This window comes from Streptomyces sp. NPDC003023 (assembly GCF_042888225.1).
Lineage (GTDB): Bacteria > Actinomycetota > Actinomycetes > Streptomycetales > Streptomycetaceae > Streptomyces.
On record NZ_JBIAPL010000015.1, the window covers coordinates 128,711 to 174,935 of the forward strand.

38 protein-coding genes are annotated in these 46,225 nt (G+C 70.8%); 21 read left to right on the plus strand and 17 right to left on the minus strand.

All coding sequences use genetic code 11. The features are described 5' to 3' along the window. On the minus strand, positions 1-490 hold a 490-nt coding region (locus ACFYV1_RS32505), incomplete at its 3' end, for an ALF repeat-containing protein (protein ID WP_389399233.1). A gap of 356 nt (positions 491-846) precedes the next feature. On the opposite strand from ACFYV1_RS32505, the gene ACFYV1_RS32510 reads away from it, so the two are divergent. Further along, positions 847-1,605 (plus strand): hypothetical protein, encoded by a 759-nt coding sequence (locus tag ACFYV1_RS32510; RefSeq protein WP_389399234.1) that lies wholly within the window; start codon positions 847-849, stop codon positions 1,603-1,605. Between the two features lie 65 nt (positions 1,606-1,670). On the opposite strand, the gene ACFYV1_RS32515 is transcribed toward ACFYV1_RS32510, so the two are convergent. The 3 genes from ACFYV1_RS32515 to ACFYV1_RS32525 form a co-directional block, all read right to left on the minus strand. Continuing rightward, positions 1,671-1,997: a hypothetical protein gene (locus tag ACFYV1_RS32515; protein ID WP_389399235.1), complete on the minus strand. Its 327-nt coding sequence runs from the start codon at positions 1,995-1,997 to the stop codon at positions 1,671-1,673. 49 nt (positions 1,998-2,046) lie between these two features. Beyond that, positions 2,047-3,060 (minus strand): helix-turn-helix domain-containing protein, encoded by a 1,014-nt coding sequence (locus ACFYV1_RS32520; RefSeq protein ID WP_389399236.1) that lies wholly within the window; start codon positions 3,058-3,060, stop codon positions 2,047-2,049. Between the two features lie 281 nt (positions 3,061-3,341). After that, positions 3,342-3,773, minus strand: a complete 432-nt coding sequence (locus tag ACFYV1_RS32525) for an ATP-binding protein (protein WP_389399237.1) — start codon at positions 3,771-3,773, stop codon at positions 3,342-3,344. A 141-nt stretch (positions 3,774-3,914) separates the two neighbouring features. On the opposite strand from ACFYV1_RS32525, the gene ACFYV1_RS32530 reads away from it, so the two are divergent. From ACFYV1_RS32530 to ACFYV1_RS32540, 3 genes are read left to right on the plus strand one after another with little or no spacing between them, the layout of a single operon-like run. Then, positions 3,915-4,766, plus strand: coding sequence for a helix-turn-helix domain-containing protein (locus ACFYV1_RS32530; protein WP_389399238.1), 852 nt, complete (start codon positions 3,915-3,917; stop codon positions 4,764-4,766). Further along, the gene (locus ACFYV1_RS32535) at positions 4,763-4,969 is read left to right on the plus strand and encodes a DUF397 domain-containing protein (RefSeq protein WP_389399239.1); all 207 of its coding nucleotides are present in this window, start codon (positions 4,763-4,765) and stop codon (positions 4,967-4,969) included. The genes ACFYV1_RS32530 and ACFYV1_RS32535 overlap by 4 nt, the downstream gene beginning before the upstream one ends. A gap of 10 nt (positions 4,970-4,979) precedes the next feature. Further along, positions 4,980-5,186 (plus strand): DUF397 domain-containing protein, encoded by a 207-nt coding sequence (locus ACFYV1_RS32540; RefSeq protein ID WP_389399240.1) that lies wholly within the window; start codon positions 4,980-4,982, stop codon positions 5,184-5,186. A 43-nt stretch (positions 5,187-5,229) separates the two neighbouring features. On the opposite strand, the gene ACFYV1_RS32545 is transcribed toward ACFYV1_RS32540, so the two are convergent. Next, positions 5,230-6,825, minus strand: coding sequence for a peptidoglycan-binding protein (locus ACFYV1_RS32545; RefSeq protein ID WP_389399241.1), 1,596 nt, complete (start codon positions 6,823-6,825; stop codon positions 5,230-5,232). Positions 6,826-7,048: 223 nt separating this feature from the next. Next, positions 7,049-8,323, minus strand: coding sequence for an LCP family protein (locus ACFYV1_RS32550; RefSeq protein WP_389399242.1), 1,275 nt, complete (start codon positions 8,321-8,323; stop codon positions 7,049-7,051). A 108-nt stretch (positions 8,324-8,431) separates the two neighbouring features. Here ACFYV1_RS32550 and ACFYV1_RS32555 point away from each other — a divergent pair, with 108 nt between their 5' ends. Then, positions 8,432-8,980 (plus strand): acyl-CoA thioesterase, encoded by a 549-nt coding sequence (locus ACFYV1_RS32555; RefSeq protein ID WP_389399243.1) that lies wholly within the window; start codon positions 8,432-8,434, stop codon positions 8,978-8,980. A 43-nt stretch (positions 8,981-9,023) separates the two neighbouring features. Here the strand turns inward: ACFYV1_RS32555 and ACFYV1_RS32560 are convergent, their stop codons facing one another. Continuing rightward, positions 9,024-10,655 carry an LCP family protein gene (locus ACFYV1_RS32560; protein ID WP_389399244.1) on the minus strand — a complete coding sequence of 544 codons (1,632 nt, stop codon included), beginning with the start codon at positions 10,653-10,655 and terminating at the stop codon, positions 9,024-9,026. Positions 10,656-10,716: 61 nt separating this feature from the next. Between ACFYV1_RS32560 and ACFYV1_RS32565 the strand changes: the two genes are divergently transcribed. Beyond that, entirely contained in the window at positions 10,717-11,730 is a 1,014-nt protein-coding gene (locus ACFYV1_RS32565; RefSeq protein ID WP_389399245.1) for a glycosyltransferase family 2 protein, read from the plus strand. 70 nt (positions 11,731-11,800) lie between these two features. On the opposite strand, the gene ACFYV1_RS32570 is transcribed toward ACFYV1_RS32565, so the two are convergent. From ACFYV1_RS32570 to ACFYV1_RS32585, 4 genes are all read right to left on the minus strand, one after another. After that, the gene (locus ACFYV1_RS32570; protein WP_389399246.1) at positions 11,801-13,501 is read right to left on the minus strand and encodes an LCP family protein; all 1,701 of its coding nucleotides are present in this window, start codon (positions 13,499-13,501) and stop codon (positions 11,801-11,803) included. Positions 13,502-13,566: 65 nt separating this feature from the next. Then, positions 13,567-15,381, minus strand: a complete 1,815-nt coding sequence (locus ACFYV1_RS32575; protein WP_389399247.1) for an LCP family protein — start codon at positions 15,379-15,381, stop codon at positions 13,567-13,569. Between the two features lie 222 nt (positions 15,382-15,603). Next, complete coding sequence (locus tag ACFYV1_RS32580) at positions 15,604-17,373, minus strand: LCP family protein (RefSeq protein ID WP_389399248.1); 1,770 nt, start codon at positions 17,371-17,373, stop codon at positions 15,604-15,606. Positions 17,374-17,557: 184 nt separating this feature from the next. Further along, on the minus strand, positions 17,558-18,310 hold the full coding sequence (locus ACFYV1_RS32585) for a TIGR03089 family protein (RefSeq protein ID WP_389399249.1): 753 nt from the start codon (positions 18,308-18,310) through the stop codon (positions 17,558-17,560). Positions 18,311-18,449: 139 nt separating this feature from the next. Here ACFYV1_RS32585 and ACFYV1_RS32590 point away from each other — a divergent pair, with 139 nt between their 5' ends. From ACFYV1_RS32590 to ACFYV1_RS32600, 3 genes are all read left to right on the plus strand, one after another. After that, entirely contained in the window at positions 18,450-19,838 is a 1,389-nt protein-coding gene (locus ACFYV1_RS32590; protein WP_389399250.1) for a peptidoglycan recognition protein, read from the plus strand. A gap of 93 nt (positions 19,839-19,931) precedes the next feature. Next, positions 19,932-21,023, plus strand: coding sequence for a sugar phosphate nucleotidyltransferase (locus ACFYV1_RS32595; protein ID WP_389399251.1), 1,092 nt, complete (start codon positions 19,932-19,934; stop codon positions 21,021-21,023). 23 nt (positions 21,024-21,046) lie between these two features. Next, positions 21,047-22,066, plus strand: coding sequence for a DNA-3-methyladenine glycosylase family protein (locus tag ACFYV1_RS32600; RefSeq protein WP_389399252.1), 1,020 nt, complete (start codon positions 21,047-21,049; stop codon positions 22,064-22,066). A gap of 378 nt (positions 22,067-22,444) precedes the next feature. On the opposite strand, the gene ACFYV1_RS32605 is transcribed toward ACFYV1_RS32600, so the two are convergent. Genes ACFYV1_RS32605 through ACFYV1_RS32615 form a run of 3 tightly spaced genes read right to left on the minus strand, consistent with a single transcriptional unit; the run spans position 22,445 to position 25,221 of the window. Then, positions 22,445-23,743, minus strand: a complete 1,299-nt coding sequence (locus tag ACFYV1_RS32605; RefSeq protein WP_389399253.1) for a coenzyme F420-0:L-glutamate ligase — start codon at positions 23,741-23,743, stop codon at positions 22,445-22,447. Beyond that, entirely contained in the window at positions 23,740-24,696 is a 957-nt protein-coding gene (gene cofD, locus ACFYV1_RS32610) for a 2-phospho-L-lactate transferase (protein ID WP_389399254.1), read from the minus strand. The genes ACFYV1_RS32605 and cofD overlap by 4 nt, the downstream gene beginning before the upstream one ends. 30 nt (positions 24,697-24,726) lie before the next feature. Further along, a complete protein-coding gene (locus ACFYV1_RS32615; protein WP_389399255.1) occupies positions 24,727-25,221 on the minus strand; it encodes a cysteine dioxygenase in 495 nt (164 codons plus the stop codon). 635 nt (positions 25,222-25,856) lie between these two features. Here ACFYV1_RS32615 and ACFYV1_RS32620 point away from each other — a divergent pair. The 3 genes from ACFYV1_RS32620 (at position 25,857) to ACFYV1_RS32630 (ending at position 31,721) form a co-directional block, all read left to right on the plus strand. After that, the gene (locus ACFYV1_RS32620) at positions 25,857-26,120 is read left to right on the plus strand and encodes a WhiB family transcriptional regulator (RefSeq protein ID WP_053557226.1); all 264 of its coding nucleotides are present in this window, start codon (positions 25,857-25,859) and stop codon (positions 26,118-26,120) included. Positions 26,121-26,307: 187 nt separating this feature from the next. Further along, positions 26,308-30,114 carry a glycosyltransferase gene (locus tag ACFYV1_RS32625; RefSeq protein WP_389399256.1) on the plus strand — a complete coding sequence of 1,269 codons (3,807 nt, stop codon included), beginning with the start codon at positions 26,308-26,310 and terminating at the stop codon, positions 30,112-30,114. After that, entirely contained in the window at positions 30,111-31,721 is a 1,611-nt protein-coding gene (locus ACFYV1_RS32630) for a DUF5719 family protein (protein ID WP_389399257.1), read from the plus strand. The genes ACFYV1_RS32625 and ACFYV1_RS32630 overlap by 4 nt, the downstream gene beginning before the upstream one ends. Positions 31,722-31,794: 73 nt before the next feature. Here the strand turns inward: ACFYV1_RS32630 and ACFYV1_RS32635 are convergent, their stop codons facing one another. Further along, positions 31,795-32,223: a metallopeptidase family protein gene (locus ACFYV1_RS32635; RefSeq protein ID WP_389399258.1), complete on the minus strand. Its 429-nt coding sequence runs from the start codon at positions 32,221-32,223 to the stop codon at positions 31,795-31,797. Positions 32,224-32,496: 273 nt separating this feature from the next. Between ACFYV1_RS32635 and ACFYV1_RS32640 the strand changes: the two genes are divergently transcribed. From ACFYV1_RS32640 to ACFYV1_RS32665, 6 genes are all read left to right on the plus strand, one after another. Then, the gene (locus ACFYV1_RS32640) at positions 32,497-32,925 is read left to right on the plus strand and encodes a DUF3499 domain-containing protein (RefSeq protein WP_389399259.1); all 429 of its coding nucleotides are present in this window, start codon (positions 32,497-32,499) and stop codon (positions 32,923-32,925) included. A gap of 259 nt (positions 32,926-33,184) precedes the next feature. Further along, entirely contained in the window at positions 33,185-34,546 is a 1,362-nt protein-coding gene (locus ACFYV1_RS32645) for a phosphomannomutase/phosphoglucomutase (RefSeq protein WP_389399260.1), read from the plus strand. 205 nt (positions 34,547-34,751) lie between these two features. Beyond that, positions 34,752-34,934 (plus strand): Trm112 family protein, encoded by a 183-nt coding sequence (locus ACFYV1_RS32650; RefSeq protein ID WP_100107426.1) that lies wholly within the window; start codon positions 34,752-34,754, stop codon positions 34,932-34,934. Between the two features lie 168 nt (positions 34,935-35,102). After that, positions 35,103-36,242, plus strand: a complete 1,140-nt coding sequence (locus ACFYV1_RS32655; RefSeq protein WP_389399261.1) for an SIS domain-containing protein — start codon at positions 35,103-35,105, stop codon at positions 36,240-36,242. Between the two features lie 162 nt (positions 36,243-36,404). Continuing rightward, positions 36,405-37,583 (plus strand): mannose-6-phosphate isomerase, class I, encoded by a 1,179-nt coding sequence (manA, locus tag ACFYV1_RS32660; RefSeq protein WP_389399262.1) that lies wholly within the window; start codon positions 36,405-36,407, stop codon positions 37,581-37,583. Positions 37,584-37,698: 115 nt separating this feature from the next. After that, a complete protein-coding gene (locus ACFYV1_RS32665) occupies positions 37,699-38,664 on the plus strand; it encodes a cation diffusion facilitator family transporter (RefSeq protein WP_389399263.1) in 966 nt (321 codons plus the stop codon). A gap of 194 nt (positions 38,665-38,858) precedes the next feature. On the opposite strand, the gene ACFYV1_RS32670 is transcribed toward ACFYV1_RS32665, so the two are convergent. After that, complete coding sequence (locus tag ACFYV1_RS32670; RefSeq protein WP_389399277.1) at positions 38,859-40,898, minus strand: fructose-specific PTS transporter subunit EIIC; 2,040 nt, start codon at positions 40,896-40,898, stop codon at positions 38,859-38,861. A gap of 522 nt (positions 40,899-41,420) precedes the next feature. Between ACFYV1_RS32670 and ahcY the strand changes: the two genes are divergently transcribed. Together ahcY and ACFYV1_RS32680 are read left to right on the plus strand one after the other, a co-directional pair. Then, positions 41,421-42,878 (plus strand): adenosylhomocysteinase, encoded by a 1,458-nt coding sequence (gene ahcY, locus ACFYV1_RS32675; protein WP_389399264.1) that lies wholly within the window; start codon positions 41,421-41,423, stop codon positions 42,876-42,878. A 145-nt stretch (positions 42,879-43,023) separates the two neighbouring features. Continuing rightward, the gene (locus tag ACFYV1_RS32680; protein ID WP_389399265.1) at positions 43,024-43,638 is read left to right on the plus strand and encodes a hypothetical protein; all 615 of its coding nucleotides are present in this window, start codon (positions 43,024-43,026) and stop codon (positions 43,636-43,638) included. A 73-nt stretch (positions 43,639-43,711) separates the two neighbouring features. Here the strand turns inward: ACFYV1_RS32680 and ACFYV1_RS32685 are convergent, their stop codons facing one another. Next, the gene (locus ACFYV1_RS32685) at positions 43,712-44,656 is read right to left on the minus strand and encodes an RDD family protein (protein WP_389399266.1); all 945 of its coding nucleotides are present in this window, start codon (positions 44,654-44,656) and stop codon (positions 43,712-43,714) included. A 144-nt stretch (positions 44,657-44,800) separates the two neighbouring features. Here ACFYV1_RS32685 and ACFYV1_RS32690 point away from each other — a divergent pair, with 144 nt between their 5' ends. Beyond that, positions 44,801-45,808, plus strand: a complete 1,008-nt coding sequence (locus ACFYV1_RS32690) for a stage II sporulation protein M (protein WP_389399267.1) — start codon at positions 44,801-44,803, stop codon at positions 45,806-45,808. Positions 45,809-46,225: the final 417 nt, after the last annotated feature.

Here is a 46,225-nt window from a genome sequence, read left to right on the forward strand (position 1 = left end):
GAGCGGGTCCGGCGCCGTTGAGGAGCCGGACGATCTCGACCTTGTTGTCCTCGTCCCTGGCGGTGTGCTGCCCGGTCTCGAGGAAGGCGACGCGGTCCGCGGGGGTGCCTTCCAGCGCGGCGCGGCCGGCCTTCTGCACACCGCGGCCGCCGGTGCTGATGATCTGGGTGATGAGAATGCGGTTGTCCTGGTCACGGGCGACGTGCTGGCCGGTCTCGAGGAACTCACGCATTGCGGCGGGACCCTGGTCGATGGCGGCGCTCCCCGCCTCGGCCAGTACGGAGCCGGGCTTGGCGGCGCCGATGATCCGCAGGATCTCGATCCGGTCCTTCTCCGCCTGCTCGTCCGCTCCGGAGAGGGACTGGTCGGGGGAGGTGGGGGCGGACGGCGCCGACGGCGTGGTGTCCTGTGCGAGGGCGGGCGACGCCAGGAGGACGGCCGGAGCAATGGCGGCGACGGTGACGGCCGAGGCGATCCGGGACAGCTTCAAGAAAAACTCCCACGCTTTTCACATGATCTTCTTGGACGTTGCCAACTCTAGGTGAGCCCAGTGGGTCGATCGAACGGATTGTCGTGGCCCGCCAGTGCGTGCATCCTTTTGGATCGCCGCTCCATCTTGAGTGTGATGCCGCGCGGATGCGCGGCATCAAACGGCAGGCGACGTACGGCTACTCCCACCATCGCTTCGAGATACGGGGCCGACTGTCCTCCTGCCTGCACATCCCCCGGCTGACCTGCTCGGCCCCGGCCGCAGTCGATCCCGTACTCCGTGCTGAGGATGAGCGAGCCACCCGTGGCACCCTTGGTCACCAGTTCGCGGCAGGTCAGATGAGGTGGCATCCGCCCATGAGAATCACCATTGGCGACAACTGGACCGCCACCGTGGTGGGGGATCCGCTGCACATCGCCCCACGTTTCGATTTACGGGACTTCCGTGTACGTGTTGCGCCGTACACGGATGTCAAGGAACGCGGGCAGTTCCTTCTGGACACCTTCGGCAGCCAGCCGTGGCTGTGGGACACGCCCGATGAGCTCCGGTTCAAGCCGGCGGACCGGGAACTGGTCGGCGCCGAGTTTCAAATCGCAGGCGAGGCGGCTGATTCCGAAGACGCCGCCCGTGTTCCCGCTGCACCCGCGATCCGCCCGGGCGGCCTTCGTGCGGACGAGGCCCGGGACTTTCGCCTGGAGGCGACCACGGAGCTCTGCCGTGCGTCCGGGGACTCCGCACTGACCTGTCCGCGCGACCTCGACGTCCTCGACGAGCCGTTGGAGGCCCGCATCGGCATCGCGCCCGACGTGGCGCTCCTCGTCCAGCGCGGCACCGTCGTCGGCTGGAGTCTCACGGATCCCGTGCGCTACCTCACCACCGGCTTCGCCGCCCCCGACCCGGCTCCCGTCGCCTCGGCCACTAGGCTGCTGTTCACCGCATGCCTGGACTTGCTCACCACGCCGGTGCTCGACGCGGTGAGGGACCGGGATCCGGTCGCCCTGGCCCGGCTCCGGGCACTCGATGAGGCTCTGCGCAACCAGCGTGAGGACCGTCACCGAGTCGAGGCCCTCCTGGCGCTTATCGGCGAACTGGCCGAGGACTACGGCAACTTGTGACGGCGAGTCACATCAGACATCCGAGGTGAGGCGGTCTCCCCTCGGAGCGTGGATACCGCCGGGCGTCAGGCGGGGGTCGTGTCGTCGCCCACGATGCGAAGGGCCGGGCGTTCGACGGCGAACTCGCCGATCTCCAGGGCCGCCTCGCGCCACTGGGCGGCGCTTTCGAGCAGGTACGCGCTGTCGTGGCGGTAGCCGGGTGGAGGCGAGTCCGGGGTGGTGGGCCAGAGCATGGTGACGGCGAAGCGGACCGCGTGAAGGGCCGAACCGACGTGCGCGTCGGCGCTCTTCGGCAGGCGGACCAGCAACTGGAGCCGGTCGGCGAGGTCGGTGAGTTCGCCGTAGACCTGGGTGCACTGACGCGCGCGGGCGGTCTGGATGTCGTCGTTCACGGTTCCTCCGGTGTCTGGTGGGGTGGGGGGCGGGGCAGTCCCGCGCCGGTCAGGCGGCCTCGGCATCGGCTCGGTCTTCCGCCAAGGCCTTGGCCTCGGCGTGGGCCTCGGCGTCGGCCTTGGCCTGAGCCTCGAGTCGGCAGTCGAGGCAGAGGCCTGCATCCGGGGCGCGGAAGACGCGCGTGCACGTGCCCTCGCAGTCCTGCATGGGGTGGATGACTTCCGGCTCGGGAAGGTCGGGGAGGGGTGGCGGGAGAAGCGCGGTGAGGCGGTGGGCGAGGAATCCGGCGGGTTGCCGCAGGTGCTCGGGCAGGTCGGCGGTGAGGGCGCGACGTACGGCGTCGGGGGTGGCCTCGCGTTCCAGCCAGGCGGCGACGGCCGGGGCGAGGCGGCGGACATCGCGCTCGCCGAGGAGCAGCCGGGGTTCGTCGCGGCGCAGGCCGGCGAGGAGATCGGCGGCCACGCGGTGCCGCTCCAGGTCGGGGGAGTCCGGCTGGGGGAGCGGCGGACGAGGGGGAGCCGGTGCGGGTGCGGGTGCGGGTGCGGGCTCGGGTGCGGGCGTCGGGACCTGTGGCGGTACGGGGCTGGGGGCGGTCGCTGCCGGTGGCCCGGCCGGTGCGGGCTGCGGTGCCGGTGCCGGTGGCCCGGCCGGTGCGGGCACCGGGGGCTGGTGTGGCGGCTGGGCGACGGGGGTGGCCGCGTCCGGTTGGTTGTACGAGATCGTCCGCGTCACGACCCTGCCGTCCGGCAGCCGCTCCGGCGTGCGCGTCAGGTAGCGGTGTTCCTCCAGCTCCCGCAGGGCGGAGGCGATCCGGGCCTCGCTCTCCGGGAAACGGTCGGTGAGCACCTTGATGCCGACTTTCGCCCCGTCGGGCAGCGACTGGATGTGCACGGCGAGCCCGATCGCGGTGAGCGACAACTGCCCGTGCTGGGCCAGGTGGTTGCCGACGATCGTGAAGCGGTTGGTGTGGATCGCGTTGACGTGGATCACGCCGAAGGCGGTGACACGGCCGGGAACGCGGGACGAGGCGCGCGAGGGCGCGCTAACCTGCTGGGTGTCCATCGGGAAGCTCCGAACTTCCTCGGTGGTCAGGCCCTCGATCGGGATGCCAGTCCCGGCCGGGGGCCGTCGCATGTCTGGGGTTGTCGCCACGAGCATATGCCCACCAACCCGCCGTAAATCCAGCCAGATTGGACGATGTCACCCGGGAGAGTGAGGGGGCGGGGTTGGGTGGGGTGGGTGGGTTTACCCGTTTCTTTAAAGCCTTCTTTGGTCTTTATGCATCGTGCGCCGCCGCGTCGCGGAGCACCGGGTCCTGGCCCTCCGCGATCCGGTCCGACCGGCTACGGAGCAAGATCAAGCTCCGCCCAGACGGTCTTTCGAGGTGCCGGACCGGGCGTCACGTCCCACCGGTCGGCGAGCGCTGCGACGATCAGCAGCCCGCGTCCGCCCTCGGAGTCGGCGGTGGAGCTCGCGGACGTACGCGGCAGGCGGTCGCCACGCGTGTCGGTGACGGCGATGCGCAGCCGCTTGCCGCCGGCCTCGACGCCGAGTTCGAGCCGGAAGTCCCGGCCGGGCACGCGGCCGTGGACCGCCGCGTTGCTCGCCAGTTCGGCGACGATCTGTGCGGCCGCTTCCGACGGCAGGCCCCAGGAGGTCAGTTGGGCCGTGGTGAGCAGCCGCGCGAGCCGGGCTCCCCTGCGGGTGGGGGAGAGCAGCACGGTGAACTGCCGGGCATAAGCGGAGGTTTCGGTTCGGGTGATTTCCTGATTCACGTCACTCAGCGTGGCCGGATCACGCGTACGCTGAACAGAGCGACGCGTGTACGGACAGTCACTGTCCGGCCCGGCTCAAGACGTGTCCATCCGGTACGGCGTCGGACCAGGCAGCGTGGAAACGGGTGGAGGCGGTGTCGTATGGCAGAGGCGTGCGCGGATGAGTCGGACCGGGACGTCGAGTGGGACGACGACGACTCGGGTGCGGTGATCGCGGCGGTCGGCCGCCAGGTCAGGCTGTGGCGGGAGGCCGCGGGCATGCGCGCGGCGGAGCTGGGCGCGGCGATCGGTTACGGCGAGAACCAGGTGTACAAGGTCGAGGTCGGCAAGCGGATTCCGAAGCCGGAGTTCCTGGACAAGGCGGACGAGGTCCTGGGCGCGGGCGGCAAGTTGGCCGCGATGAAGAAGGACGTGGCGGAGGCGAGGTACCCGAAGAAGGTCCGCGACCTGGCGAAGCTTGAGCGCGACGCGGTCGAACTCGGCGCGTACAGCAACCACAACCTGCACGGGTTGCTCCAGACCGAGGAGTACGCCCGCGCGCTGTACGAGATGCGTCGGCCCTCGTACAGCGCTGACCAGATCGACCGTCATGTGGCGGGTCGCGTGGGACGGCAGGAGATCTTTGAGCGCGAACCCCTCACGATGCTGACATTCGTACTGGAAGAAGTGACGGTCGCCCGTCCGCTCGGGGGCGCAATGGTTGCGCGTCGTCAGCTCGAACACCTACTGGAAATCGGCCGCTTGCGGCATGTGGAGATCCAGGTGATGCCGACGGATCGTGAGGATCACGCAGGCATGGGTGGCCAGTTCCAACTGCTGAAGTTCGACGACGGTACGGCAGTGGCACACTGGGAAGGCCAGCTGTCGAACCGCCTGATCTCCGACCCGAAGGAGGTCCGGATCATCGAGCTGCGGTACGGAATCATCCGGGCGCAGGCTCTCACCCCACGAGAGTCTCTGGCCTTCATCGAGAAAGCGCTGGGAGAGAGATGACCCGCAAGACCTCAGTCGGAGATGGCTCCGCGCTGGAGTGGTTCAAGAGCAGCTACAGCAGCAACGACGGCCCGGAGTGCGTCGAGGTCGCGGTTGCTCCTACCGCCATGCACGTGCGCGACTCCAAGAACGTGCCCGGTCCCGAGCTGGGTTTCACGCCCGCCGTCTGGACAGACTTCCTTACCTACGCGTCCGGAAGCTGATGGGGGAATCATGACCATGGAGCCCTCCATCAAAGGCGGGTCCACGCACGAGTGGTTCAAGAGCAGCTACAGCACCAATGACGGCCCGGACTGCGTCGAGGTCGCGACCGGCACCGGCACGGTCCACGTCCGCGACTCCAAGGACGTGCCCGGCCCGCAACTGGGCTTCACCACCGACGCGTGGACGGACTTCGTGACGTACACGTCCGGCGGCTGACCCCAGCGTGCGCCCCGCCCCCGGCGGGGGCGGGGCGCGGGCGTCAGCGGCCCGCCTGCAGGGCGGTCCAGGTGCCCGAGCCGACGATGCCGTCCACCACCAGGCCGCGGCTGCTCTGGTAGGAGCGGACCGCGGAGTCGGTGGCTGCGCCGAAGCTGCCGTCGATGGCCACGGTCTTGCCGAGCGCGGCCGTCAGCGCCCGCTGCAGCCGCTTGACCGCCTCACCCGTGCTGCCGAGACGGAGCGTCGGCCGGTCACCGGCGGAGAGCAGCGCGGTCCAGGTCTTCCGGCCCACCACACCGTCCGCGGTGAGCTTCCGCGACGACTGGAAGGCCTTCACCGCGCTCAGGGTCGTCGGCCCGAACTGACCGTCCACCGCACCAGGGTCGAAGGACTGCGACTTCAGCAGCGTCTGCAGCGCCTTGACGTGGGCGCCGGTCGCACCGTACTGAAGCGTCGGGTACGAGCTGAAGCTGATGCCGTCCACGCTGCCGGAGGTGCCGCCGACCAGCTGCATGTAGTAGGTCCAGTTCCAGTGCGGACCGGGGTCGGTGTGGTCGTTGTCGGGGAGCTCGTTGTGACCGACGACGTGCGCCCGGTCCTTGGGTATGCCGTAGGTGTCGCACAGGTGCTTGGTGAGCGCCGCCGACGAGCGGTACATCGAGTCGGTGAACCAGCTCGGGTTGTCCACCCAGCCCTCGTGCTCGATGCCGAGGGACGAGGAGTTGGCGGAGCGGGCGTGCCAGGCGGTGTCCCGGTTGCGGACCATCTGCGTGATCTGACCGTCCGAGGACCGGATCACGTAGTGCGCGCTGACGTTCGCGGAGGGGTTCTGGAACCAGCTGATCGCTCCGGCGTACGAGCCCTGGGTGACGTGGACGACGACCTTGTTGATGGCCGCCGAACGTCCGGCCGTGTAGTTGCTCGTCGAGGCCGGTACCCACAGGGCCGGCCCGTAGTCGGTGCTCTGGATGCCGAGCGAGGCACCGCTCGCGTCGGCGTACGCGCCCTTGTCGGGGCTGACCGGCCGCCCGACGACGACGACCTCCTCCGTGCCGCGCGTGCCGCCCGGCCGGGCGAGCAGGCCGCCCGCGAGGACGTCGTAGACGCTGTCGGCGTACAGGGCGGCGGCCTGCTCGCCTGCGCCGCTGTAGCGGGCAACAGCCGGGTACCAGGCGTTCGGGTCACGGCGCTCGGCAGCGCTCAGCCCGAGGTCGTCGGCGTAGGAGTGCAGGACGGCGGCGGCGCCGTGGATGTTGGCAGCCGTGTCGGTGCGCAGGAGGGAGAGCGGTCGGCCCGTGAGCGCGGCGGCCTCACGCAGTGTGCGGTTGCCGGGGTTGTCGGCGAGGTGCATGACGCCGAACCCGTTCGCCTGGCTCGGGGCGCCGTTGTGGCCGTCGAGATGCGTCTCGCTCCAGCCGAGGGCGACGAGCAGATCGCGGGGGACGTCGTGGCGGGCGGCGGCCTCCGCGAAGGCGTGGCCGACGGGACCGTGCCCGGCCCGGTCGGTCGCGGCCCTCGGCGCGTGGGATGAGGCCGAGGCGGCGGGGACCGAGGTGAGGGCGAGACCGGAGACGGTCGCGACGACGAGGGCCGCCGTGGTGAGGCGTCGGCGGGTTGCTGCCTTGCACAGGTACATGGGGGCTCCTGGGAGTGGCGGGACAGCAGTCGGCAAAACATGGGCATGACAAGCATGCTTGTCCAACTCACCTTGCACCTACGCGCGTTGACAACTCAAGGATGACAGGGCGGTCCGTCGGGCATCGGCAGGAAGATGTCACAGGGAAAGGGCCGGTCCCGGTCCGCGGACGCCGAAGGGCCCGCACCGCGCCGAGCGCGATACGGGCCCCAGGGCAAGGCCGTCACTTGTCCGTGACGGTGACCTTCTCGTCGTTCTGGATCTGCTTGACCAGCTGCTGCACCTTCGCCTTGTCCCAGACCAGGTTGCCGCCGCGACTGCCCGACGTCGGCATGTTGAGCGACGTGCCCTCGCCGTCAGTGACGCCCTTCATCGCGAAGAACATCTCGCCCAGGTCGAACAGCGACATGTCCTTGTCGACGATCAGGGTGTCCAGACCCGCGCCCATCACGGGGTACAGCTTGAACGGGTTGAGGATCGTGCCGGGCGTCGCCGCCTGGCTCGCCAGCGCAGAAAGGAACTTCTGCTGGTTCTTGGTGCGCGCCAGGTCCGACTCGGCGAAGGCGTAGCGGGTGCGGACGAAAGCCAGCGCCTGCTCCCCGTCGAGGGTCTGCTTGCCGGCCTGGAAGTCGGCACCGGACTTCTTGTCCTTGAAGCCCTTCTCGATGTTCATCTCGACACCGCCGAGGGCGTCCACGATGTTCGCGAAGCCCGCGAAGCCGATCTCGGCGTAGTGGTCGATGCGCAGCCCGGTGTTGTGCTCGACGGTGCGGACGAGCAGTTCGGGCCCGTCCTCCGCGTAGGCCGCGTTCAGCTTGGTCCTGCGGCCCTGGTTCGGGAACTTCTTGCCCGACTCGGACCCGATGAAGGACGGTATCTCCACGTCCGAGTCGCGCGGCAGGGACACCATGGTGTTCCCGCTGCCGCAGGCCGCGAGAATCATCATCGAGTCGGTGCGCTTGCCCGCCGCGTCACCGGTGTGGAGCTTCTTCTTCTCCTCGGCGGACATGCCCTCACGGCTGTCCGAGCCGACGATCAGATACGTGGTGCAGTCACCCTCCGCAGGCCGTTCGATGACCTTGGCGAGGTCGACCTCGCGGCGCACCTTCGAGTCGGCCCAGAAGTACGTACCGATGGTCGTGCCGAGCACGGCCACGAGCACGACGATCGAGCCGATCTTGAGCCTGCGCCGCCAGTCGGGCGCGGGGCCCGGCTGCCGCGGCGGTCTGCCCTGCGGAGGGACGCCGCCGCCACCGCGGCCCGCGCCGCTGTAGACCTGGCCCGTGTTGTAGCCGCTGTCGTAGCCGGGCTCCGCGTACCCCTGGTCGTAACCGCGGGGCTGCTGCGGGGGAACCCCGCCCTGCTGCGGGGCGGCCGGGCGCTGGACGTGGCGCATGACACGCGCGCCCTCGGGCTGCGCACCGGCGCTGCCGCGCCCGTAGCCGCGTGCATTGCCGTTGCCGCGCTCGTCGGTCCACCCATCGGGCCAGTCATTCATGCGGAACAGTGTGCAGGGCGCGGCGGCCACCCAGACAGGGTGGGTGGGGAATCGCACCAGGGCTGTAGCGAAGCTGATGCATTTCCGCCCCGGCATATGGTGGACGCCATGACAGATCAGGCCCAGCGCCCGGAGGACGAAATTCCGGGCAAGCCCACTTCGGCATCCCGTACCACCCTCAGCCACATCATGACCGGAAGTGACACGAACCTCCTCGGCACCGTGCACGGCGGCGTGATCATGAAACTGGTGGACGACGCCGCCGGAGCCGTCGCGGGCCGGCACTCGGAAGGGCCGGCGGTCACCGCCTCGATGGACGAGATGGTGTTTCTGGAGCCGGTCAGGGTGGGCGACCTGGTCCATGTGAAGGCACAGGTCAACTGGACCGGCCGGTCCTCCATGGAGGTCGGCGTACGGGTCCTGGCCGAGCGCTGGAACGAGTCCACGCCGGCGACCCAGGTCGGCAGCGCCTATCTGGTCTTCGCGGCCGTGGACGCGGACGGCAAGCCCCGGCCGGTACCGCACGTGGTGCCCGAGACCGAGCGGGACCAGCGGCGCTACCAGGAGGCGCAGATCCGGCGTACGCACCGGCTGGCCAGGCGCCGGGCGATCCGTGAGCTGCGTGAGAAGCGCGCCGCCGAGGGCATGGAGGACTGAGCCTCGCGGCTCGGGGGCACTCGCGGCTCAAGGGCACTCGCGCTCAGGGGCAGACGACCTGGTCGCCCGTCACCGCGCCGAACCTGCCGGGGTGCGGCTCCTGGGCCCGCACGGGGTTGACGGATTCGAAGTCGGCTCCTGCCATCACCTTCAGCGTCTGCCCCTGGCCCTTCACCGGGCGCAGCTCCGCGCCGGGCAGCGCCGCCTGGAGCGACTTCGCCGAGCGGTCCCACCGTGGGTCGTACATCACATAGGTGCGCTTCACCCGCCCGTCGCCGCCGCCCTGCGGATCGCGCGTGGTGTTGAAGCCCAGGTCGTGCAGGGCCTTGTCCACCTTGGCCCCGAGGCCCGCGGAGTCCGTCCCGTTGTAGACCTGCACATGGATCTGCTCGGGGGAGACGTCGACGACGGTGGCCTTGGGGCGCTTCGGGCGGTGCGGGGCGAGCGGCTTGTCCTCACGCAGCAGCCCGAACAGTTCCTTCGCCCTGGCGTCGTCCCACTTCACGGTGGAGCCGACGCCCTTGACGTGGAACCCGGGGTCCCCGATGGGTACGGAGGTGAACTCGGAGGAGGCCGGCGTGAAGCCCCGCATGGCCTTGCGCAGGGCCAGGATCTCCGGGGTGCCGAAGTTCTTGTCGGCGCGCACCGAGCCGAGCAGGGTCGAGGTGACCTTCCGGAACCTGACGGGGTTGAGCAGGACCCCGCTGCTGGTCGCCCGGTCGACGAAGGCGGCCAGGAAGCGCTGCTGCCGTTGCATCCTGCCCAGGTCGGCGGCGCCGTCGACATGGCGTGAGCGCACGTACTGCAGTGCCTCCCCGCCGCTCAGCCTGTGCGTGCCGACCGGCAGGTCCAGGCCGGTGTGCGAGTCCTTCAGCGGCCTGGCGGTGCAGATGTCCACGCCGCCCACCACGTCCACGGTCTTCATGAAACTGGTGAAGTCGACCTCCAGGTAGTGGTCGATCTTCACCTTCGTCATGTGCTCGACCGTTCGCACGGTCAGACCGGGGCCGCCCTCCGCGTAGGCGGCGTTCAGTTTCACGGGGTGCGGTTTGTGGTGCTTGCCGGTGGTGCTGTCGGTGTGCTCGGGAATCTCCGCGTAACTGTCCCGTGGCAGGCTGACCACGCTGGCCCGTTCCCGGTCCTGCGAGACATGCACCAGCATGATCGTGTCGGTGCAGTTGCAGGGCGCGCCGCCGAGCCGGTACTTCTCCTTCTCCGCCGCCGTGATCTTGTCCCGGCCGTCGGTGCCGACGACGAGGATGTTCATGCCGCGACCGCCGTCCGGGCGGTTCTTCATGTCCCGGAACGGATCGATCCGGTTGATCCCGGTTTCAAGGTTGGTGATCACGGCGTGCCCGATGCCACCCACGCCCAGCACCAGAACCGAGAGCGACGTCACGATCCGCCGGCCCCAGCGCGGCGGCGTCCCGCGCCCGTCCCGCGCCGCCGGTCGGTCTCCCCGGCCTCCGGCCGCCCTCTGCCCGGGCCGTCCTCCCCGCCCCGCACCCTGTGCCGACCGCCGCGCGGCGGGCCGTCCGTCGGTGCCGCGGCGCTGCGGCTCCTGACGGGGGCGAGGACGCGGGCCGGGCTGTCGGGGAGGCCCGGGCGGTCGGGGCGGTCGGGGCAAGAGGACACCTCCGCGGACGACAGGGGATCCCACGCACCGTAGGCCCATACGATCTGCGACACCGGCTGCCGCGCCTGGAGGTCCCCCGTTCGCGGTAACGTGGCGGGCGATGAACGCCACGCCCGCTGTCTCCGTGATCATGCCGGTCCTCAACGAGGAGCGGCATCTGCGCAACTCCGTCCGCCACATCCTCGAGCAGGAGTACGACGGAGAGATGGAGGTGGTGATCGCGCTCGGACCGTCCACGGACCGCACCGACGAGATCGCCGCCGAACTCGTACGGGAGGACCCCCGGGTCCAGACCGTGCCGAACCCGACCGGCCGCACCCCGGCCGCGCTGAACGCCGCCATCGAGGCTTCGCACCACCCCGTCGTGGTGCGCGTCGACGGCCATGGCATGCTCTCGCCGAACTACATCGCGACCGCCGTGCGCCTGCTGGAGGAGACCGGCGCGCAGAACGTCGGCGGCATCATGCACGCCGAGGGCGAGAACGCGTGGGAGGAAGCGGTCGCCGCCGCCATGACCTCGAAGGTCGGCGTCGGCAACGCGGCCTTCCACACCGGTGGCCAGGCCGGCCCCGCGGAGACCGTGTACCTCGGCGTCTTCCGTCGTGAGGCGCTGGAGCAGCAGGGCGGCTACAACATCGAGTTCATCCGCGCCCAGGACTGGGAGTTGAACTACCGCATCCGTGAGGCCGGCGGCCTGATCTGGTTCTCGCCGGAGCTGAAGGTCCAGTACCGTCCGCGGCCGTCCGTACGGGCGCTCGCCAAGCAGTACAAGGACTACGGCCGCTGGCGCCACGTCGTCGCGCGCTATCACGCCGGCTCGATCAACCTGCGCTACCTGGCGCCGCCGACCGCGCTCTGCGCCATCGCCGCGGGCGTCGTCGCGGGTGCCGCGCTGACGCCGTGGGCGTTCGTCGTCCCCGCCGGCTACCTCGCGGCGATCACGGCCGGCTCGGTCCCGGCGGGCAAGGGCCTCTCGCTGAAGGCGCGACTGCAGATCCCGGTGGCTCTGGCGACCATGCACATGTCGTGGGGGTACGGCTTCCTCACCAGCCCGCGCTCGCTGGCGAAGAAGGTCATCGCCAGCCGCCGCCCGTCGGTGAAGTCCGCCGCCTGACGCGCTCCGGACCCGGACAGGCCACAGGGCCCGGTCGCCACGGCGACCGGGCCCTGTGGGCGTCCTGCTGCTACCAGGTGTAGCCCTCCTGGACCGGCATGCACGCGTCGTCCTTGTCGCCCTGGAGGATGTTCGCCGTGTCCGGAGTCTTGTCGTCGGTCTTGCCGGACGACTTCGGATAGGCGTCGCCCTCGCGCCAGTCGGCGCCGACGATCAGCTGGATGCCGGTGGCGTCCGTCGACCTCTTCACCGAACCCGCCGGAATGCCGAGGGCCTTGGCGACCGCCTTCGCGTCGCCCTCCAGCTCCGCGTTGGAGTACAGCACGACCGTCGTCTTCTGCGGATCCAGCGTGTTGTCGGCCTTGGCGAGGGTGAAGCCCTTGTCGGTGAGGAGCCCGGTGACGGCCGTCGCACGGCCCTGCTCGGCGAACCGGCCGTCGCCGCCGGTGCCGTTGCGCACCATGACCGGGATCTCCGCGGGGGCGGCAGCGGGGTCCTTCGACTCGGCGGGCTTCGGCGGGGGCTTCTTCGGCCCCTTGCCGTCCAGCGGAATGTCCTCGCGCACCAAACGGAACAGCTGCTCGGCGTCACCCGGGAGGGGTTCCACCTTGCCCTCGAGACCCGGCCGCTTGCTGTAGAAGTTCGGCATGGTCGTCATGGTGATGCGGGAGGTCGGCACGCTCTTGAGCTGCGTTCCCAGGTCGAAGAGGTCCTTCACCGTGTCGATGCCCTTGTCGACGGTGAGCGAGTCGATGGCCGCCGTCGCGAGTTTGCGCAGCTTGTTGGGGTCGGTGAGCTTGGTGTTCTTGCGCAGCTCGCGGACCATCGAGTTCATGTACATGTGCTGACCGTGCGCACGGGCCAGGTCGGTTCCGTCGTCGAACCCGTACCGGGTGCGCAGCCACTGCAGCGCCTGCTCGCCCTGGATGTACGTCGTGCCCTTCTCCAGCTTCAGGCCGGAGCCCTTGCCGTCCCAGCTGCGGGAATGGATGTTCTCCTCCACACAGACCGGGACGCCGCCGATGGCGTCGGCCATCGAGATCACACCCGCGAAGTCGATCATCATGAAGTGGTCGATGGTGATACCGGTGAGCTCGTACCAGGTGGCGACCGTGCATCCCGGACCGCCGCGGCCGAGGGACTCGTTGGTCAGCGCGACTTCCTTGGCGGGGAAGGTCTTGCCGGTGTCCGGGTCGGTGCACTCCGGGATCTTCACGATCGTGTCCCGAGGCATGCTGACGACCGAGATGTTGCTGCGGTCAGCCGAGAGGTGCACCAGCATCTGCACGTCGGCGAGCGGCGTTCCGCCGAAGGTCTCCTTCGCGCCGCCGAGCTTCTGGTTCGCCTCGGTGTCCCGCGCGTCGGAGCCGATCAGCAGGATGTTCAGCGGGGTCTGCCCGGCCGCGTTCGCCTTGTGGTCGGGCATCGCGTCGCCGAGCGTCAGATCGTCCTTCTTGAGCTTGCTGTTCAGGTGCTCGTAGTACAGGTACCCCGCCCCCGCGGTACCCAGCACCACCACCGCGACGGTGATCGCGACACCGCGGAGTATTCGGCGCTTGCCACGTTTCGCGCGGCGGCGGGCACCGCCTCGCCGGTGGCTCCCGCCCGACGCCTCCGCCGCGTCGCCCGCCGAGGGGTCCGCGGGGACCTGCTCGTCGTCGGGAGCCGTACGAGCGCCCGGGACGCGCCCGGGCTCGTCGTCGTACAGCCCGTCGTTCCAGCCGAGATCGCCGGCCTCCTCGACGCGTTCCCGGGTCCCCTCCCCACGCACGCTGCTTCTTCCCACCCCTGGTCCCCCCTGTGTTCAGGCCCGCCCCATGAGCCGTTTCCGCGGCGTCACTTGGCGCATACCTGCTTGTCGGCTTCGATTCGCGTCACGTCGTCCGGCAGCTTCGCCGGACCCGTGATGGGCACCCCTGCGCCCTTGAAATCCGGACCGAGGGTCAGCGTCATCGCCTGCAGCCCCTCGGCGTCCTGTGTGCCGGGCTTGAGCGCCGCGGCGGGCAGGCCCATGAGGTCCGCGAGCTTGCGGGCCTGGTCCGCCTGGTTCGGTGCGTACTCGAGGGTCGTCCTTGCGACGTCCGCCGGTGCGTTGCCCTTGTTGGAGGACTTCAGCACACCCTCGGTGTTCTGCAGCCAGTCGAGCGTCTTCTGGGCGGAGCCCTGGGGTCCGCCGCCGTTGAGCACGTCGACACGGACGTCGGAGGCCTCCGCTCTGGTTCCCTCGAGGAGGGCGTTCTGCTTCTCCTGGGCCGCGTCCTTGGCGGCCTGCTTCTGCTGCTCTACCTCGGTGAGGGAGATGTCCTCGCGGACCATGGCGAACAGCTGCTCGGCCTTGGCCTCGTCGAGCACGACGGTTGCCTTGACCTTCTCCGTCGGGTTGTCCTTCACCGGCACGGTGGCGAAGGTCAGGTTCTTCATCTCGAACTTGCCGAGCTCCAGACCCAGGTCACGGAGCTTCATGATGTCGTCGATCTTGGAGTCGACGGTCAGTGCCTTGGTGCCGGCCTCCGCCAGCTTCACCAGCTTCGTCGGGCTGGTGAGGGTGTCGTTCGACTTGAGCTTGCGCATCAGTGAACTGAGGAACTGCTGCTGGAGTTTGATGCGGTCCAGGTCGCCGCCGAATCCGACCGCGTGCCGTGTGCGGACGAACGCGAGGGCCTGTTCGCCCTTGACGGTGTGCTCACCGGCCTCGAGGTTCAGCTTGGAGTCCTTGTCCTTTATGTCCTTGTCGAGGCAGATGGGTACGCCGCCGACGGCCGAGCTCAGCGTCTTGACCGCGTTGAAGTCGGCCACCATGAAGTGGTCGGGCGTGATGCCGGTGATCTCGGTGACCGTGCGCATGGTGCAGCTCGGCGTACGGCCGGACTGGCCCAGACTGATGTTGAACCGGGCGTTCTGCTGTCCGGGGATGGTCTTGGTGGACCCGTCCTCCTGGGTGGTCGGACAGTCCGGGATGTCGGTGACCAGGTCGCGCGGGATGCTCAACGCCGTCGCGTTGGTGCGGTCCTTGGACACATGAAGCAGCACGGTGGTGTCCGCGTGGCCCGCGCTGTTCCGGTCGCCGTAGCCCTCGTTGCCCGCGCCGGTGCGCTTGTCCGTGCCGATCACCAGGATGTTGATCGGCCGGTCCTTGCTGAAGCCACCGGTGCTCGCGCCGTCGTCGGGGAGCGCCTGAATGTTCGAGTTGAGGTGCTCGTAATAGAGGTATCCGGCCGTCGCCGTGCCGACGAGCAGCAGCGCGAGGGTGCCGGACGTCCACAGCAGCGCCTTCTTCTTGCCCGACTTGGCCTGCTTGCGCTTGCGCCTGCCGGCCTGCTGCTGCGCCGCCCTGCCGCCGGAGGCGTCCTGGGCGCGGCGGCTGCGCTGGCCCGGGACCTCGGTGGCGGGGGTGGCCGTACGGCGCCTGGAACCGCCCTCGGTCGCCGCGCTCCGCGCGGCGTCGCCACGGCGGCCGGCCCCCCTGGACCCGGCCCCCCTGGACCCGTCACTTCTGGACCCGGCACTTCTGGAAGCTGAGCCTCTGGCGGAGGGGATCGACTGCGGTGCGGATTGTTCCAGTCGCAGTTCGTAGTTGCCGGTCTGCGGGTTGAGTACCCACTGGTCGGCGGGGTCGATCTCGTCCGCCTGCCCACGGCTTTGCGCATCCACGGTTGCTTGAGTCCTCCGTCGGTGCCACGCGAAGCGCCTCCCCCGACAGGCGCTCGGTCCTTCGATTCAGCAGTGCGCGACACAGGGGTCGGAAGCACCGGATCGCGTCACACTATCCGCCAAGTTCAGCGTCGAGCGACGCCCGTGACAAATTCCACGTCCCTTACAAGCGGGCAATACGCCCAATCCGTCTGCACTCTCTGCTTCCGTTTGGCCATTGCTTTACTCACACATCCCTTCGGCGGCATTGGTACCGGGAAATGTCGGTGTCGGGCTCGGTCCGGTGGTCCCGTCCGCGTCGGGCTCCCCGGTGGCCCCGTCGCGTTCCTGCTCGTCGCCGGGTACGACGGTGACGGAGGCGTCCTCGCGCAGACTCTTGAAAAGCTGGTCCGCCTCTGGCTGGACGAGCTCGTCGCGGTTCGGGTTCGCGGAGTGCGGCTTCCGCGGAACGGTGAGGAATTGGACCTTTTCGGTCGGAATGCTGCGAATTGAACGGGTCAGATCGTAGAGATCCCTGAGCGAATCCAGGCCGGGATCGGTGGTGATCGACTTGGTGGCCGCGTCGAGCACCGGGTACAGCCGCGTCGGATTGAGCAGTACGCCGTTGCTCTGCACCTTCTTGACCAGGGCGCCCAAGAACTGCTGCTGGCGCTCCATGCGCTCCGTGTCGCTGCCGTTCCCGAGCGTCTTGCGCGCCCGCACGAACCCGAGGGCCTGCTCGCCGTGGAGCGTCTGCGGCCCGGCCGGCAGCTTGAGACGTGCGGCCTTGTCGTCGATCGGCTCCTTCAGACACACCTCCACGCCGTCCACGGCGTCGACCATGTCCTTGAAGCCGCGGAAGTCGATCACCATGTGGTGGTCGACACGGATGCCGGTGAACTTCTCGACCGTACGGATCGTGCAGGCCGCGCCGCCGAGCTGGAAGGCCGAGTTGAACTGCGCCATCTGCTCCTCGGTGCGGCTGCCGTCCGGCTTTCCGCAACTCGGGACGGTGACCATCAGGTCGCGTGGGATCGACATCGCCGTCGCGCTCTCGTGGTCCGCCGCGATGTGCAGCAGGATCGTGGTGTCGGAGCGCTGGCTGCCGCCGCCCTCGTCACGGCCGTACTCGTCGTTGCCCTCTCCGGACCGGGTGTCGGAACCGAGGAGCAGGATGTTCTGGGCGTCGACGGCGAGCGGGGTGGGACGTTCCTTCTCGTACGTCTCCAGTTCTGCGGCGGCGGTGGTGTCGGTGGTGATGTTGGAGTCGAGCTTCCGGTAGAACCACCAGCCCGCCCCGGCGGCCGCGAGGACGACGAGCGAGGTGCCGAGCGCGGCCCAGCGCATCCAATGCCGTGGACGCCGCTCGCCGCCACCACTCGGGTCGTCGCCGGAACCGTCCCCGCCGGAGCCGCCGCCGGACCCCCGCCCGTCGCCGCGTCCGTTCCGCGGGCCGTCTTCGCGGCCGGAGGCGCCGTCGTCCGCGCCGCCCCTGCCTTCGCCGGGAACGTGGCCGTCGGCGGGCCCGGGTCCGGCGTCCCCGCCCGTGCCCTCCACGCCTTCCGCGTCGTCGGCATCGGCATGCGGCGTGCCGTCCGTCCGCTCCCCGGCGGTGTCCGCCCGGACGTCCGGGCCGATCCGCGATGTGGCCGAGTCCCGGCCGGCGTCGGGCAGTTCGTCGTCCGTGACGTCGTCCCCGATGTGCCCAGCGGTCCGGTCCGCGGCGGCGGACCGCGCGTCGGCCGGGTCGTCGCCGGTCCTCCCGGCACCTCGCGGGCCGCGGGAGGCCCCGTTCGGGGAACCCGCCCCCGTGGGCACGAGGTCCGCGTCGGCCCCGGCCGGCCCGCCGGGCTCAGCGGTCCCGACGGCGTCGGCGGACCGCCCGTCGGTCCGGTCGGCGGACCCGGTCGCGGCGAGGTCCCCGGACCCCGCGCTCTCGTCCGCGCCGGCGGACCGCGCGCTCTCGTCCGCGCCGGCGGAACCCGCGGGCCGCGTGCCGGCCTTGTCCGTCACGTGTGCGTCCATCCTTCGTGGCGTCGGCGGCGCGCTGGGCCGCCGATCGCTGGTCTAGACGGCTGAACCCCGCGCTTGGTTGTGCGTTGAAACACGCTTGTCGCCGATCATCCACCGGGGCAGGCCGCCCACCGGGGAGGGCCCGGCCCGACTGTGCGCCACACGAGTGGACGCCCGGCGCTTGTCATACCGCCGTGTCGGTGACCCGCTCGCTCTCGACGCGCTTGGCCAGTGCCTCCTCGGACAACTCGCCGAGATTGCGGCACAGCACGACGGAACCGCCGGACGCGAGAGGCGCGAACAGGCCGGCGGACAGCCCGTCCCAGGAGTCGTACGACTTCCCCGACAGCAGCCGCGACCCGGGCGCGAGACCGAGTCGCTCCGCGTCGGCACGGGCCTGCTCCACCAGTTCGGCACCGGTCAGTTCGACGCCGCCGACGGCCAGCGCGGGCTCGTCCGCGTCGACGGGCGCGTAGGCGGCGAACCGGTCGCCCTGCCCCGGTACCTCGACCGCGTAGTCGGCGTAGCCGGCCGGCGGTTCCGGAAAACGGCGTCCCAGCGGCGCCAGCGACAGCGCGATCCGGTCGCCGCCGCAGGCCAGCCCGGCGTCGAACTGGCCGGATCCGGCGACCACGCAGTCGGCTCGCGCGGCGTCACCGCCCACATCGGCGAGCACGCCCACGGAGGAACACGCGAGCAGCCAGACGGCACTCTGCCAGTGCGCCGGCAGCAGCAGCGCGAGCCGGTCGCCCGGCCCGGCGGAGAGATCGCCCTGGAGCAGATTGGCCGTCTTCGCCACCCAATTGGCGAAGGTGGCGACGGACAATTCCACGCGCTCACCGGTGGCGTCGTCGTAGAAGGTGACCAAGGGGCGTGCGGGGTCCGCGGCGAGCGCGGATCGCAGCAGGTCGGCAGGGGTGCGGTCGCTGGCGTTCACCCGCGCAAGCGTACGCCGCCGCCCGGGGGCCAAAGCGGCCGCTCGGGTGACGGTGTCCTCCGGTCGGACCGACGGCCCGTCAGCTCACCGGCGGTTTCCCGCCGCGCGAGGCCCCCCGCACCGGCACAGGATCCTTCCCATGCGTGGATACCTGGCTTCTTCCGTCGGAGTGGCGTGCGCGACCGCGCTCGTCCTCCCGCTCTCGCTCGCTTCCGGCGCGCTCGCCGCGCCCCTGCCGGCCGCCGCGGTCCCACAAGCACCGGACGTGCCCGGCTCGACCCAGTCCCTGCCACTGAAGGCCTTCGGCCAAACCCCCTCGGAACGCTCCCCCGGGACCACCGGGCAAGGCGCCCGTGAACAAGGACTCCCGGAACAGGACGTCGACCCGTTCTCCCTCGTCGGCGTCGTCTGGGAGGACGAGCTCACCGCACTCGAGGGCACCGTCGAGGTGCGTACCCGGGCCGTCGGCTCCGGCGTCTGGTCCGACTGGCAACAGGTCGAGACGCACAACTCGGAGCACGCGGCCGACCCCGGAACCGCGGAGAGCGAGTCGCGCACCGTACGCGGCTCCACCGCCCCGCTGTGGGTCGGCGCGTCGGACGGCGTGGAAGTACGCGTACGGGCCGACGACGGCAGCTCTCGAGGCCTCCCCGCCGGCATGCGCCTCGAACTCGTCGACCCCGGCGACGGTCCCGCCGCCCCCGGCACGGACACGGACACGGGCACGGGCGTGGGCACGGGCACGGAGACCGGCCCCGCCCCGGACACGGACCAGGCCGCGGGACCGGGCCCCGACACCACCGTCGGCCGCGGTCCCCTCGGCGGCCTCGAGATCCCGGCCCTCAACCAGGCCGACACGGAGGCCGAAGCGGCGGCGGCGGGCGACCTGCTCGCCGGCGACCTCGCCGCCGGAGCGAAGCCGTACATCGGACCGCGGCCGGGCATCGTCACCCGCAAGGGATGGGGCGCGGACGAGTCGTGGCGGGAGAAGGCGTTCGTCTACACCGGCTCGGTGAAGGCCGCGTTCGTCCACCACAGCGCCACCGGCAACAACTACACCTGCAAGCAGGCCCCCTCCGTTATCCGCAGTATCTACCGCTACCACACCAAGAGCAGCGGCTGGCGCGACATCGGCTACAACTTCGCCGTCGACAAGTGCGGAAACATCTACGAAGGCCGGGCAGGAGGCGTGGCCAAGCCCGTGCTCGGCGCGCACACCCTGGGTTTCAACACGAACAGCACGGGCATCGCCGTGCTCGGCACGTACAGTTCCACCAATCCTCCGCAGGCCGCGGTGAACGCGGTGGCCAAGCTGACGGCGTGGAAGCTCGGCCTGCACGGGATCAATCCGAAGGGCAAGGTGACGCTCACCTCGGCCGGCAGCGGCAAGTACGCGAAAGGCGTGAAGGTCAGCCTCAACGCCATCTCCGGCCACCGCGACGGCTACGTCACGGACTGCCCCGGAGGCCGCCTCTACAGCAAGCTCGGAGCCGCCAGAACGGCCTCGGCGAAGCTTCAGGGCCGCTGAGGGGGCACGGGGCCGGGCGCTGCTGACGCACCTCATAAACTGGCCGGTCCAACCCGCGACCGTGCCCGGCCCCAGCAGGAAGCAGAGAACGCATTGAACCAGGCCCCAGAAGCGATCCTCCTGGTCGGAGGCAAGGGCACCCGGCTGCGTCCGCTCACCGTCCGCACTCCGAAGCCGATGGTTCCGGCGGCGGGCGTGCCCTTCCTCACCCATCAACTCGCGCGTGCGCGGGCGGCGGGTGTCGAGCACATCGTGCTCGCCACGTCGTACCTCGCCGAGGTCTTCGAGCCGTACTTCGGTGACGGCTCCGCACTCGGCCTGCACCTGGAGTACGTGACGGAGGAGGAACCGCTCGGCACCGGCGGGGCCATCCGCAATGTGGCGTCCCGGCTGCGGTCGGGTCCCGACGACCCGGTCCTCGTCTTCAACGGGGACATCCTCACCGGCCTCGACATCGAGGCGCTCGTCGGCACCCACCGCTCGTCGGGCGCCGATGTCTCCCTCCACCTCACCCGGGTCGACGACCCGCGTGCGTTCGGCCTGGTGCCGACGGACGGGACCGGGCGCGTCACGGCGTTCCTCGAGAAGCCGCAGACGCCCGAGGAGATCGTCACCGACCAGATCAACGCGGGCGCGTACGTGTTCCGGCGGTCGGTCATCGACACGATCCCGGCGGGCCGGCCCGTCTCCGTCGAACGGGAGACCTTCCCGGAGCTGCTGAGCTCCGGGGCGCACCTCCAGGGCATGGTCGACTCCACCTACTGGCTGGACCTCGGCACCCCGCACGCCTTCGTACGCGGCTCCGCCGACCTGGTCCTCGGCCGCGCTCCGTCCCCGGCGGTGCCGGGCCGGCGCGGTGACCGGCTGGTCCTGCCGTCCGCGACGGTGGCACCGGGCGCCAAGCTGACCGGCGGCACGGTGGTCTGCGAGGGCGCGAGCGTCGGCGAGGACGCCCGGATCGACGGCAGTACGGTCCTGGCCGGCGCGGTCGTGGAAGCCGGCGCCGTGATCTCCGACTCACTCGTCGGCGCGGGCGCGCGCATCGGGGCCCGTACGGTGCTGGCCGGAGTGGTCGTCGGGGACGGCGCGGTCGTGGGCGAGGACAACGAGCTCCGGGACGGCGCGCGGGTGTGGTGCGACGCCGTGCTGCCGGCGGGCGCGGTCCGCTTCTCCTCCGACCAGTAGCCGGCGACCAGTAGCCTGGCCGCATGGCAGGGCGTTTCCAACCGGGTGCACCGGGCACGAGCCGCGCCACCGTACGCGGTGGCGCGACACGCGTACCCGCCGGGATACCGCGGCAGACCGCGGCCGGTGACGCCCCTCGTGTCCGGCGGTGGGAACCGCCGTGGCCGCTCGACCTCGGGCTGGTCCTCGGGCCGCTGCGACGGGGCCCGGCCGATCCCACCTTCCGTACGACGGCCGACGGATCGGTCTGGCGGGCCAGCCGTACGCCCGCCGGGCCCGGCACGTTGCGGGTCGCTTTTCGGGACGGCGCGGTGGCGGCACAGGCATGGGGGCCGGGTGCCGAGTGGCTGCTCGACGGTCTGCCCGACCTGCTCGGGGCGGCCGACGAACCCGAGGCGTTCACCCCGCGGCACCGACTGGTCGCCGCCTCGCAGCACCGCCGGCCGGGGCTGCGACTCCTGCGTACGGGGCTGGTCCTGGAGTCCCTGATCCCCTCGATCCTGGAACAGAAGATCACCACGGACGAGGCGTACCGGGCCTGGCGGCTGCTGGTCCGAAAGTACGGCGAACCGGCACCCGGCCCCGACAACGGCCTGGGGCTGCACGTCATGCCGGAGCCACGGACCTGGGCGCTCGTACCCTCCTGGGAATGGCACCGGGCAGGCGTCGACAACAAGCGCGCGTCGACGATCCTGCGCGCGGTGAAGGTGGCGCGCCGCATGGAGGAAGCAGCGGCGATGCCCGCCGAACAGGCCATGGCCAGGCTCGAGTTGATCCCCGGTATCGGCCCGTGGACCTCGGCGGAGGTCATCCAGCGCAGCAACGGCGCCGCCGACGCGGTCACGGTCGGCGACCTGCACCTGCCGCGCATCGTCGGCTACGCGCTGGCGGGGGAGCGCGACGCGGACGATGCGACGATGCTGGAACTGCTGGCCCCCTACGAGGGCCAACGCCACCGGGCGGCCCGCCTGATCCTTCTCTCCGCCCGTACGCCCCCGCGCCGCCAACCGAAGATGCGGCGGGTCGACATCGCGCAGTGGTGACCACCACGTCGCTGCGGACCGCCGCGGCCGCTGTGGGCGCCTGCTGCTCGTGCGGCGGGCCTGGTCCCTCCTTTCCCCACCCCTTCCGCTCCGGGGCAGGCCCCGGGCCCCCCGCCGCACCTACCGGGGGCTGTTCCGTCCTGCGGACGGTGTACAGGGCTTCGCACGGTGGCCTCGATCTCTCCCCCTCCGGCCTGGCGCGGGGGAAGTCCCCCGGCCGGACTGGACCTCGCCCAGCGAGATCCAGCCGTCGGCGGGGAGGACTTCAGCCCCGCCGGCGTTCGGGACGCGGGGGTCCGGGCCGGGGTACCTCCCACGCCGCCGGGCGCAGGAGGAGGAGCTCCGAAAACACCGCGCGAAGCGCGGGACCGCACCGGCCTATCGGACCTCGATGAACGTCGACGCCTCCCGCGGCGCCCGTGCTTTCGGCGCGGCGGCAGCGTGACCGATGGCGACCGCCCCCATGGGGTCCCATGTCCGCGGCAGTGCGAGGACCTCGCGGACCACATCGCGGCAGAACATCGTCGACGAAACCCACGCCGACCCGAGCCGCTCCCCGGCCAGCGCCACCAGGAAGTTCTGCACGCCCGCGCCGGCTGCGACGACGAACATCTCGCGCTCGGCCGCGTCCCGCCGTTCGTCGCCGTAGGTGTGCGAGCCATCCATGACCAGGCACGGCACCGCCAGGTACGGCGCGTCGCGCAACACGTCCCCGCGGCGGACCCGTCTGGCGATCGACTCCTCAGGCTTGCCGTCCCGCCGCAGGTCCGCGATCCACGCGTCGCGCATGGCGTCCAGCAGCCGCAGCCGTGACTGTGCCGACTCGAGGAGAACGAAGCGCCACGGTGTGGTGTGGTGCGGGGCCGGTGCCGTCACCGCCGCCGCGACCGCGCGCCGGACCGCGCCGCCGTCCACCGGCTCGTCCGTGAACTCACGGACCGTGCGGCGAAGGGTCACCGCCTCCCGCACGGCCTCCGAGGTGCCCAGCCGGAACATGTCGTCGGCCGCGCTTCGGATCAGTGCGCTCGCGTCCTCCGCGGTGTCGCCCACGATGTGCGGCAGGCCGCGTACGACGGCGACCGGCAGGCCGTTCGCCTTGCCCTTCACCAGGTCGCCCGCGGCGGCGAGTTCGTCGGCGGTGGCCACCACGGTCGCCCCGAGCGGATTGCCGTGGGCGTCGGAGCCGCCCCGCAGGTCGTCCAGCACCCGTACGCCCGCCGCCCCGATCGCGACATCGGTCAGCCCGGCCCGCCAGGGCCGCCCGAACGTGTCGGTGACGATGACGCCGACGTCGACGCCGAGTTCGTCACGCAGCCCTTCGCGGATGGCCAGGGCGGAGGCGTCCGGGTCCTCGGGCAGCAACAGCACCGTCCCCGCGGGGGTGTTGGACGCGTCCACGCCGGCGGCGGCCATCACCAGGCCCTGCCGGTTCTCCACGACGCGCAGGGTGCCGCGCCGCGCCACGACCCGGACCGTCTCCGCGTCGATGGCGGCCTCCCGGTCCGTCGCCTCGACGATCCGGCCCTCCGCCTTGCTGACGATCTTGGAGGTGACGAGAAGGACATCCCCGTCGGCCAGTTCGGGGGCTGTGGCGGCGATCAGCTTGGCGAGGTCGTCGCCGGGCCTGACCTCGCCCATTCCGGGCAGTGCCCAGACCCGGTACGAGGCAGGGCTCACGCCCGTACCTCCTCGGCCAGGGCCAGCGCCGCGCGGGCCATCTCGGCGGTCGCGTCCACGTCGGTCATGAGCAGTGGCACCGCCCGGCAGCGGATGCCCGCCGCCTCGACGGCCGTGACCGCGGCCTCGTCGACGGTGTCCACGAGCCAGCCGTCGAGCAGCCCGGAGCCGTAGTGCGTGGCGACGGCGGCGGCGGTCGCCTCCACGCCCACCGCGGCGAGGACCTTGTCGGCCATGCCGCGCACGGGCGCGTCACCGACGATGGGGGAGAGCCCGACGACCGGTACGCCCGCCTCCGCGACGGCCTCGCGGATGCCGGGCACGGCGAGGATCGTGCCGACGCTCACGACGGGGTTGGACGGCGGGAAGATGATCACGTCCGCGGACGCGATGGCCTCGAGCACGCCGGGTGCGGGCTTGGCCTGGTCGGCGCCGACCGGCACGACGGCCTCCGCGGCGACGGAGGCCCGCAGCCGCACCCAGTACTCCTGGAAGTGGATGACCTTGCGCTCGCCGTCGATCGTCACGGCGACATGGGTCTCCACCCGGTCGTCGGACATCGGCAGCAGCCGTACGCCCGGCTTCCACCGGTCGCAGAGCGCCTCGGTGACGGCGCTGAGCGGATAGCCGGCGCCCAGCATCTGTGTACGGACGATGTGGGTGGCGAAGTCGCGGTCGCCGAGGCCGAACCACTCCGGACCGACGCCGTAGGCCGCGAGCTCGCTCTTGACCTGGAAGGTCTCGTCCCGGCGTCCCCAGCCCTGCTCCTCGTTGATGCCACCACCGAGGGTGTACATCACGGTGTCGAGGTCGGGGCAGACCTTCAGGCCGAAGAGATGGATGTCGTCACCGGTGTTGCCGATCACCGTGACGTCCGCTTCGGGCGCGGCCTGCTTGAGACCACGGAGGAAACGGGCGCCGCCGATGCCGCCGGCCAGAACCACAATGCGCATGCGGCCATCCTCGCAGGTCCCCTGGAGGCGTCAGACGGGGACGGTCTCCGTGGTGCAGCGGGCGGCCGTGTGCATCGGCATCTCGGTCAGGCCCGGATAGTAGACGTGCAGGCTCACCGCCGGCTCGAGGGAGTCGTTGACCACCTCGTGCGCGTAGCCCGGTGCGAAGACCCGCTGGGAGCCTTCCGGGAGGGACCGTTCGCCGCGCTCGGTGCGCTCGGTCAGTTCGCCCCGGAGGACGGTGAGCACGCCGGAGGACGGGCCGTGGTCGTGCAGGCCGCTGCCCTGGCCGGGGACCCAGCTGAGCAGCCAGACCTCGTAGCCGGGGCCGGTGCGCAGCCGGTGGTACCAGCGGGAGGCGGCGTCGTACTCGACGAGGTGCTCCCACTGCGTGCGGTCGGCCGCGACGGAGCGGGCGAGGCCGGCGAACTCGGCGACGGTGGCCGGGTGCTCACGGGCGGGCTGGAGAAGGTGCTGCACGGCGAGGATGTCGCCGGCGATCTGGAGGTCGCTGTCGCTGTTCATGGGTGCGGGGGTTCCTCAGCAGGAGTGCATGGGGTGTCGCAGAGCGGGCAGGTGACGCGAGGTGCGAGAAGCCGGAGCTCGAGGGCTCAACAGCTGGAACAGCAACAGCAACAGCGCGCCTGGACAGCGCTGCGGAACCCGCGGTGGCGGGTCGCGAGGGGCGCTGTGGTCGCTGGCATGAAACCAAAGGTGACGGGTCCGCTCGTCCAGTGTCAACCCAATGACCGATTTGGCGGCAATGTTTCACCTTTTCCGGTTACTGCGAACGGAGAAAGGTTTGTGCAGGCGACGGTGCGGAGACATGCGGCAGCAACCCTGCTTGCAAACGTCGTTGGGCTTGAAGTGATCGGACTGTGATCCGGATCGCTTCACCGGCTCGGTCGAAACAAGATCGATCTCTCCGGCGTCTTCTCCTCCGAGGGGCGGGGTGCGGAGCAGGCCGCTGGCATGTGTCACGATTTTGGTGATTTGAACACTTTCCGCATAGCCTTGGTTCCGCAGAGTGAATACCGGGCCTAATAGCAGATCTCGGCTTGACTGGCCCGGAGCTACACACTTGTAATTTCACTCGTGTCGTTCGGCCGAAAACGATCGCGGCAACATCACGGGGACGCAAAGACAGACGAGGGGCGCACATGACCGAGCTGTTCGAACAACTGCTGGTCGAGGACGCGGACGAGGAACTCGGCTGGCAGGAGCGCGCGTTGTGCGCCCAGACCGATCCCGAGTCCTTCTTCCCCGAGAAGGGTGGCTCGACCCGCGAGGCCAAAAAGGTCTGCCTCGCCTGTGAAGTCCGCTCCGAATGTCTCGAATACGCCCTGAACAACGACGAGAGATTCGGGATCTGGGGCGGCCTCTCCGAGCGGGAGCGCCGGCGTCTCAAGAAGGCCGCCGTCTGAATCGCCGCCCGCATCACCGCCGGTCAAACGGTACAACTGCGTCAACAACGTATGAAACGAACGGTCCGCCGTCTGTGGGTTGTCCACAGGCTGCGGACCGTCCACATGTCAGCCGTTAGTGTGGGGCCCCGTCCGTGACGCACCAGAGCCCCTACGGGGTGACCCCGGCCGGAGGGCCCGTACCTCAATGTCCGCCACCACAGCCGCGTTTGTTCCGGCAGCCGCGCCAGAGTTCCCGCGGCACGTCGTCACCGCCGTGCTCGTCTCCCACGACGGAGCGCGCTGGCTCCCCGACGCCCTCGCCGGACTCATCGGCCAGGAACGCCCCGTACAGAACGTCGTCGCGGCCGACACCGGCAGCGCCGACCACTCGGCGCAGCTGCTCACCGACGCCCTGGGCGCCGAACGCGTGCTGCATCTCGCCCGCCGCACCGGATTCGGCACCGCCGTCGACGAGGCCGCCCGCACCGCCGGCGTGCTCACCCCGGAAGAGCTGCCGTATCTGAAGCGGCCCAGCGGCTGGGACCCGGTCAGCAGAACCTGGCGCGACGACGCGTACGACATGCCCGAGCTTCCGTACGGCGAGCCCGTCCAGTGGCTGTGGCTCCTGCACGACGACTGCGCGCCCGAGCCCGACGCCCTCGCCGAACTGCTGCGCGTCGCCGACTCCGACGAGTACGCCGCGATCGTCGGCCCCAAGCTCCGCGGCTGGTACGACCGCAAGCAGCTCCTCGAGACCGGCGTCTCCATCGCCAACAGCGGACGCCGCTGGACGGGGCTCGACCGCCGCGAACAGGACCAGGGCCAGCACGACCAGGTCCGCTCCGTCCTGTCCGTCTCCTCCGCGGGCATGCTCATCCGCCGGGACGTGTTCGAGGAACTCGGCGGCTTCGACCGGCGGCTGCCGCTCATGCGCGACGACGTGGACCTGTGCTGGCGTGCCCACTCCGCCGGACACCGCGTCCTGATCGCCCCCGACGCCGTGCTCCGGCACGCCGAGGCAGCCGCCCGCGAACGCCGCACCGTCGACTGCGCCGGCCGCTCCGTGGCCAGCCCGCACCGTGTCGACAAGGCCGGCGCCGTCTACACACTGCTCACCAACACCCGCGGCGTCGCGCTTTTGTACGTACTGCTGCGCATCGTCTTCGGCACCCTGCTGCGCACCCTCGCCTACCTGGTCGGCAAGGTGCCCGGACAGGCCGTCGACGAGGTCATGGGCCTCTTCGGCGTACTGCTGCGGCCCGAGCGCATCCTGGCCGGACGGCGCAGACGCTCCGGGCGGACGGTCGAGGCGAGCGAGCTGCGGCCCCTGTTCCCGCCGCCCGGCGCCACCGTCCGTGCGACCGTCGAACAGGTCGTCTCCAACTTCGGCGGCTCGGACGTGGACTCCGGCGGCTCCCGGCACGGCGCCGTGGAGTCGGGACCCGGCGGTGACGACGCCGACTTCCTGGAGATCGAGCAGTTCGGCAGGCTGAAGAAGATCGCCCGCAAGCCGGGCCCGCTCCTCTTCGCCGTGCTCCTCGTCGTCTCCCTGGTGGCCTGCCGCGGGCTCTTCGCAGGCGGCGCCCTGGCCGGCGGCGCCCTGCTCCCCGCTCCCGGCGACGTCTCCGACCTGTGGAGCCGTTACGCGGACAGCTGGCACCCCCTCGGCACCGGAGGCACCCAGACCGCGCCGCCGTACCTCGCCGTCCTCGCGGTGCTCTCCGCGATCTTCCTCGGCTCCACCGGCCTCGCCCTGACCGTGCTGCTCGTCTGCTCGGTCCCGCTCGCCGGACTCACCGCCTACTTCGCCTCCCGGCCCATCGTCGAGTCCCGGCTGCTGCGGGCCTGGGGAAGCGTCGCCTACGCCTTCCTGCCCGCCGCCACGGGCGCGCTGGCCACCGGGCGGCTCGGTACCGCGGTCCTCGCCGTGGTCCTCCCGCTCATCGCCCGCGCCGCGGTCGCCGCCCACGGGCTGCGCGTCACCGGCAGTGGCCGCGGCAGCTGGCGGGCCACCTGGGCGTACGCGCTGCTGCTCACCTTCGCCATGGCCTTCACGCCCGTCGTGTGGCCGATCGCGGTGGTTCTCGGCATCGCCGTCCTCGTTCTGCGGCGGGGCGACATCACGGCCTACGGGATGCGTTTCGTCGCGGCCGTCGGCACCCCCGTGCTCGTCCTCGCGCCCTGGTCGCTCTCCCTGCTGACCAGCCCCTCCGGCTTCCTCCGCGAAGCCGGCCTGGCCTACGACGGCGGCGTGGCGAGCGCCACCGACCTGCTGGGCATCAGCCCCGGCGGCCCCGGAACGGTCGGCGGCCTCCTGATGATCGGCATCGTGCTGGCCGCGCTGGGCGCCCTGCTCCGCGAGGAGCGGCAGTTCGCCATCCGCGGAGCCTGGACCGTCGCGCTGGTCGCCCTGGTCCTCGCGGCCCTCGTCAACGGCTCCGGTGACAGCGGCTCCGGCTGGGCGGGCCCGGCCACCCTCGTCTACGGCATCGCACTGCTCGCCGCCGCGGTCCTCGGGGCCGAGGGCGGCCGCACACGCGTCGCCGCCCAGAGCTTCGGCTGGCGACAGCCGGTCGCCGCGCTTGTGGCACTGGCCGCCGCCCTCGCTCCCGTCATCGCCGCGGCCAACTGGATGGTCGCCGGCGCGGGCGGTCCCCTCGAGCGGCGCGACCCGGTCCAGGTGCCGGCGTTCGTCGCGGAGGAGAGCGACACCCGGGACCAGCCGCGCACCCTGGTGCTCGGCGGCGCGTCGGCCGCCAAGGTCTCCTACACCCTCGTACGCGGCTCCGGCGGCCGCCTCGGCGACGCCGAGCTCACCGAGAGCGGCGGCAGCGACGACCGCCTCGACAAGATCGTCGCCAACCTCGTCGCAGGGTCCGGCGCCGACCAGACCAGCCAGCTCAGCGGCTACGCGATCCGGTACGTGCTCGTCCGTGACGGAGCGCCCCGCGAGACCAGCCGCGTCCTGGACGCGACGCCCGGCCTGAGCCGGCTCAGTCAGCTCGACGGCAGCGCCCTGTGGCGCGTGGACCGCCAGGTCGCCCGCGCCACGATCGTGACCGGCAAGGACGAACCCCTGCCGGTGGCCTCCGACGCGGTCGAGGCGCACGCCGAGATTCCCGTCGGCGGGTCCGGCCGGATCCTGCGCATCGCGGACCGCGCCGCGGAGGGCTGGCAGGCGACCCTCGACGGACGACCGCTGAAGAAGACGACGGTCGACGGCTGGGCGCAGGGCTTCGAACTGCCCGCGGAGGGCGGCCGCCTCGACCTCACGTACGAGAACCCGGCCACCCACACGGCATGGATCTGGACCCAGGCGTTCCTTGCGCTGGTGCTGGTCGTGCTGGCGCTGCCGGGCCGTAAGCGGGAGATGGACGACGACCTGCCGGACGCGCCGGTGGCGGTGCCGGACGAGTCTGTGACCGGCGACGGCCGCAGGGCGCGCAGGCTGCGTGCCCAGGCCGAGGCGGAGGCGGAGGCCGAGGCCGAGGCAGGGACCGTGGAGGCGACGGAAGCGGCGGAGGCCGGGGTGACAGGGCAGGGCGGTCCCGCGGACCCGGCCCCGGACCCGCGACCGGTGGACGAGCCCGCGCCGTACGCGGCGGTGCCGCAGCAGCAGTACGGCGAGTGGGACACCCGGACGTACTCCGACGCCGGGTACGGCACCTCGTACGACCAGGGGCAGTACCAGGACGTCCAGTACGGCCAGGGTCAGGCGCAGGGCCAGGGGTACGGCGAGGGACAGCAGTACGGCGGGGACCAGACCTACGGGGACGGCCAGTACCGGCAGCCGGACCCCTACCAGGGCGCGCCCTTCGACGACGGCCAGTACCAGCACGGCGGCCAGTACCCGGTGGACGGTCAGTACCAGCAGGACGGCCAGTACCCCGTGGACGGTCAGTACCGGCAGGACGGCCAGCACGACCCGTACGGGTACGGCGATGCGAACGGCGGCCAGTACCCAGAACCCCCGGCGCAAGCCCCCGGCACGACGCGAGGCGAGTCAGAGTGAAGCGCACGACCATCTCCCTGATCGCGGCCGCCACGGCACTCGCCGCGGTGACCGGCTTCGCCTCGCTCACGGCGCCGGACGGCGCGGACGAGGCACAGGGCGGCGCTGCGGCGCGGCTCCCCGTCGAACGCTCCAGCCTGCTCTGCCCCGCGCCCAGCAGCTCCGACCTCGCGGAGACGACGTACACCTCCTTCACGCCCGCCGGGAAGGGCGCGGCGGGCGGCGGCGAGGGGGCCGACGCCGACTCGGCGGAGCTGAGGCCGTCCGCGGTCGCGCTGGCCGATCCCGACGCCGCACCCGCGGACGAGGCCGGCAAGGACGACGCCGGCAAGGACGACGCCGATAAGGACGACGCCGCGAAGGACGACGCCGGCAAGGAGAAGGGCGAGGCGAAGAAGCCCGCCCCGGACAAGGCTTTCCTCGCGCTCAAGGAGCCCGGCAAGCCGGTCTCCGTAGAGGAGGACGGCGGCCAGGCCCCCGCGCTCGTCGGCACGGCCACCGGCAGGCTCGCCCCGGGCTGGACGGCGCAGCAGACCACCACGGTCGCCGCGGGCAGCGGACGCGGACTGCTCGGCGTCAGCTGCACCGCACCCGACACGGACTTCTGGTTCCCGGGGGCCTCGCTGGCCGACAAGCGCCAGGACTACGTCCACCTGACCAACCCGGACGACACCGCGGCGGTCGTCGACGTCGAGCTCCACGGCAAGGAAGGCGTGCTCAAGAGCACTGTCGCCGAGGGCATCCCGGTCCCCGGTGGGTCCAGCCTCCCGGTCCTGCTCTCGACGCTCACCGCTGATCCGGCGGAGGACGTGACGGTCCACGTCACCACTCGTACCGGCCGGGTGGGCGCCGTCGTACGGTCCGTGGAGGAGAACGCCGGCAGCGACTGGCTCGGCGCCTCCGCCAGCCCGTCCGGCACGGCCGTGATGCCCGGTATCCCGGCGGATGCCACTTCGGTGCAGCTGACGGCCTTCGCACCGGGGGACGAGGACGCGGAACTCAAGCTCCGGCTGGCGGGCCCGACCGGCACGATCACACCGGCCGGACACGAGACGCTGCATGTGAAGTCCGGGATGACCGCGAGCGTCGACCTCGGGGAACTCACCCGTGGCGAGGCCGGTTCCCTGATCGTCAGCGCGGTTGACGGCGGCCGGGCCACCCCGGTGGTGGCCGCGCTGCGCGTCGTGAGGGGCAAGGGCGACAAGAAGGAGGTCGCGTTCATCCCCGCCGCCGCGCCGGTGGGCGAGCGTGCCACGGTGGCCGACAACCGTGCCAAGGGTTCCCTGCTGTCGCTGACGGCATTGGGCAAGGACGCGAAGGTGAGGGTCACCGCGTCGGCGGGGACCGAGGCCGGCGCCCAGGTGGTCAAGGAGTACTCGGTCGGGGCGGGGAGGACGACGGTGATCACCCCGCCTGTGCCCGCCGGGCTCAAGGGCTCCTACGCGATCACGGTCGAGACCCTGTCGGGCGGGCCGGTGCACGCGTCGCGGTCTCTGGAGATCGCGGAGGACGGCATCCCGATGTTCACCGTGCAGGCGCTGACGGACGACCGCGGAACGGTGACGGTGCCGGAGGCCGAGCAGGACCTTTCCGTGCTGGACGACTGACGCGTACGGGTGACCGGCGTGCCTGCCGGTCCTCCTTGGCGGCGGCTGTCCGTGGCCGCCGCCGAGGTCGCCGTCAGTCCTGTCCGTAGCGCGGATCCACCGACTCCGGGGCCAGACCCAGGAGCTCCGCGACCTGCTCGACGACCACTTCGTGCACGAGCAGTGCTCGTTCGTCGCGGTTCTTTGTCCGAATCTCGACGGGCCGGCGATAGACCATGATCCGCGCCGGCCGGTCCTTGGTGGCCTGTACGGCGCTGCCCAGCGGTACCGACTCGTCCGGTGAAGCGGGTACGTCCAGCACCAGGAAGTCGACCTCCGCCAGCTGCGGCCAGTGGCGCTCCAACCGCTCCACCGAGTCCTGGACCAGGTCGCGGAAGGTCTCCGCGCGGCTGGCCGCGAGCGGTACCTGCGGCGGGGCGACGGGGCCGCGCATGCCTCGTCCGTGCCGGTCGCGGCGACGAGGCCTCGGCTCTGCCGGCCGGGGGGGTACAGGACTGTCCATCACTGACGCAGGGTAGCTCTCCGGGGCCTGCGGCGATCGTTCCCGAGCCACAGGCACGAGGCTTGCCGCCAAATGAACGTTTCAGCCAAGGTTGGGCGCGATTCCAGGGCTCTCGCGACCGCTGATTCGGACGCGATTGACCTGATTCACTCCAACTCATGACCGCACGGCGTGTGGCCGTCGCCCGTGTGGTTCTCTTTCCGTGCAGGTCAGGCCAGTTGCTCGAACTGCCGATATGTCCGATGTCACACGACGACACGGGGGAGTGACCTGGTGGAGAGTCGTCGCAGCCCGCTCAAGAGTGCGGTACCGTCCAACGTCGTGAGCCCTGTACGTCGCTGTTCGCGCACCGCGTGCGGCCGCCCCGCCGTCGCGACACTGACGTACGTCTATGCCGATTCGACCGCGGTCCTCGGTCCGCTCGCCACCTATGCCGAGCCCCACTGCTACGACCTGTGCGCCGAACACAGCGAGCGCCTGACGGCGCCGCGCGGCTGGGAGGTCGTACGGCTCACGGACGGCTCCGCCCCGCCCCGCCCCAGCGGAGACGACCTCGAAGCACTCGCGAACGCGGTGCGGGAGGCGGCACGACCCCAGGACCGTACGGCGGAAGCCGGCGGACAGGGGGGACGGCGCTCGGCCGACCCGATGGAGGTCGCGCGCCGCGGCCACCTGCGGGTACTGCGCTCCCCGGACTCCTGACGGCCGACCCGCCGGCCGCTTGCCTCTCTGGTGGCCGCTTGCCTCTCGGGTCGCCCGCCCTTCCGGTCGCCCGCCTCTCGGGTCGCCCGACCCTCCGGTCGACCGCTCCCCGCGCTCTCGCCGCTTTTCACGGGTGTCCCGCACCCTCGCGTCTCCGCTCGCCTCCGCATCCGACGACTTTCGGGCAGGACCCGCGCGGTCGGCTGCCGCCGTGAGGGTAGTTTGAAGCGATCGCATGGACTTCAGAAGGGGTTGGGCCGTGGCTGTTGATCTGTCGCAGATCGTGAAGGCGTACGACGTCCGCGGGGTGGTGCCGGATCAGTGGGACGAGTCGCTCGCCGAACTGTTCGGCGCCGCCTTCGTACAGGTGACGAACGCGGACGCGATCGTCGTCGGCCACGACATGCGACCGTCGTCGCCCGGTCTGTCGGGCGCGTTCGCACGCGGTGCCGCGGCCCTGGGCGCAGACGTCACCCTCATCGGGCTCTGCTCCACGGACCAGCTGTACTTCGCCTCCGGACACCTGGGGCTGCCGGGAGCGATGTTCACCGCCTCGCACAACCCGGCGCAGTACAACGGCATCAAGATGTGCCGTGCGGGCGCGGCACCGGTCGGCCAGGACACCGGCCTCTCCGAGATCCGCGGGCTCGTCGAGACCTGGTCGAAGGAGGGCGCCCCCGCCCCCGCCGGAACCCCCGGCACCGTGACCGAGCGCGACACGCTGACCGACTACGCCGCCCACCTGCTCTCCCTCGTCGACCTTTCGGAGATGCGTCCCCTGAAGGTCGTCGTGGACGCGGGCAACGGAATGGGCGGCCACACGGTCCCCACCGTCTTCGACTCGCTGCCGCTCACCGTCGTCCCCATGTACTTCGAGCTGGACGGAACCTTCCCCAACCACGAGGCCAACCCGCTCGACCCCGCCAACATCGTCGACCTGCAGGCCCGTGTGCGTGCGGAGGGCGCGGACCTGGGCCTGGCGTTCGACGGCGACGCGGACCGCTGCTTCGTCGTCGACGAGCGGGGCGAAGGCGTCCCGCCGTCCGCGATCACCGCCCTCGTGGCCTCCCGTGAACTGGCCAAGCACGCCGGAGGCACGGTCATCCACAACCTGATCACCTCGTGGTCGGTCCCGGAGGTCGTACGCGAGAACGGCGGCACCCCGGTGCGCACGAGGGTCGGCCACTCCTTCATCAAGGAGGAGATGGCCCGTACCGGCGCGATCTTCGGTGGCGAGCACTCCGCGCACTACTACTTCCGCGACTTCTGGAACGCCGACACGGGCATGCTCGCCGCCCTCCACGTACTGGCGGCCCTCGGCTCCCAGGACGGCGCGCTGTCCGAGCTCGTCGCCCAGTACGACCGGTACGCGGCCTCCGGCGAGATCAACTCCAAGGTCGAGGACCAGGCCGGCCGTGCGGCAGCGGTGAAGGCGGCCTTCGCCACCCGTGAGGACGTCACCGCCGACGAGCTTGACGGGCTGACCGTGACGGCCGCCGACTGGTGGTTCAACCTGCGCGCCTCGAACACCGAGCCGCTGCTGCGGCTGAACGTCGAGGCACGCGACGAGGCGACCATGGCCAAGATCCGCGACGAGGTGCTGGCGGTCGTACGGGCCTGAGACCGCCGGTACGGGCAGGGGGCGGCCACCCCCTGCCCGTACCCACCGGGCCACGCACCGCCAGAACGAGCCGCACCGCGTCCCCCGGCGGTAGGCTGACGAGGCCTGATCCGCCACACCGTGACCGCATGTGCGACGCGATCGCCGTCCCAGCGCCGGCCCCGCGACACACGACATGCGACATGCCCGAAGGGACACCGCTGTTATGCCGCTCGAAGCCGGCCTCCTGGAGATCCTCGCCTGCCCGGCCTGCCACGCCCCGCTCGACGACCGCACGGCAGCCGACACTCCCGAGCTGATCTGCACCGGCAAGGACTGCGGCCTCGCCTACCCCGTCAGGGACGGCATCCCCGTTCTGCTCGTCGACGAGGCGCGCCGCCCCGCGTAGAGCCGCCCCGGCGCAGCCCCGTGCCGGCCCCGCGCAAGGCGGGAGGCGGGACGGCCGTCCGACGGATCGCGGGTCCGTACGGCGGCGCCCGCCGACCGCGCCGACACGACCGCGCCCGTACAACCGAACATTCCCCCGCCCGCGTACGGCGATCGGAGGCCCACCCCCATGCTCGACGACTCGCTCCTCGACGCCCCGGACGCCTTGGCCCACGCCGACCGCCGCGGCCTGCTCCGCGGCGCGGCGGAGGCCGGGGCCCGCGTACGCACCGCGGCCAGGCACGCCGCCGAAGCCGGTATCGCGGAGCTCAGCCCGGAGGGCCGGCCGCGAGCCGTCCTCGTGGCGGGCCCCGGCACCGCCGCCCTCGGCGTCGCGGACCTGGTCGGCGCGCTGGCCGGTGCGTCCGCTCCCGTCATCCCCCTCCGCCCCACCGGTGTCGCCCACGCGGCCGGCGCCCTGCGCTGGGCGCTGCCCGGCTGGGCGGGCTCACTCGACCTCCTGCTTCTCACGACGACGGACGGCAGCGAACCCGGTCTCGCGCTGCTCGCGGAGCAGGCGTACCGGCGCGGCTGCACCGTTGTCGCGGTCTCCCCGCAGCGCTCGCCCCTCTCGGAGGCGGTCGAAGGGGTGCACGGTCTGGTCGTCCCCATGGCCACCGCGCCCTACGAGGCGTACGAGGAGGCTCAGGCGGCGGCTCCCGGCGCTCTGTGGGCGTTGCTCACGCCGCTTCTGGTGCTCCTGGACCGCGTCGGCATGATCGACGCCCCGCCCCAGACGCTGGTCGAGGTCGCCGACCGCCTCGACCGGACCGCCGAGCGCTGCGGGCCCGCCGTCGCGATGCACAGCAACCCGGCCAAGACACTGGCCGCGGACCTCGCCGACAGCCTGCCGCTCATCTGGACGGAGGGTACGGGCGCCGCACCTGCGGGCCGCCGCTTCGCCGCCGTGCTGGCCGAGCTCGCGGGCCGGCCCGCGCTCGCCGCCGAACTGCCGGAGGCACTGCCGGCCCACGGTGTGCTTCTCTCGGGCGACTTCGCGGCGGGTGCCGACCCCGACGACTTCTTCCGCGACCGGGTCGACGAGCAGCAGGCGCTGCGGGCCCGCGTCGTACTGCTGCGCGACCGCCCGGCCGACGGTCTCACCGCGGCACCGGCCGCCCGCGAGCTGGCGCTCAGCCACGACACGCCCATCAGCGAGCTCGAGCCGGAGGACGGATCGGAACTCGAGTCGATCGCCGAACTACTGGCCATCACCGATTTCGCCGCCGTTTACCTGGCTCTCGCGACGTCCGGCAACCATCCCGCATAGCCGTACCCGCACTGACGGGCGTGCACAGCCGTACCCGCACAGCCGTAGCCGCCCAGACGTACCCCACCCGGCCGCGGCCGTCTGCAAGGGCCGCCCGGACGTACCCGCCGGCAGCCCGGCCGGACCGCACCACGACGTATCGACGAAGGACCAGGGAAGATCATGGATCGTCTCGCCAACACCGTGCGCCCCTACGCCTGGGGGTCCACGACTCTCATCCCGGAACTGCTCGGCGTCGCCCCCACCGGCGAGCCGCAGGCCGAGATGTGGATGGGAGCCCACCCGGGGGCACCGTCGCGGGTCGATCGCGGCGCCGACGCCGGCCGGCCCTTGTCCGAGGTCATCGCCGCGGACCCCGAACGGGAACTGGGCGAGGCGGCCGTCGCCAAGTTCGGTCCGCGGCTGCCCTTCCTGCTCAAGCTCCTCGCGGCCGGCGCGCCGCTCTCCCTCCAGGTGCACCCGAACCTGACCCAGGCGAGGGACGGATACGGGGCGGAGGAGAACGCCGGCGTCCCCCTCGACGCGCCGCACCGCAACTACAAGGACGCCAACCACAAGCCGGAACTGATCTGCGCGCTCACGCCCTTCGACGGCCTGTGCGGCTTCCGGGCCCCCGATGCCGCGGCCGAACTGCTCGCAGGTCTCGAGGTCGACTCACTCAAGCCGTACGTGGACCTGCTGCACGCCCGGCCGGAGGAAGCGGCGCTCCGCGAGGTGCTGACCGCCGTGCTGACCGCGGACCCGCAGGAGATGACCGCCACCGTCACAGAGGCCGCGGCGGCCGCCGAACGGCTCGGCGGTGACTACGCCCCGTACGCGTCGATCGCCCGCCACTACCCCGGCGATCCCGGCGTCATCGCGGCCATGCTGCTCAATCACGTACAACTGCAGCCCGGCGAGGCACTGTTCCTCGGCGCCGGAGTCCCGCACGCCTACCTCGACGGGCTCGGTGTCGAGATCATGGCCAACTCCGACAACGTCCTGCGCTGCGGTCTGACCCCCAAGCACGTCGACGTCCCCGAACTCCTGCGTGTCGTCCGGTTCGAGGCGACGGATCCCGGTGTGCTGCGCCCCGAGGTGTCGCCCTCGGGCGAAGAGGTCTACGACACCCCCATCGACGAGTTCCGGCTCTCGCGCTACGTACTTGCCCCGGACGCCGAGCCCTGCGAAGTGACGGCGTCCACGCCGCAGATCCTGCTGTGCGCGGCGGGCAGCGTCACGGCCGGTGAACTGATCCTCGCGCCCGGCGAGTCGGCGTTCGTGCCCGCCGGGGAGAAAACGGAGATCTCGGGCACCGGTGGCGGTTCGGGCACCGTCTTCCGCGCGACGGTCGTGGCCTGAACGGCACCCAGGGGTGACCTGAGTCGGCACAGCGGACAGGTGCTGCAACAATGGCGCACCGCAAAGACCCGGCAAAGGACCGGTCGGCGTACGTACGAAGGGACATCCGGCAAGCATGAGCGCGTCAGGCGGTACCAAGGCGATCGTGGCGGCACTCGCCGCCAACCTCGCAATCGCGGTGGCCAAGTTCGTGGCGTTCCTGTTCAGCGGTTCGTCGTCGATGCTTGCGGAGAGCGTCCACTCGCTGGCGGACTCGGGGAACCAGGGACTGCTCCTCGTGGGCGGCAAGAAGGCCCAGCGCGAGGCCACTCCGCAGCACCCCTTCGGGTACGGGCGTGAGCGCTACATCTACGCGTTCCTCGTCTCCATCGTGCTCTTCTCCGTCGGTGGCATGTTCGCCATCTACGAGGGCTACGAGAAGATCAAGCACCCGCACGAGATCGAGGCCTGGTACTGGCCGGTCGGCGTCCTCGTCTTCGCGATCATCGCCGAGGCGTTCTCGTTCCGTACCGCCATCAAGGAATCCAACGCGCTGCGCGGCACGCTCACCTGGTCGCAGTTCGTGCGCCGTGCCAAGGCTCCTGAGCTTCCGGTCGTGCTCCTGGAGGACCTGGGCGCACTGGTCGGCCTGATCCTCGCCCTGGGTGGCGTCAGCCTCGCGCTGGCGACCGGCAACGGCGTCTGGGACGGCATCGGAACCCTGTGCATCGGCGTCCTGCTCATCATCATCGCGATCGTGCTCGCGGCGGAGACGAAGTCGCTGCTGCTGGGCGAGGCCGCGGGCACGGACGACATCGAGAAGATCAAGGCCGCCACGGTCGACGGCGAGACGGTCACCCGCATCATCCACATGCGGACGCTCCACCTCGGGCCGGAGGAGCTGCTGGTCGCCGCGAAGATCGCGGTCGAGAGGCACGAGACGGCGGACGAGGTCGCGGAAGCGATCAACGCCGCCGAGGAGCGCATCCGGGCGGCCGTGCCGATCGCGCGGGTGATCTACCTCGAGCCGGACATCTACAACGAGGCGGCGGCAGCCACCGGTGCCAACCCCGGCAAGGCGCCGGGCGGTGCCGGTCACTGACCGACGCGCATGTGCGGTGAGGCCCCTGGACCACGACGGTCCAGGGGCCTCACTGCTGCCCGTCTTCCATGGCCGCACGCTCTTCTGCGGGGTGCCCGTTGTGCGGCCGGGTGCCTGTGGTGCGGGTCGCGGGGTGCCCGCGGTGGGGGTCGTGCTGCCCGCGGTGCGGTCGTGGTGTCCGCGGTGCCGGTCGGCTATTCGATCTCGCCGAGCACGGAGAGGACCGAGGGCACATCCGGCGCCGCCGTCAGGCGCTCGCGGAAGCCGGCGTCCATGAGCTTGCGCGACAGCATGGCCAGGATGCGCAGATGCTCGTCACCCGCGGACGCCTCCGGGACCGTGATCATGAAGATCAGCCTGGCCCTGGTGCCGTCCATCGAACCCCACTCCACGCCCTCCGTGGAACGTGCGAAGCCGACGACAGGTGCGGTGACGGCGTCGGTCTTGGCGTGCGGGACGGCGATCTCCTCGCCGAGCCCTGTGGTCCCCTCCTCCTCGCGGGCCAGCGCTGCCCGCACCAGTGCCTCGGGGTCCGTGACCTTGCCGGTGGTGGCAAGCATGGCGGCCATCTCGCGAATGGCCGCTTCCTTGCTGTCGGCCGCGAGCCGTACCTTCACGGTCTGCGCGGTCAGATACCCGGACAGGACCTCGCCGTCGGCGTTCCGGTCGTCCGTGGCGGGCGGCTCGGTGGTGGGTGAAGAGGCCGGGGGAGCGGCCTCCTTGTTCGCCTCCGGCCTGTTCGCGGTCCGGGAACCTGCCGCGCCCGCGCCCACCAGGGCGGGTGCGACGACCGCGCTGCCGGTGCCGGTGCCGGTGCCGGTGCCTGTGCCGGTGCCGGTGCCGTCGTCGGCAGGGGCGGAGGCGGAGGCGGGCACGAGGGCGCCCCGGCTGCCGCGCTCCTTCAGGCCGATCAACGCGTTGGTGGTGACGGCGGTGACGACGGTGCCGACGGCGACGGCCAGGAAGAACATCGGCACGCCGCCGACCGCGCCCAGCACCGCCACGATCGGGCCGCCGTGCGGAACCGCGTCCTCGACCCCGGCCATGCCCGCGAGGGCCCCGGCGACCGCACCGCCGAGCATGTTCGCCGGGATGACCTGGGCGGGACGGGCGGCGGCGAACGGGATCGCACCTTCGGAGATGCCGAACACGCCCATGAAGAGCGCGGCCATGCCCGTCTCACGCTCCTGCTCCGAGTACAGCCTGCGGCGGATCAGTGTGGCGAGGCCCTGACCCAGGGGCATGACGGGAATGGCTGCCGCGCACATGCCCATCACGGTCTGGTTGCCGGTGGCGATGAGTCCTGCACCGAAGAGGAACGCGGTCTTGTTGACCGGCCCGCCCATGTCGAACGCGATCATGAGGCCGAGGAGTGCGCCGAGCAGGATCGCACTGGTGCCGGTCATACCGCTGAGCCACTCGGTGAGGTGCGTGAAGAGCCAGGAGATCGGCTTGCCGATGACGTAGACGAAGAAGAGGCCCAGGGCCGTTGTCGCCAGGATCGGGATCACGATGATCGGCATGATCGGCTGGGCGAACCTGGGGACCTTGACCTTCTTGATCCACAGGACGAGGTAACCGGCGATGAATCCGGTGACGATCGCCCCGATGAAGCCGGCGCCGGCCTCCGAGTCGTACAGCGCACCGGTGTTCGCGATCCAGCCACCGATCATGCCGGGGACGAGGGCCGGGCGGTCCGCGATCGCATAGGCGATGTAGCCGGAGAGGATCGGGATCATCAACTGGAAGCCGATGGCGCCGATCGCGTTCACATGGGCCCAGAAGGTCCCCTCCGGGATGACGTAACCCTTGGCCGTGGCGTCACCGCCCAGCGCCAGCGAGATGGCGATGAGCAGACCGCCGACCACCACGAACGGGATCATGTACGAGACACCGTTCATCAGCGCCTTGTACACGGCGCTGCGCTCCTTGCCGCCGGAACCACCGGCTGCGGCGGTGGTCGCGTCGCCGTCGGCGCTCTGCACCGGGGCCGCCTGCACCCGCTCGATCAACCGCTCCGGGTGATGAATGCCCTCGGCGACGCCGACCGCCAGCACCTTCTTGCCGACGAAGCGGCTGCGGTCGACATCCTTGTCCGCGGCGATGATGATGCCGTCCGCGTCTCTGACATCGTTGTCAGAGAGTACGTTCTCGGCACCGATCGATCCTTGGGTCTCCACCTTCATCTCGACGCCGAGCTTCTCCGCGGCCTGCGTCAGCTTCTCCGCGGCCATATACGTGTGTGCGATGCCTGTCGGGCAGGCAGTCACCGCGAGCAGCTTCACTTTCCGCTGCTCGCTCGCCGAACTGGTCACGTGGTTCTCCTAACGCTCGTCCCGCGGATCGTGCGGGTTGTGCGGGTTGTGCAGGCTGCGCGGATCCTGCGGGGTCTGCGGGTCGCGCGGCCCCTCGTGGAGGCCACACGGACGCCCTCGATCCCGCGGCGGCATGTCGCAGCATCGTGCAACAGAATCCGGCCATCTCCAAAGCCCTTGCACGCGGCGACCGCTGGGCGCGGGCGCGAAGGACGGCCTGAAGGCGAGCCAGGGTGGGCTGGGGCCGACTGGGCCGATCGGTGTAGATTCGTAACCAGTCAGACGTCGCTGCTGATGGCGGTCGGGCGGTCCCGCGCGGGCCGACCGAGGGAGAGAGGGCCTCCGACGGACTGTCCTGCGGACTCCCGGGCATTCGTATGCCCCGGCCGCCGCAGAGCCAGCCGTAACCACCCTCGACCCGAACCACGAGGAGCAGCTCGCATGTCGACTGTCGCCAATGGCCAGGACTTCAAGGTCGCCGACCTTTCCCTCGCCGCCTTCGGCCGCAAGGAGATCACCCTCGCCGAGCACGAGATGCCCGGCCTGATGTCGATCCGCAAGGAGTACGCGGAGGCCCAGCCGCTCGCCGGTGCGCGCATCACCGGCTCCCTGCACATGACCGTGCAGACCGCCGTCCTCATCGAGACCCTGGTCGCCCTCGGCGCCGAGGTCCGCTGGGCGTCCTGCAACATCTTCTCCACCCAGGACCACGCCGCCGCCGCGATCGCGGTCGGCCCGAACGGCACTCCCGAGAGCCCGCAGGGCGTCCCGGTCTTCGCCTGGAAGGGCGAGACGCTGGAAGAGTACTGGTGGTGCACGGAGCAGGCTCTGACCTGGCCCGGCACCGCCACCGGTGGCCCGAACATGATCCTCGACGACGGTGGTGACGCCACCCTCCTGGTCCACAAGGGCGTCGAGTTCGAGAAGGCGGGTGCGGCTCCCGACCCCTCGACGGCGGACAGCGAGGAGTACGCCCACATCCTGCGCGTGCTCAACCGCACGCTGACCGAGAACCCGCAGAAGTGGACGCAGCTGTCGTCCGAGATCCGCGGTGTGACGGAGGAGACCACCACCGGTGTCCACCGCCTCTACGAGATGCACCGTGACGGCACGCTGCTCTTCCCGGCGATCAATGTGAACGACGCCGTGACGAAGTCGAAGTTCGACAACAAGTACGGCTGCCGGCACTCGCTGATCGACGGCATCAACCGCGCCACCGATGTCCTCATCGGCGGCAAGACGGCGGTCGTCTGCGGCTACGGCGACGTGGGCAAGGGCTGTGCGGAGTCGCTGCGCGGCCAGGGCGCGCGGGTGATCATCACCGAGATCGACCCGATTTGCGCGCTGCAGGCGGCGATGGACGGCTACCAGGTCACCACGCTGGACGAGGTCGTGGAGAGCGCGGACATCTTCGTCACCACGACGGGCAACAAGGACATCATCATGGCCTCGGACATGGCCCGGATGAAGCACCAGGCGATCGTGGGCAACATCGGCCACTTCGACAACGAGATCGACATGGCCGGTCTCGCGCGGATCGACGGCGTCGTCAAGGACGAGGTCAAGCCCCAGGTCCACACCTGGACGTTCCCCGACGGCAAGGTCCTGATCGTGCTGTCCGAGGGCCGTCTGCTGAACCTGGGCAACGCGACGGGTCACCCGTCGTTCGTGATGTCCAACTCGTTCGCGGACCAGACCCTGGCCCAGATCGAGCTGTTCACCAAGCCCCAGGACTACCCGACCGACGTGTACGTGCTCCCCAAGCACCTCGACGAGAAGGTCGCCCGCCTCCACCTCGACGCCCTGGGGGTCAAGCTGACCACCCTGCGCCCGGAGCAGGCCTCCTACATCGGCGTCGAGGTCGACGGCCCGTACAAGCCCGACCACTACCGCTACTGACCACCACGGCGCTCAACAGCGCCGGCAGCAGTACGCACCGAGCAGTACCAGGCAGGCCCCCGCACCCCCGTGTCGGGGGCCTGCCCCGTACCCTCCTCGAACGGCTCCGGCTGACGCCTCACCGCACAAGGACACCTACGCCCCCATGCCCCGCGGCCGCTATTCGCTCCACGATCCGCACGATCACACCCCCCTCGGTGAAGAACACTTCCAGTGCGCCCCCGGCCCCTCCGGCTGGCGGTATGTCTCGCGAACCACCACTCCCTCCGGCGACGACGCCGGCTCCGTCGACCTCGCTCTCGACGAACTGGGCCGCCCCATCCGCCTCGAACTCCACGCGGCGAGCTGGCAGGTCCGGGGTGCGGCGATCGACGGCGTCACCTGGGTCCGCACCGACCCCACCGGCAACGACGCCAGAGAAGGCAACGCCCCCGCCCACACCTTCACCGGCACCTCTCCCGCCTTCCTCGTCGCCACTGCCCGGCTGCTGCGCCTCGCACCCGGCGCTCCCGCAACCCGTATCCGCCTCGTCGCCTTCACCGACCCCGTCCTGGCACCCCTGACCGTCGACCAGTCCTGGGCCCTGGTGAAGAGTGAAGCGCACACCACTGACAACGGCCCCCTGACAGTGGACGAATACCAGGTCAGCGCCTTGGACACGGGCGAGCAGTACGCCGTTCACATCGCCGGGGACGTGGTCCTCGCCGCGCCCGGCATCGAGCTCGAGGATCTTGAGAGCCCGCCTTCCGCCTTCCGCTGAGGCGAGCCCTCCGACTGTCGGCGCTGTGACTGTGACGGTGGCTGTGAGTGCGGCTTCGGCGCTGATGGCCGGTTTACGCGGGAGGGGCGAATCCGCTCGATGATGCGGACGGAACCTCGGCGGGGAAGTGTGCCGGAGAACGGGGTGCCGGAGGCCGCTGAGTGGCGGCAGCTCCCGCAGGCCCCGGCACCGGGCCCGGATCTGCCATGGGGCCCGCGGCCGGTGCCGTCCCGGATCCGAAAGATTCGGCAGCGGCTTTCGAAGCGGACGCGGTGAATGTGCGCCGGGCGTCGCGAGCCTGCCGCTCGCTCACCACGGCAGCGAGATACGCGGCCGGAGGCACGCCCTGCGGAGCAGGCGTTCCCGTGTGGGCCGCCAGATCCCCGGCCAACTGCTGGGCCATGGACCAGCTCACCGCCGGGTCCAGCTGCCTCATGCGGGTGAGGTACTGGCGTATCGCCAGCCACAGGGTGTCCGGCACGCTCGACAGATCGAGCTGGGCGAACCGGCCCGCCAGCCACGGCGGCGGGGGAGGCGGCGCCATCGGACCGCGGGCCGCGGGCACCCGCTCGCGCACGACGAGCGTCCCGGCGAACACGTCTCCTATACGCCGGCCCCGTTCGGAGACCAGGGACGCGATGCAGGCGATGACGCCGAACGTGAAGAGGATCTCGACGACCCCCATCGCCCCGCGTACGAGTGCGTGCCGGAAGCGAATGGGCCCACCGTCGTCGCGGACCACGCGCAGTCCACAGGCCAGCTTTCCCAGCGAACGCCCGTGGCTCAGTGTCTCCACGGCTATTGGCGCACCTACGAGCACCAGCAGGAACGAGGCGATGGACACCGCCATGACGGCTGCCTCGTCCAGCGAGGCAGTTGCCACCGCGAGCCCCACGGACAGCAGCAGATATCCCGTCCACACCACGGCGAGATCGATCACGAGAGCAAGGGCTCGGCTCGGCAGTCTCGCCGGCTGCAGCCCCAGTACGACCGCGTCCCCTGTCACTAGCCCGCTCACTGCTGCCCCCTTCGTGTTCTTCGGCCTTCCCCGCCCCCTGATCCACCAGTCTGCCAAGCTGACCGGCAGCGTGTCGCAGTAGTGCAGCAGTGAAGTAGTACCGACCGTACGCAACGCACCCAGTGCCTGGAGCAGCAGCCGACCATGGACCTCGATGTCTTCGTGACAGCCCACCGCGCCGAGTGGGACCGCCTGGACCACCTCCTACGTCGGGGTCGCCACCTGACGGGCGCGGAGGCCGACGAGCTCGTCACGCTCTACCAGCGCACGGCCACCCATCTCTCCCTGGTTCAGTCGAGCGCTCCGGAGCCGGCCCTGACGGCGAGACTCACCCAGCTCGTGGCGCGCGCGCGAGCAGTCGTGACCGGCACAAGGCGGTCGAGCTGGCGAGACGTCGCCGACTTCCTCACCGCCGGCTTTCCGGCGGCGGTCTACCGCTCCCGCCACTGGTGGATACCGACCGCAGTGCTCTCCACACTGCTGGCGGCCGTCATCGGGTGGTGGATCGGAACCCATCCGGAGGTGCAGTCCGCGATCGGCGCACCGGAGGAACTGCGCCGGCTGACCCGCCCCGGCGGAGAGTACGAGACGTACTACTCGAGTCACCCGGCGGCCTCGTTCGCCGCGCAGGTGTGGACGAACAACGCACAGGCGGCCGCCATGTGCCTCACCCTCGGCGCCTTCCTGTGCCTGCCGGTCATCTGGATCCTCTTCCTGAACATGCTGAACCTGGGCGTCGGCATCGGACTCATGGCTTCGGCCGGCCGGCTCGACGTCTTCCTCGGCCTGGTGCTCCCGCACGGCCTGCTCGAACTCACGGCCGTCTTCGTCGCCGCCGGCACAGGCCTTCGCCTGGGCTGGACGGTCATCGACCCCGGCCCGCAGAGCCGCCGGAGTGCACTGGCCCAGCAGGGCCGGGCCGCGCTCGGCATGGCGATCGGCCTGGCTCTGGTGCTGTTCGTGTCCGGTCTGATCGAGGGCTTCGTGACGCCCTCGGGCCTTCCCACCTGGGGCCGCATCACCATCGGCGTCGCCGCAGAAGCAGCGTTCCTCGCCTACGTCTACGTCTTGGGCGGCAGGGCTGCCCGGGCAGGGGACATCGGTGACGTGGAGGAGGCCGACCGCAGTGCCGAACTGCCCACGGCAGCCTGATGTGCGTACGGCCCCCGCGAGCTGCTAGTCTCCTCTTCGCCCCGCAAGACCCGTTGACATGGGATGTGTGGGGAGGTAGATTTTAACGGTTGCCTCGGACTGGACAGTTCGGGCGTGAACATTTAGAGTCTGTCTGGTTCTCGCTGGGAAATGATTTCCGCGGAGCCGCTCCCGATTCCTTATCCGGATCACGAAGCCGATTAGCTCGGCCGAAATGCTTCTGATAAAGTCGGGTCCAGCCGAAAGGCAAAAGGCCACTCCAACGGCCACCGGAAATGAAATCCGAACCGGAAACGGAACGGAAAACGGATCTGGTAAGGTTGGAAACGCAAGACCGAAGGGAAGCGCCCGGAGGAAAGCCCGAGAGGGTGAGTACAAAGGAAGCGTCCGTTCCTTGAGAACTCAACAGTGTGCCAA

Bases quoted from the DNA above. Each gene is read 5' to 3' on its own strand.
- ACFYV1_RS32510 (WP_389399234.1), top strand. From the start codon at position 847: ATGAGAATCACCATTGGCGACAACTGGACCGCCACCGTGGTGGGGGAT.
- ACFYV1_RS32520 (WP_389399236.1), bottom strand. From the start codon at position 3,060: ATGGACACCCAGCAGGTTAGCGCGCCCTCGCGCGCCTCGTCCCGCGTT.
- ACFYV1_RS32530 (WP_389399238.1), top strand. From the start codon at position 3,915: ATGGCAGAGGCGTGCGCGGATGAGTCGGACCGGGACGTCGAGTGGGAC.
- ACFYV1_RS32535 (WP_389399239.1), top strand. From the start codon at position 4,763: ATGACCCGCAAGACCTCAGTCGGAGATGGCTCCGCGCTGGAGTGGTTC.
- ACFYV1_RS32540 (WP_389399240.1), top strand. From the start codon at position 4,980: ATGACCATGGAGCCCTCCATCAAAGGCGGGTCCACGCACGAGTGGTTC.
- ACFYV1_RS32545 (WP_389399241.1), bottom strand. From the start codon at position 6,825: ATGTACCTGTGCAAGGCAGCAACCCGCCGACGCCTCACCACGGCGGCC.
- ACFYV1_RS32550 (WP_389399242.1), bottom strand. From the start codon at position 8,323: ATGAATGACTGGCCCGATGGGTGGACCGACGAGCGCGGCAACGGCAAT.
- ACFYV1_RS32555 (WP_389399243.1), top strand. From the start codon at position 8,432: ATGACAGATCAGGCCCAGCGCCCGGAGGACGAAATTCCGGGCAAGCCC.
- ACFYV1_RS32560 (WP_389399244.1), bottom strand. From the start codon at position 10,655: ATGGGCCTACGGTGCGTGGGATCCCCTGTCGTCCGCGGAGGTGTCCTC.
- ACFYV1_RS32565 (WP_389399245.1), top strand. From the start codon at position 10,717: ATGAACGCCACGCCCGCTGTCTCCGTGATCATGCCGGTCCTCAACGAG.
- ACFYV1_RS32590 (WP_389399250.1), top strand. From the start codon at position 18,450: ATGCGTGGATACCTGGCTTCTTCCGTCGGAGTGGCGTGCGCGACCGCG.
- ACFYV1_RS32600 (WP_389399252.1), top strand. From the start codon at position 21,047: ATGGCAGGGCGTTTCCAACCGGGTGCACCGGGCACGAGCCGCGCCACC.
- cofD (WP_389399254.1), bottom strand. From the start codon at position 24,696: ATGCGCATTGTGGTTCTGGCCGGCGGCATCGGCGGCGCCCGTTTCCTC.
- ACFYV1_RS32615 (WP_389399255.1), bottom strand. From the start codon at position 25,221: ATGAACAGCGACAGCGACCTCCAGATCGCCGGCGACATCCTCGCCGTG.
- ACFYV1_RS32620 (WP_053557226.1), top strand. From the start codon at position 25,857: ATGACCGAGCTGTTCGAACAACTGCTGGTCGAGGACGCGGACGAGGAA.
- ACFYV1_RS32625 (WP_389399256.1), top strand. From the start codon at position 26,308: ATGTCCGCCACCACAGCCGCGTTTGTTCCGGCAGCCGCGCCAGAGTTC.
- ACFYV1_RS32635 (WP_389399258.1), bottom strand. From the start codon at position 32,223: ATGGACAGTCCTGTACCCCCCCGGCCGGCAGAGCCGAGGCCTCGTCGC.
- ACFYV1_RS32650 (WP_100107426.1), top strand. From the start codon at position 34,752: ATGCCGCTCGAAGCCGGCCTCCTGGAGATCCTCGCCTGCCCGGCCTGC.
- ACFYV1_RS32655 (WP_389399261.1), top strand. From the start codon at position 35,103: ATGCTCGACGACTCGCTCCTCGACGCCCCGGACGCCTTGGCCCACGCC.
- manA (WP_389399262.1), top strand. From the start codon at position 36,405: ATGGATCGTCTCGCCAACACCGTGCGCCCCTACGCCTGGGGGTCCACG.
- ACFYV1_RS32665 (WP_389399263.1), top strand. From the start codon at position 37,699: ATGAGCGCGTCAGGCGGTACCAAGGCGATCGTGGCGGCACTCGCCGCC.
- ACFYV1_RS32670 (WP_389399277.1), bottom strand. From the start codon at position 40,898: ATGGCCGCGGAGAAGCTGACGCAGGCCGCGGAGAAGCTCGGCGTCGAG.
- ahcY (WP_389399264.1), top strand. From the start codon at position 41,421: ATGTCGACTGTCGCCAATGGCCAGGACTTCAAGGTCGCCGACCTTTCC.
- ACFYV1_RS32680 (WP_389399265.1), top strand. From the start codon at position 43,024: ATGCCCCGCGGCCGCTATTCGCTCCACGATCCGCACGATCACACCCCC.
- ACFYV1_RS32690 (WP_389399267.1), top strand. From the start codon at position 44,801: ATGGACCTCGATGTCTTCGTGACAGCCCACCGCGCCGAGTGGGACCGC.